Origin of the sequence: Paenibacillus sp. FSL H3-0469 (assembly GCF_038051945.1) — a bacterium.
GTDB lineage: Bacteria > Bacillota > Bacilli > Paenibacillales > Paenibacillaceae > Paenibacillus_AQ.
Window position 1 is genome coordinate 6,800,715 of sequence record NZ_CP150302.1, and the last position, 57,671, is coordinate 6,858,385.

A 57,671-nucleotide genomic window follows, 5' to 3' on the forward strand; every position below is an offset into this window, starting at 1 on the left:
AGTCTGATGGCAGAGTTCCGCAATAAGGTCATCTACGGATACGGCTTCCGGGGAGAGATGCTGGGCACCCTGGCTGTGGACGGATTAAAAATCTTGTACGATCCAAGGGTCATGCCTTATGATAACGGTATTGCGATTTTTGCCGGCGGGGAGCAGCTGGAGGATACCAAGGTATATAGTGTTGGTACGCTTGATATGTTTACGTTCCGAACAGGCTATGAGAGTATAGCCAATGGCCGGGAGGCGGTCTATTTGCTGCCTCATTTCCTGCGCGATCTGCTGCGGATGGAGCTGCAGCGGCCGGGGAGTCTGGATGAGTGTGAAGCGGTTCGCTGGGAGAGGCAATCCACCTGATGATCCACACCATGTAGTATCAAATTGATAGTTAACGCATTACCAGGTTTCATTGACTAGATCAGGAGGAGTAATATGGATACAATTACAGCCATTATTCTGGCAATTGTGGAAGGAATCACGGAGTTCATTCCGGTTTCTTCGACGGGACACATGATTCTAACGACTAAGCTTCTGGGATTTAACGAGCAGGATTCGATTATGAAGACTTATGAGATTGTGATTCAGCTGGGGGCCATACTGGCCATTGCGCTGGTCTACCGCCAGCGGATTGTGAATCTGCTTGGCTTCGGCCGCAGAGACAGAGGGGGCGTAATGCCGGCAGCCCGTCTGAACCTGATTCATGTGCTGCTTGGCATTGTGCCTGCGCTCGCTGTAGCTTTTTTTGCAAGGGACTTTATTAAAAGCCTCTTCGGGGCATCCACCGTCCTCTGGGCGCTGGTAGCAGGCGGTATTCTGATGATCATTGCCGAATGGGTCAACAAACGCAAGATCCGCGTGACGGCGCATGATCTGGATGATCTGTCTTACGGGCAGGCACTCTCAATCGGACTTTTCCAGATTATTTCCGTCCTTTGGCCCGGGTTCTCCCGCTCCGGCTCAACAATTTCCGGGGGGATGCTGAGCGGGGTGAGCTACAAGGCTTCGGCCGACTTCTCCTTCCTCATCGCGATTCCGATTATGTGCGCGGCCTCGGGATATGAGCTACTGGATTCGTACAAGAATTTCACGAGTGAGACCATCGGGTATTTTGTCATCGGCTTCATTATTTCCTTCATCGTGGCCTATGTGGTGGTAGTTCTGTTCATGAGAATGATCCAGAAGATCAGACCGACGCATTTTGCTATCTACCGCTTTATCCTCGCAGCCGCCTTCTGGCTGTTTATTATGCGTTGATTCTCAGCTTGGCATCACAGATAAGCAATTTTACCGTTAAAGGCAGGAGTGAGCCAAGTTGCGTCTAGTATCCGTCAATCGGCTTCAGCCGGGAATGAAGCTGGGTAAAAAAATATATAATGATGAAGGGCTGGTTCTGCTCGCGGACGGAGTGGAGCTTACCGATTCCCTGATCAAGCGGCTCGCCAGAATCGATATCGGCTATATCTATATTGAGGATTCGCTCACGGAGGATATTGTGATCCCCGGAATGCTGCAGGATGAGACGCGCAATCAGGCGCTCAAGGTGATTCGTAACCAGTTCCAGCAGATGTCCGGTGCCTCGGGGATTACCAAAGGCTTTTATCATCTGGATAAGAAGTTCTCCAAGGTGATGGATTCCATCCTCGACGATATGTCCCTGCAGGAGGACCCGATGATCATGCTGCTTGACATGCACACGGCTGACAATTATCTGTATGTCCATTCCCTGAACGTATGCCTGTATACGCTGGTGCTGGGCATTGCCCATGGCTACAGCAAAGAAGAGCTGCGGGTCATCGGGCTTGGTGCGCTGCTGCATGATATCGGCAAGACACAGATTCCTGTAAAAATTGTACAAAAGCCCGGTATGCTCAGCGAAGAAGAGTTCCGTCATATGCAGGCGCATACCGAGATCGGATACCGTATTCTCAAGGAAGAGCCGAATATTCCTCTGCTGGCAGCTCACTGTGCCTTGCAGCATCATGAACGGATTGACGGTTCCGGCTATCCGCGCGGTCTGACGGGTCCGCAGATCCATGAATATGCGAAATGGCTGGGGGTAGCAGATTCCTATGATGCGATGACCTCCAACCGGATCTACAAAAAAGCCATGCTGCCCCATCAGGCGGTAGAAGCGCTGTACGTCGGCTCAGGAACCTTGTATGAGCAGAAGCAGCTGGAGTTATTCAGAGACCGCGTGGCCATCTATCCGCTGGGGCTTACGGTGAAGCTCAGCTCCGGCGAGAGCGGTGTGGTAGTCAAGATTGATCCCAGCACGCCGCACCGGCCTGTGGTCCGGGTACTGAACGGACCCGAAGGCGAAACGGTTACCCCCTATGAACGTGATCTCAGCAAAGCCCTCTCTGTAGTCATCGTGGATGTGACGGACGGGGGAGAACCTGTAGTGAAAAGTACCGGATAGGTGTTCTGCGCAGCGAGGAGAGAATAGGGTATCTGCAGGAATTGCGGAGCTGTATTCTCCGCCTTGCTGTTTTTTTGAGTAGTCGTGGTATGATATAGCTTAAGTTATCGTTCTTTTTCTTTTGTTTTGGGTTAATAATAAGGAATAAGCATTAAAGGAGCATTAAGAAATGAGTATATTAGAGCCATCATCATCTATAATTCCTGTAAAAGAGCTGTCGCCGGAATATGATCCGTGGGACCCGATTACTTCACTCCGCGAATACGGGCAGCATGTACTGACCAGTGTAGAGATGACGGTCACGAATCTGTGCAACATGCGCTGCGAGCATTGCGCTGTCGGCGATAGCCTTACGATGAAAGAGGGAGAGCTGCTGCCTTTGACCCAGATGCTGAAGCGTCTGGAGGAGGTAGAGCACCTGCAGACCATCAGCATTACGGGCGGGGAGCCGATGTTCCGTGCCGGAACGGTGGAGAATACTATCGTACCGCTGCTGAAATATGCACGGGAGCGGGGTATCCGTTCACAGATCAACTCGAATCTGACCATGCCGTATTCCCGTTATGAGCAGCTGCTCCCTTATCTGGACGTTATGCATATCTCGTTCAACTATGTGAACGGCGATGACTTCCACGAGGTGGGCTTCGCGAACAGCGGTCACCTGGTCTCGAAGGAGGCCGCCTACCGGCTGTACGACACGATGCTGGAGAATTCCCGCCGGCTGAGCAGCGATGGAATGCTGATCTCTGCCGAGTCGATGATCAACTACCGTACACACACCAAGCTGCCCGAGATTCACCGGCTGATTGGGGACATGGGGGCAAGACGTCATGAGGTACACCCGATGTACGCATCCAGCTTCGCTTCGAAGCTGCCTGTGCTGTCGCTCCGGGAGATGAATACTGCGATTCATTCCCTCCTGGATCATCGTGACCCGGAGATGTGGATGCTGTTCGGCACGCTGCCGTTCTTCGCCTGCAGCTTCCTGGAGGAAGACCAGCAGCTGCTGAGCAGACTGCGCAGCGAGAAAAATGTAACGCTGCGTAATGATCCGGACGGAAGAAACCGGGTCAATGTGAACCTGTTCACTGGCGACGTCTTTGTAACGGACTTCGCTGATATATCCGCTTTTGGCAATATCAGCAGCGCGAAGCTGGATGACATTTTCACCGAGTGGCAGACTAAGCATCCCTTGAATCAGCAAGTGAACTGTTACTGTGATGCAGCAGGCTGCTGCGGGCCTAACCTGCTCGTAGCCGATATGTATTATCCCGGGGTCGATTTCAAAACCAGAAAAGCGATCACCTTGTAGAAATGGGGCGTTATTATAGTGCATACGGAATTTGAAATAGGAAGATTAGTGCTTAATCTTTTGCTCGTTCTGGTGCTCGTATTATTAAATGGTATCTTCGTTGCGGCGGAATTCTCGCTGGTCAAGGTCAGACAGTCCCGTCTGACCCAACTGGTCAGCGAAGGCAATAAAATGGCCGGCTATGCGCTGAAGGTCAACAAGCGGCTGGATTCGTATCTGTCGGCCACCCAGTTCGGGATTACACTCGCTTCTCTTGGACTCGGCTGGGTCGGGGAACCGGCGATCTCTGAGCTGCTGGTGGAGCCTCTGATGTATCAGATCGGTGTTACTGACCAGACGTTAATCTCTACGGTATCTGTGGTTATCGGCTTCTCCATTATTACGTTCTTACATATTGTGCTGGGGGAACTGGCACCGAAATCTTTGGCTATTCAAAAAACGGAAGGCTCAGCATTGCTGTTGTCCGCTCCGCTGATGTTCTTCTATAATCTGTTCCTGCCCTTCATCTGGGTCCTGAATGCGTCAGCGAACGCACTGCTGAGACTGTTCGGCGTGGAGCCGGCCAGTGAAGCCGAGGCTGCTCATTCAGAGGAGGAAATCCGCATTCTGATGAATCAGAGCGCGAAGAGCGGGGTGATCGACCAGGATGAGATGAAGCTGATGGATAACATCTTCGAATTCTCGGACCTGCTGGCCCGTGAGGTGATGCTGCCGCGTACCGATATGGATGTACTATACAGCAATCTTCCGCTGGAGGAGAACATGCGGATCATTACAGAAACGAAGCATTCGCGTTATCCGGTAGCCTTTGAGGATAAGGACCGGATTATCGGTTTCATCCATATCACGGATCTGTTGTTCGCCCCGCCGGAGCAGCAGAATGATCTGGCTTCCCTGGTCCGGCCGATTCTGAACGTGCCGGAATCGATGGAGATCAGCCATGCGCTCCGGCTGATGCAGAAGAACAAGGCCCAGCTGACGCTGGTCGTTGACGAGTACGGCGGAACGGCGGGGCTGCTGACCGCTGAGGAGATCCTGGAGGAGATCGTCGGCGATCTGCATGACGAGTTCGAGGATGAACGACCCAGCGTGGAACGCAACGGGGATTACATCTCCGTGGAGGGCCGGATGCTGATTGAAGACGTCAACGATCTTACGGGCGTCGTGATCGAGGATGACGAGGTGGATTCCATCGGCGGCTGGCTGTTCAAGGAGCTGGAGGGCAATCCGGCCAAGGGCAAGCAGGTGGTCGTTGGCGATGTCACCTTCGAGGTGGAGGAATCTACCCGGCTGCGGATCACCCGGATCAACATCCACCGCGAGCCCGCGCCAGAGCCTGAAGAAGATGCGGAAGGCGCGGAAGAAGATAAAGAGTAAGCGGAGTATATTCCGCGCTCTTTTGTTATAGCATCTTTGTGAAGTATTTTGGAGACTCTGAGAAACCTTGCCGATTATAGAACCGATGTGCGTCAACTCTCCGGGAATGGCAATGTACCTGGATTCTGTCGCAGTTTCTTTTTTTAGCTGCCTGGCTTGCGTATTCTTCAACTTCACGTCCAATGCCTGTACTTCTTGTTGTTGAATCAACAACAAGATAACTAATGCAAGCAATGTCCCCTGGAAGAGCTAGCTGGGGAATATAGTGCAACGAAATGCAAGCTACAACTCGTCCCTCATCTTCATATACCATTAGCTCTTCGTCAGGATGAGCGATTAACTTTTCTATATTGCCTTTAATAAAAGAGCCGGTATTAGGATATCCCAGTTGGTCAAGTAAAGAGGATATTTCCTTCCAATCATCGGCGGTTGCTTGTCTAATCATTGCGTACACTCCTCCATGCAAGAGATATTGAAACAACATCAACAATATCCCCTGAGAAAGAGTGTGTCCAGAACCACAATCAGGTCAATTTTATCGTCGGCTGGTACTTGATTAGAAGCAGGCAGAAGAGATGTTTTACAACAGGGTACATCACGCAGCCATGACAGGGCTGCTGATGTACCTTGTTTTTTTGCGCAGGGGTTCTTTTCCCCTCAGGAGCGGTCATAAATTAGTTACGAAGGTAACTGTCAAAGATCTGGAAGCATGAAGGTATGCTCTCAATAATTATGAGGAGGAATGATCATTGAACTCCCAGGATCGCGTATGGACACCGTACAGGGGACCGTTTGATCCTTGTCCGCCGGTGCCGTTCAAGACGTATGTTGTGCCGCCGAATCAATTCGTCACGTTTCAGCCCCCGAATCTGCCGCAGTTCTCCCTGCCGGAGGCGCTCAAGCATGGAACGTTATGGCCATCGCTATACAGCCCTTATGAGTCCAAGTTCAAAGGAGGGAAGTAGGCTATGGAAGCTAATCCTTGCGAGCCCCGTTATTACGAGATGCTGGAGCAGCTGCAGGTCCTTGATTTTGCACTCGTAGAGCTGAATCTGTTCCTGGATACTCATCCGGACGATGTGAAGGCGATCGAGCAGTTCAATCAGCTGACGTATGAGCGCACCAAGCTGGCGAACCAGTTCCAGGAGCTGTACGGACCTCTGCAGAATTTCGGCCGCGCCTATTCCAAGGCTCCATGGCAATGGATCGAGAGTCCCTGGCCTTGGCAAGTCTAAGACATGAAGCCGGAAATGAAATAGCCTTAAGGAGGGGGAAGTTCACGAATGTGGATCTATGAGAAAAAGCTGCAATACCCGGTGCGTGTCGGCAAATGTGATGTGCGGATGGCCCGGTATCTGATGGAGCAATACGGCGGTGCGGACGGCGAGCTGGCTGCGGCGCTGCGCTATATGAACCAGCGGTATGCTATACCCGATAAGGTTATTGGGGTACTAACGGATATTTCCACCGAGGAATTTGCTCATCTCGAAATGATCGCCACCATGATCTACAAGCTGACCAAGGACGCTTCGGTGCAGGAGCTGGAAGCCGCAGGCTTGGGCCCGAACTATGCGCAGCGGGATCATGCGCTGTTCTACAACAACTCTGCCGGTGTTCCGTTCACAGCCGCCTACATTGCGGCCAAAGGCGATCCGATCGCTGACCTGTATGAGGACATCGCCGCAGAGGAGAAAGCCCGGGCTACATACCAGTGGCTGATTGACATGACCGACGATGTGGATCTGCAGGACAGCCTCAAGTTCCTGCGCGAGCGGGAGATCATTCATGCGATCCGGTTCAAGGAATCGGTGCAGATTTTGATCGAGGAGAAGGATAAGAAGCGGGTGTTTTGACAATGATGAATACACATATAAAATAGACAATTTGACAAGAAGAGCCACAGGAGTATCATCTGCGGCTCTTTTTTCATTCAATACGAACATATGTGCTTTTTGTTATATTGAATTCCATTAAAATGGGATATGCTCACAAGAAACAGGCAAGATATAACAGGAGGCGACTAAAATCCCCTTACCGCATGATGAAGCATTTAAGAAGCTGCTGGAGACGTTTTTTCAGGAATTTATTGAGTTGTTTTTTCCTGAGCTTGATGCAATGCTGGACTATAGTGAAACCCGGTTTCTGATGCAGGAATTGCTAGTGGATATTGTTGGCGAGGAAGCGCGGGAGCTGGATCTGCTGCTGGAGATCCGCTACAAAGGGCTGGACGGTTATATTCTCATTCACCTGGAGCCGCAGTCGTATCGGGATTCACGGTTTCATGAACGAATGTTTATTTACTTCAGCCGACTATTTGAGCGCTACCGTAAAGAGCATAAGCTGATTATACCGATTGCGATTTTTACTTCAGATGAGATCAGGGAAGAGCAGGATACCTTGGAGATGGTTATTCCTGAACATCATATCCTGCGCTTTCAGTTTCTCAAGGTGGAATTGCGTAAGCAGAACTGGCGAAGATTTATTGATTCGGACAATGCAGTGGCTGCTGCGTTACTGGCCAAGATGGGTTATACTACAAGAGAAGCGAGAGAGGTGCGCCGGGAATTTCTGCGCATGTTCATGAAGCTGAAGACACGGCTCGATCAGGGTCGGCTGGCGCTTGTGATGTCAGTGGCAGATTTATATTTCCAGCCGGACCGGGCGCAGGATGAAGAGATTATAAAAGAATTGATGATACAATACCCGGAGGAGGGTGAAGCGATTATGGAACTCATGCCAGCCTGGAAGCGTTGGGGATATGAAGAGGGTATAGCTGAAGGAATAGAACAGGGAATAGAGAAGGGCATAGAGCAAGGCATAGAACGCGGGATAGAAAAAGGCCAGGCGGAGATTATTCGTAAATTACTGCTTCACGGACTCACTCCGGAAGAGGTCTCCGAAGCGGTGGAGTTACCGATGGAGAAGATTAAGAAGCTGATGTAAGCAGGGCTCCTCCAAATACTGAATAATATGCTAAGAGTGCTGCACAAACCGTCTCCAGACCCAAGCAAGGGCCGGAGGCGTTTTTTTATGTGAACTCTTTTGGTATGTTTTCATGTGATTTTCTGAAATAACCATTAATAACCAGAATATCAAAGGAAATGCTAGTATAACCTCGTTGAGGGATTGTACAAGGGCCTAGAGGTATTCGTATGTAAAATTATGTATATTTTTGAGTGTTGAGGAAACTGGTGTTTAGGCTTACACTGAATATGTAAATAAATACCAAATAATCAGACGGAGGAAGGCGATCAAGGCGGCTGAGCCGATCAAGCTAATTAAGCTGATTTAACCGATCTAAGCCGCAACGCATACTCTCTCATACATCGTGATAAATACCCGCATGTAAGTCCAATACCATTAGAAAGGAATGTGAGATTTTGTGAACAGAATTGCATTGGTAAGTCCCTTACGGACTGCAGTTGGTTCATTTAACAACGGACTTTCGACACTAAGTGCTACGGAATTAGGAGCAAAGGTGATGACGGCCTGCCTTCAGCAAAGCCATGTGGAGCCTGCGCTAGTGGAGCAGATCTATCTGGGCAATGTCCTTCAGGCAGGCGAGGGCCAGAATCCTGCCAGACAGGCGGCGCTGCAAGCCGGTATCCCCATTGAAGTTCCTGCAACAACCATCAACACCGTTTGCGGTTCAGGGCTTCATACCGTTGCTTTGGCTTACAATTCTATTCGGGCTGAACAAGGGAGTGTTCTCCTGGCCGGGGGGATGGAGAGTATGTCTAACGCCCCTTATGTGCTGAAAAATGCAAGAAACGGTTACAAGCTTGGGAATAGCGAGCTGATAGATACCGTGGTGGCTGATGGCCTGACCTGTCCGATCAATAACTATCATATGGGCATTACTGCCGAGAACATTGCCGAGAAATATCATATTTCACGACTGGAGCAGGATGAATTTGCCTATGACAGCCAGATCAAGGCCGCTGAAGCTAAACGGAAGCAGGTTTTTGCAGAGCAGATTGTGCCCGTGATGACCAAAATCAAAAAGGAGACAGCCTGGTTCGCGGAGGATGAGCATGTAAGAGGAGAGGTCAGCAAAGAGAAGCTTGCTCATCTGAAGCCTGCTTTTAAGGAAAACGGGTCGGTTACTGCCGGAAATGCCTCGGGGATCAATGATGGAGCGGCGGCTGTGCTGGTCATGTCGGAAGATAAATGCAAGGAGCTTGAGGTAGAGCCTTTAGCCTATATTAAGGGCTATTCCCTGGTGGGCGTAGATCCTGCCTACATGGGAATGGGTCCGGTAAGGGCCATTAAGTCGCTGCTTAAGGACCAGGGCATTCCTCTTGAGGCCATCGATTTGTTCGAGATTAATGAAGCCTTTGCGGCACAGGCTATAGCGGTACTGCACGAGCTTGAGCTTAATCCGGAGAAAGTGAATGTTAATGGCGGCGCGATTGCGATTGGACATCCAGTCGGGGCCAGCGGAGCCAGGGTACTCGTTACGCTGGTCCATGAAATGGTACGGAGATCATCGCATTATGGTATAGCCAGCTTGTGCATCGGAACGGGGATGGGCATTGCTATGCTGGTAGAGAACGCACGTTATTAACACAACTCTGACAGAAAGGGAGTTTAAACTCATTATGAATGCAAAAGAGGTTCTTGCGCTGCAATCCATGCCTGCGGCCAGTCCGGGTTACGGGCGTCCGCCTTACCGCTTCATTGACCGTGAATTTATGGTTATCACTTATGAATCCGACCCTGCGGCGATCAGACAAGCGGTCCCGGAACCCTTGCAGCCTGATGGAAGTAACACCGTGTCATATGAATGGATCAAGATGCCTGATTCGTCGGGCCTGGGAAGCTATGAGGAGAGCGGGATCGTGATTCCGTGTATTTTTCAGGGGGAGCCCTGCAATTTTGTAGCCCAGATGTATCTGGATAATTCGCCTGCCATTCTGGGAGGACGGGAGATCTGGGGGTTCCCCAAAAAGTGGGCCTCTCCCCGCCTGACCGTTGCAGGTACGGAGACGCTGACCGGCACGCTGCATTACAACGATGTTCTGGTGGCCGTGGGAACTATGCCTTACAAGCATAGTGTGTTGGATGCAGAGGATACAGCCAGAGCTATCACTACGACCCAAGTGAATCTGAAACTGATCCCCGATGTGGATGGGACCCCTAAGATTGCGCAGCTGGTTGCTTACACTCTTGAAGATGTTCATGTAAAAGGATCTTGGACCGGGCCGGCCCGCTTAAGCCTGGTCCCCCATGTGAATGCCCCTGTGGCCGATTTGCCGGTGAAGACGTATCGCGGCGGAAAGCATTTTATTGCTGATCTGACGCTGCCCTATGGCAAAGTCATTCATGACTATATCCAGTAACCAGCTTTTTTCCAAATAATGAACAAGGAGCCTGAAATCTATGATAAACAAATTAATCTCCGCCGAAGATGCCGTGAAGAGGGTTAAGGATGGAGACACCGTGATGGTCGGCGGTTTTCTGGCTGGAGGCCACCCCGAAGAGCTGGTGCGTGCGCTTGTCGAGACTCATTCTGCGGGTAATCTCTCGCTCATCTCCAATGATACAGGTACCCCGGAATTATCGATCTATAAGCTGGTCAAAAGCGGCCGGGTCAAGCGCATCTATGCCTCCTACATTGGCTCCAATCCAGAGACCGGAAGACTGCTGATGACCAAGGAAGCGGAGGTGAATCTCTATCCGCAGGGCACGTTAGCTGAGAAAATCCGGGCCGGAGGAGCGGGGTTGGGCGGTGTGTTAACTCCTGTAGGAGTAGGAACGATTGTAGAGGAAGGCAAAAGAAAGCTTGATATCGACGGAAAAGAATATCTGCTAGAGCTGCCTCTCCATGCAAATGTGGCGCTGATCCGGGCCCATAAAGCGGACGAGGCGGGGAATCTGGTGATCGACGGCTCTTCCCGGAACTTCAATTTTGTGATGGCGATGGCGGCGGATTATGTAGTAGCTGAGGTAGATACTTATGTGAAGCTCGGGGAGATTGATCCCAATCATGTCAACGTCCCAGGGATTTTGATTGATGCTATTGTAAAGGTGGGAAATACGCATGAATAACCGGGAATTTATTGTGAGAAGAATCGCCCAGGAATTCAAGGACGGCGATGTAGTGAATCTGGGGATCGGGATGCCGACCCTGGCGGTAGACTATATTCCCGATCATGTCCAGATTATGCTGCAGGCGGAGAACGGAATACTCGGAGTAGGCCCCAAGGCGGCGAAGTCAGAGGAAAACATCGACTGTATCGATTCTGGCGGCAGCTTCGTGACCACGATGGCCGGAGCCTGCTATTTTGACAGCGCGGTCTCCTTCTCAATCATCCGTGGAGGACATGTAGACATCACCGTGCTGGGTGCGCTTGAGGTTGATGAGCAGGGCAATCTGGCCAGCTGGATGATTCCGGGGAAAAAGGTCCCGGGTATGGGCGGGGCTATGGATCTGGTCGTCGGAGCCAAGCGGGTCATTATCGCCATGGACCATGTGAGCAAGGACGGGCAGCCGAAAATAGTCAAAGCCTGTAAGCTGCCCCTGACAGCGGTGCATGTCGTAAACACGATTGTCACTGAAATGGCGGTCATCGAGGTGATCCCGGGCCAAGGGCTGATGCTGATGGAAATCGCACCGGGTCTGACGGTAGAAGACGTTCAGCAGGCAACCGGGGCCGAGCTATGGATCTCACCGGACCTGAAGGCGATTGCTGTCGCTGTCTAATAAAATAAAATTTAATATGCTTACATTGTGATGATTCTACGAACATATTACGCCGTTATGCTGACTATTAGTACAGACAACAAGGAGCGTGAAAGTTCGTGAGTAATTATCCATTTGTAAAGAAAGTATGGAGCGGGATCTTGGCTATGACGGTTCTGCTTCCCACTCTTACCCCAGCTCTATCTCCGTTACCGACTGCCTTTGGGGAGGCCGCGGAGACCAGCGGGGTCGTGAAGGTTGAGGATTTTGAACAGGTGAGCTTAGCGGACTTAACCTTTGACAGTGCCCGCATTCATAGCGGCAGTCTGGCGCTGGAGTCGAATCCGAAATACGTACATAGCGGAGCGAAGTCCCTGCGGATTGATTATGACTTCATTGGCATCACTGATAACCCCTCCCAGGTTGCCGTTGGTCCGGCGACTCAGCTGCCGCTCACGAACAGAACCCCTAAAAGAATCGGGATGTGGGTATACGCCAATCAGGAAGGTCATGGTCTTACCTCCAAGTTCTACGTTTCTTCTACCGGTAAATCCAAAACGTATGAAATCAGGAGTGAAGAGACCGGGATCGACTGGAGCGGGTGGAAGTATGTTGAGGCGGATATAGGTTCAGACTTGACTATGCCGGGAACGCTGGCTTTCTACTTCCAGATGAAAGAAAGACAAATGAGCAAAAAGAATAAAGGCTCGATTTGGATTGATGACGTCAGGCTGATCTATGATGAACCGCTGGATGAAGATATGGATGTGCCTGTATTAAGTCCGGCGTCACCTGCTCCTAATCAAACGTTGAGCGCCCCCGTCTCTGACCTTATTCTGTCAGCGGAGGATGCCAAGTCGGGCATTGATCCGGATTCCATCCGCTTAACGGTGGATGGTCAGGCTGCGGCACCGTCAACGTATGCCTATGATCTGAATCTTAAGCAGATCACCTATCACCCGGAGCTCCCGCTGGACGGAGGGTATCATCAGGTGCTGGCGGAAGTGAAGGATAGGGCCGGCAATCCGGCAGCGGCCGAATATGCTTTTCAGATTGAGCATGGGGCCCGATTCACCTTGGAAGCCCCGGAGGAGGCTGTCAGTAATGAGACCTACCAGTTGAAGCTGAAGGCGACCGACGTAGGCGAAGCCAAGAGCTTCCAGGCCAGAATCAAGTTCGATCCAGCGACATTGCAGGCCAATGTGATTACTGCACGTTCCGGCCTCAGCCATGTGCAGACGGTCATCGACAATACAGGCGGCTATGTTGAAGTCAGTGCAGAGGGATTGCAAGGGGATCAGGCGGATGCGCTGGCAAGTATTGATTTTGAAGTGAACCGGTCTGCGAAAATGGAACGCGGCGAGACGGCTAAGCAGATGGCCATGGTAGAGGGCAGTTTCGGATATGGAAGCGGGACGCCAGTTCGTTCCTTCGCCTCTCCGTTAAGTTATAAGATCGGGTTTCCTTACAAGATCAGCATCAAAGGATCAGGCCTGCATACTCAGAGTATCATCTCGGTTACCTCCCGCGCAGGAGCGCCGGTGGAAGGAGCCGGGATTGATTTTACCGATACCAGCGGTCCTCAGACTTATGTGAATGTAACCGCCGATGGGTCCAAAGTATATGCCAAAGCCGATTCAGCATCCGCAGTGTTGCTTGCTGTAGAGAAGAACACGCGGATGTTCGCCACGGCAGGCAGTGCCTCCGGATTCATCAAGGTGTATTTGCCGGATGGCAGCAAGGCGGGGTACATCTCATCCGCAGATGTGGAGCAGAGTGATCTTGCCGCAGGAATCGGCTTGACGGATGCCAAGGGAGAGAGCCATACGCCCCTGACGAACCTTGCCATTGGCACTTGGAGCGTGCAGGCTGTCAAGGATGGCGGGACCAGCGAGAGTATCAGTATGAATGTTGTAGCGCCGTTTGGCGGGGCAGATCCGCAATATGTGCAGACCTTTGTCACCGAAGATATGAAGACGATGCTGAGTGTAGGGTGGCAGACCGCGCCAACTGTTCAAGAAGCCTACATCCAGTATATGAAAGATAGTGATTGGGTGGACAGTGACCTGGCGAATGCTCCGGCAAAAGCAGCCATGCAGCGTGCGCTCTCCGAGGTGGAGGTCATTCCTGAGGCTGCAGGCGGACCTATGGGCGAAATCAAGTTTCATCACGCATTAGTCACCGGTCTTGAGCCGGGAACGGGCTACCGTTACAGAGTCGGCTACGATGGCCATTGGAGCGATTGGTCCAATTACAAGACGGCGGAGGTTGCACCGGACAAGCCTGTTTCCTTTATATTTGTAACCGATTCGCATACCAAAGGGGACAATGGGCTGGAGACCTATCAGCAATTGATCAAGCATGCGTTCACTAATTATCCCGATACCCAGTTCGTTATGCATGGCGGTGATATGGTCGATGACGGGGCGGTTTTGAATGAATGGAACCAGTTCTGGCTAGCCTCTTCGGTCTATTCCTCCTCTGTTCCTTCAGCGTATGCCATGGGGAATCATGATGTAAAAGGGGGAGGGAAGTATATTTTCGCCAAAGGATTGGGGCTACCAGTGAATGGGCCTGAGATCCAGAAGGAGTATGCCTATTCGTTCGATTCAGGAGAGGTGCATTTCATGGTGCTGAACTCTGAAGCAGACGAAGTAACGATGGGCAAGCAAGCGGAGTGGCTTCGGCAGGATCTTCAAGCCAGTAATAAAAAATGGAAGATTGTCATGTTCCACAAACCTGCCTACCATACCGAGGATGGACGCGGCAATCTGATTGAATACACACAGACTTATTTTGCCCCTATTCTCGAAGAATTGAAGGTCGATCTGGTGCTGGAAGGCCATGACCATGTATATGCTCGGACCTATCCGATGAGCAAAGGCAAGCCACTGCCAAGCGGAGAGCAAGGAACGGTCTATCTGGACGGCGGGGCGTCCGGCTGGAAGTTCTACGATGGAAGCAAATACGAGTATCTTGATTTCATGTTTGACGAGGATGTTCCGGTCTACTCTGCCATTCAGGTGAGTCATGATAAGATCGTAATTCAAGCCCGCACTACGCAAAGCACAGAATTAATTGACAACTATACGATTGTGAAAAAGGATGAGCGGACCGTGACCTCTGTGGCTGTAGCCCCGGCTGAATTGAAACTGAATGTCGGTGATAAGCACGCGACGGTGCTCACGGCTACCTATAGCGATAACTCCACTGCCGATGTCACGAATCAAGCCATATGGACATCTTCTAATGAGCAGGCAGCTACAGTAGACGCGGAGGGTGTCATTCATGCCGTTGAAGCGGGCGAGGCGACCATCCAGGCGAATTACGGCAACCTGCCGCCAGTGAAGCTATCGGTAACTGTTCAGACAGAAGGTACGCTGCCTAAGCTGCTGAAGCTGACCGCCGATCCCGGTACACATACCTTGCAGGTGAATGAACAAGCGGCATCCGTGATTACGGCGGTATATGACAATGGAGTAAGTACAGTGGTTACAGATCAGGTCCATTGGACGACCTCAGATCCTGTAATCGCCTCGGTATCGGACAAGGGGATCATTACGGGTGTTGCAGCGGGGGATGGAGTAACGATTACAGCTTCCTTCGGCGGCTTAACCGTTGCGATTCCCATCGTGGTTGAGGGCGGAACGGTACCGGTGGTAAAGCCGACGCCGACACCAACGCCGACACCAACACCAACGCCGACACCAACACCAACGCCACAAACGGGAGTAACACCGGCAGCCACGCCAACACCAAAGCCGGCGGTAACACCGACAGCGTCACCAACAGCAACGATGACACCGGCACCAACACCGGCAATAACTGCAGGTCCCGCGAAGCCAACCTTAACCAGGCCTGTGCTGAAAGACAGCCTTGATTTAGAAAAGCTTAAGTCGATCGTTGCAAAAGGCCGGACGGGTGTTATTGTTTCATTCCAGGATGTGCCTTCCACGTTGTGGAGTGCATCGTTCATTGAACGTGCAGCCCGGATGGGGATGATAACGGGTTACACGGATGGTTCATTCCATCCTGAAGCCAAAGTAACACGCGCTGAGTTTGCTGTAATGCTCACAAAAGCTTTTAGCCTGACCGGTTCACAAGGGACCGGATTCTCCGATACGCAGGGACATTGGGCTTCTATGGCACTTGCAGCGCTTCAACAGCATGGTGTGATTCAGGGCTACGCCGATGGTTCCTTCCACCCCAAGCAGGAGATCACCCGTGCAGAAGCGGTGACTATGCTGGCGCGTCTTACGAGCTATGTTCCCGGCACACCGGCGCGATTCTCCGACCTCCCGGCAAGCTGGGCGACAGAGCCAATTAATGCCTTCGCTAATGCGGGCATTGTCTCAGGGAAAGGCAACGGAGCCTTCAAACCGAAGGATGCTGCTTCCCGCGCTGAATCCGTAGTGATGATCATCCGGCTCATGGATAAGCTTCTTGAAGCGGGTAAGGAGTAGGTTAGTTAGATAAAGCTGATGCTTCTGATCAGTCGAGGGCAGCCATTTAATCGGGGCTGCTCTTTTTTTACGGATAAAATAAGAACACATGTGCGTTTTATTATACCGAATTCCATTGAATTGGAATATACTCACAACAAACAAGTTGTATATAACAGGAGGCGACTAAAATACCCATACCGCATGATGAGGCTTTTAAGAAGCTGCTGGAGACGTTCTTTCAGGAATTTATTGAGTTGTTTTTTCCTGAGCTTGATGCAATGCTGGACTATAGTAAAACCCGGTTTCTGATGCAGGAATTGCTGGTCGATATTGTTGGTGAGGAAGCGCGGGAGCTAGATCTGTTGCTGGAAATCCGCTACAAAGGACTGGATGGTTATATTCTGATTCATCTAGAGCCGCAGTCGTATCGGGATAACCGGTTTCATGAACGGATGTTTATCTATTTCAGCCGTTTGTTTGAGCGCTACCGTAAAGAACATAAGCTGATTATTCCGATTGCCATCTTCACTTCAGATGAGATCAGAGAAGAGCAGGACACCTTGGAAATGGTTATTCCTGAGCACCAGATTCTACGCTTTCAATTCCTAAAGGTAGAGCTGCGTAAGCAGAACTGGCGAAGATTTATTGATTCGGACAATGCAGTGGCTGCTGCGTTACTAGCCAAGATGGGGTATACTACAAGAGAAGCGAGAGATGTGCGCCGGGAGTTTCTGCGCATGTTCATGAAGCTGAAGACACGGCTCGATCAAGGTCGGCTGGCGCTTGTGATGTCAGTGGCAGATTTATATTTCCAGCCGGACCGGGCCCAGGATGAAGAGATTATACAAGAATTGATGATACAATACCCGGAGGAGGGTGAAGCGATTATGGAACTCATGCCAGCCTGGAAGCGTTGGGGATACGAAGAAGGTATAGCTGAAGGGATAGAAAAGGGTATAGAGAAAGGTATAGAACAGGGGATAGAGCAAGGAATAGAACAAGGAATAGAACAAGGCCAGGCGGAGATCATCCGTAAATTACTGCTTCATGGATTTACCCCGGAAGAGGTCTCCAAAGCGGTGGAATTACCAGTGGAAAAGATTAAGAAGCTGATGTAAGCAGGCCTTCTCCAAATAACGCATGTGTACCAAAGAGACCGTCTACCCTAAGACGGTCTCTTTGGCGTGTTCTGATGCAGATCTTTTATTCAATATAGCTCTTCGTCGCTTCATACATCTGGGCCGCGTATTCGTCAATCCGGTCCCGTGACATGCGCAGACGGCTCACAGATGTACCGTATCCGATCTCCTGAAGTCCGTCAGCGAGTCCCTGGAAAATCCCATCCGTGAACGCCTCCAGCGGTTCCCCGTGCACATGCAGTCCTGATCCGCCGAGATCTGTATTTACGGCTGGCGGGGCGACCTCGATAACTTCAACGCGGGTCCCGGACAGCTGGAGCCTTAGACTCATGGTGAAGGAATGAAGGGCTGCCTTCGTTGCTGAATAGATCGGTGCGATGGCGAACGGAGTAAAGGCCAGGCCGGAGGTCACATTCATGATAGTTCCAGCTTCCTGTGCTGCGAAGAAAGGGGCAAACAGCATAGCCAGATGAAGAGGGGCTTCAAGGTTGGTGGTGATTTCCTGATTGAAATCAGCCCAATGGTTCCTCACATCCGCTGTCTGTACATTGAAGCGCTGCTGAATCCCGGCATTGTTCACCAGGACATTGACTCCGGGATAGCTTGCAGTTACCCAGTCGAACAAAGCGAGACGTTCAGACTCTACCATTAGATCACACGCACGGGTAATCAGGCCGGGGAATTTGTCCTTAGCCGACTGCAGCACCTGCTCACGCCGTCCAGTAATAATGACCGTGTTCCCTGCTGAGATGAAACGTTCAGCCATCGCCAGCCCAATGCCGGAGCCTCCGCCTGTAATCAGAATGGTGTTTCCTGAGAGCTTCATGATAAAACCTCATTTCCTTTAGTTTCTAAGTAATTCGTATACCGTTTTATTTTCTTATCAATGCCCTGCAAGGCTTCGGTCATGAGCGTGATTTGTGCCAGTACAGCCTGTTTGTGTTCTTGAAACATGGCGAGCCGCAGCGCAGTCGTGCGCTCCCCTTCCGCCATCCAGTCCACATATTGCCTGATCTGGCTTATGGGCATCTGTGTGTTTTTCAGATAGAGGATAATCTTAAGAAAAGCAAGGTAATCTTCCGTGAAAATCCGCCTACCCGCCTCATCCCGCTCCACCCGGGGCAGCAATCCCTTCTTCTCATAATAACGTATGGTAGATTCCGGAATCCCGAGCCGGGCTGCCGCTTCGCCAATGGAATAATAATTCATCTGGAGGCCTCCAAGTGATGGTTTAGGTGTCGACATTTATAGAATACGACTTAAACCATGGTTTAAGTCAACCTAATATTCAAGAGTCTGTCAAAATATTGCTATATGTTATTTTTCCATTTTGCTATAGGATGTGATTGCTTTGCAATTAATTAGAAATATCCAAAAACAGGAGGACTACCAAATGACCAAGGCTGATTTCACAGCGTACCAATGGATGAATGAGGGGAACATCAGGTTTGAGGAGGACAGTATTATAATAGAAGCGACTGCTAACAGTGATTTCTTCTGCAATAACGGGGCGGTTGCGGAAGAAGGGCTGACGCCTGAGAGCCTGACCAATGCGCCGTTCTTCTATACTGAAGTAACCGGGGATTTCGTGCTGCGGGTGAAGGTGAGTCATGACTTCCGGGACACTTACGATTCTTCTTCCATTATGATTATGCAGGATCTGTCGGTCTGGGCGAAGGCCTGCTTCGAGCTGACGGATTTCGATACCCATGCGGTGGTCAGCGTAGTTACGAACCAGACCTCGGATGATGCGAATGGCTGTAACATTGACGGCAATGAGGTATGGCTGCAGGCCGCCAGATCCGGGAATGCCTTTGCATTTCATTATTCGACCGATGGTGTACGGTTTGATATGATGCGCTTCTTTACTCTTCCGGTGGGAGATACAATCAGGGTCGGGTTGTTGGCGCAAGCCCCTACCGGCAATGGCGGGGACAGAATATACAAGAATTTCTCACTGGAACAGCGGACGGTGAAAAATATAAGAGCCGGCGTATAGCCGGCTTTTTTGAAAATATAAGAATGTATAGGTTTCACGCTATACATTATCCTTCTATTTCTCGCTGAAACGGTACCGTCTTTTAAAAGGACGGCAAAGCCGTTTCCACTTGAAGATATATTTTGGCTCCTCCGCAAAGTACCTGAGTCATCATCGAAGCCCAAAGAGGCTGTCCCATCGCTCCTTTGGGAATGGTTGGGTGGTACCTCCATTTTACCATAATGAGCGATTTTTTTAGGATGGACAAATCATTTTCCGCTTAAACAGCGGAGCGGGCAGAACGACCCGCGTAAAAGCGAAGCGTTCGCCTTTGTGTCCGGATTTTCACCGCTAAGGGGAATAAATAAAATCTGGACACAACAGCGATTGTAACAACGTTATGTTTGCGGAGCGTCCATCCCAAGTGCTCACGTTGATCCCACTCCGCAATAAAAGGCTGTCCCAAGCAGCCTCTTCATGGCTTTTGAGACAGCCCCCATTAATTCAAGAGTACTTATACACTACATTTGCTCATTTTACTCACTTTTGGTGAATTTAAGTGTACTTATACACTACATTTGCTCATTTTACTCACTTTTGGTGAATTCAAGTGTACTTATACACTACATTTGCTCGTTTTGCTCACATCTGGTGAATTCAGGTGTATTTATACACTACATTTCCAAGTGCTCACGTTGATCCCGCTCCGCAATAAAGGCTGTCCCAAGCAGCCTCTTCATAGCTTGTGAGACAGCCTCTTATTTTTCTATTCAGCTCGGACCTTTGGCCTGACGGGGCCAGATGAAATAAGTAACGGTGATGATCAGGTCAATGCCGACCACGATAGACCATACGGTCAGGATACTTGACAGCGCCTCCGTACGGGCGGCATCGTCAATCCAGATGATGAGACCATACAGAATGCCGGCAGCGAGCACAAAAGAGAGCAAGTGCTTCACCCAGCCCTTGAAATAATGCCTGGCATGGTCCATGCCGTAACGCTTGGCCGGCTTTGCCCCTTGCTTGGTAACATAGTAGCGGAAGCGTTCGTCGGCCCAAGCAATCATGCTTTTACCGAATATAAGGGAAATGGAAATATACACGGCTGCAAGCGCATGTGCTGTCGTAGCGGTAGCGCCTCGTGACAAATCCACGCCGGAGATCATTAACAGAAGGATATCGAGGACCGGAGTCATCGCCAGGAAAATCAACCCCAGTGTAGGACGCTTGAAGATATAACGCGCTGTAAAGCCTGCAAGAATAACCACCCAGAACAATACCTCACAGGTAACAATCGCCCATGCAACCAGATTCATATCGCACCCCTTGTTATAGTTGATAGTAAGTATAGCCTAGTCGAAGTATAACAGCGGATTTTAAATAATACAACCGTATTATTTAAATTGTGCTTATCCATTCGGGTATGCTACAATGTGGTCATGCCAAAAATTGTAGATCATTCCGAACGAAAATCGAATATTGCCGAAGCCACCTGGCGGGTCATTATCCGGCAGGGAATCAAAGGGGCAACAGTGCGAAATATTGCTGCTGAGGCGGGGGTATCCTTGGGTGCGCTGCGCCATTATTTCTCTACCCAGCAGGAATTGCTGGAGTTTGCTATGAATCTGGTGAAGGAGCGCGTAACAGCGAGAATTGTGGACATTATGCAGTCGGAGCTTACCCCACGGGAGCAGATTATGCGGGTGCTGCTGGAACTGATCCCCACCGACGACAGCAGCATGGCTGAGATGGAGGTATGGTTCGCATTTACCTTTCATCTCAAGACTGCCGGGGAGAAGCCTGCTGAGCTTAATGATTCGATCTATCCGCTGACTGTCCAAATTATTGACTATCTGGATCAGCAGGGGCTCCTCAGGCCGGGGCTGGACAAGGACGATGAGGCCGAGCGGCTGTATGCCTTGATTGACGGGCTGGCCCTTCATGCCATGCTTGAGCCTGACCGGATGAATAAACAACGTGTGATCCGGGTGCTGAATGTTCATCTGGAATCTATCTGTATTCCAAGTGTGACATAATAGTCTATCTCGGTATAATATTCTATTCCTGTTGTCTCAGGATCACTAGTTTCCCCCGAATTTTCCTGGTTTCATAATGATTATGTGCATCTACGATCCCTTGCATGTTAAAAGGAAAAATCTCCTCCACATGCACCTTAAGCTTATGCTCGCGTACTTGCTGGATAATGGAAGCCAGATCCCTTGGGTTCGGCTCGATATAGGCAAACTGGGCTTCGATTCCGCGAACCTTGGGGTGGGTGGCGATCAGCGGGTCTATCAGGGAAATTAGCCTTCCGTTGTCACGCAGAATCTGGAGGTTCTTCTGTTCGGTTGCTCCTATTCCAGTGTCCGCATCAACCACCGCCTCTCTCACCATATCCAGTACAATATCTACTGTGCCACCGGCAGCTTCTGCAAAATCAGTGGCCCTGTAGTCAATAACCTCATCCGCTCCAAGCTTCCCCACAAATTCATGATTATATTCCCGGGCGGTAGCCAGGACATAAGCTCCGTGCTGCTTGGCCATTTGCACCGCAAGATGCCCTACACCTCCAGCGCCTGCGTGAATAAGAATCCGCTGGCCGTAATTCAGCTTGCCGTACTGAAATAACGACTGCCAGGCTGACAAGGCCGCAGCGGGCAGGGCGGCAGCTTCCTGAAAGGAAAGTCCGGGCGGAATTCCAATAGCTGAGTTCTCTTCCATAGAGATGAAGTCTGCATAACCGCCGCCGGATCTGGAGAGCCCCATAACGCGGTCGCCGACCTTCAGCCGTGACACATTTTTCCCAATCGCCCTCACCATTCCGGCTACTTCTACTCCCAGCACATGGGGGAACTGGAGCTGCATTAACTCCTTGAATGCGCCTGAGCGCACCAGTTGGTCAGCGGAACTGACAGTTGTGGCGTACATTTCAATGAGCACCTGAGTCTCGGTGATAGCGGGAGTAGGGAGTACTTGTTCTGTGAATACTTCGGGATTACCATAATGCTGAATAGCAATTGCATGCATAGCTGAAGCCTCCGGTCAGTGTATTTGGAACCTCTGTTGATTTACGGGTAGACGTTCACTATAATGATCCTACCAGTGTGCTATAGCTGCATCAATTGCTAGAATGCCGGAATGTGTTCAGTATTGTACAGAATCTGGAGAAGTGTACAATTCAAGGCGAACGGGTGAAGAAGGGGTAATCTATGGATAGAAGGATACGTAAGTCGCAGGAGGCCATTATTGAAGCTTTTATCCAGCTGATTGCAGAGAAGAACTTCGAACAGATCACGATAAACGAAATAGCCGAACGGGCCAATGTAAGCCGGGGCACCGTTTATTCGCATTACACCGACAAATACGATCTGCTGGATCAGTGCATCAGGACACATTTTGTCAAGCTGATTGACAGCTGTCTGCCGTGCGGCGAGCAGGCGCTTTTTCCTACGGAGGCGGCTCTGCACTATACGTTCCGTTACCTCGATGAGCATGCTTCCTTCTATGCAGCGGCGCTGGCTAATCAAGGGGTTCCCGCGTTCCGAAACCGCCTGCAGGCGGTACTGATGCGGGGGTTCGACAAACAGGTGGATATGAGCGGCATTAACAAGATGATGGACAAGGGAATTCTGGTGCAATTTCTGGCTGTGGCCATGACCGGTATGATCGAACAGCTGGTTACGCGTGCAACGCCCTATTCAGCAGCAGAGCTGGCCGGGCAATTGTGGGCGCTGATGGAGCGCAACCAGATGGTCCCGCTGTCCGCTCCGCTTTCTATTTCTACCAATTTGTTCTAGAATGAATAGGTGCATATAGCAACCGGTTGGCGGGACCCGCCGGATTCAGAGAGGAGCAAGGGATTAATGAAATACCGCAGATTAGGTGGAACCGGACTTAAGGTCAGTGAGATCAGCCTGGGAAGCTGGTTGACCTACGGAGGATATGTGGAACAGGACAATGCCGTTAAGGCCATTGAAACCGCTTACTCCCTGGGCATTAATTTTTTTGATACCGCGAATGTCTATGAGAAGGGGGCAGCGGAAAAGGTGCTGGGAGCTACCCTGAGCAGCTATCCGCGCGAATCCTATGTGCTGGCGACCAAGGTGTTCGGGGTAATGGGTGACGGTCCCAATGACCGCGGCCTGTCCCGGAAGCATATTACCGAGCAATGCCATGCCAGCCTGAAGCGGCTGGGCGCTGAATATGTGGATTTGCTATACTGTCACCGGTATGATCCGGACACCCCGATCGAAGAGACGCTGCGGGCGCTGGATGATCTGGTCCGTCAGGGCAAGGTGCTGTATGTGGGAGTCAGTGAATGGACAGCGGCGCAGATGACCGAAGCTCTTGCGGTTGCTGACCGGTATCTGCTGGATCATATCGTTGTCAATCAGCCGGTCTATAATATGTTTGAAAGATATATCGAGAAGGAGATTATCCCGCTTGGCCTGCGTAAGGGTATTGGACAAGTCGTATTCTCCCCGCTCGCTCAAGGTCTGCTGACCGGCAAATACAGCTCGGTCTCCGATATTCCGGCAGACAGCCGGGCTGCCCGGCTGGACTGGATGCGCAAAGGAATTACGGAGGAGAAGATTACAAAGGTTCAGGAGCTGGGCAAGGTTGCCGCTGAACTGGATATCTCCGTAGGCAATCTGGCGCTGGCCTGGATTCTGCGCCAGCCTAATGTATCCAGTGCCTTGGTCGGCGCGAGCCGCCCTGAGCAGGTAGAGGAGAATGTGCAGGCTTCGGGCATTGAGCTGAATGAGGATATACTGGCACGAATTGATGAAATTATCGGTTAAGAGAGAGGGAGGATACAGATGAAGGTTCTATTTATCGGAGGAACGGGGCTTATCAGTCAGGCGGTTTCCCGGCTGGCAGTGGAACGGGGAATAGAACTGTATCTGTTCAACCGTGGAGAGCGCAGCGGCTTCGTGCCGCAGGGTGCACAGGTGATACACGGTGATATCCGTGACAAGGAGCAGGCAGCCGAGGCGCTGAAGGGTTATGACTTCGATGTTGTAGTCGACTGGATTGCCTTCACGCCAGAGCATGTGCAGACGGATATTGACCTGTTCAGCGGCAAGACGCGGCAGTATATCTATATTAGCTCGGCTTCCGCGTACCAGAAGCCCCAGCGTAATTACCTGATTACCGAAGAGACCCCGCTGGTGAACCCGTACTGGCAGTATTCCCGGGACAAGATTGCTTCCGAGGAGCTGCTTCTGGAAGCTCATCAGAGCAGCGGCTTCCCGGTGACGATTGTCCGTCCTTCCCATACTTACGGAAACACTGCCATTCCGGCGGCGCTGACCAGCTGGAGCCATCCATGGTCTCTGGTGGAACGCATCCGCAAGGGACAGCCGCTCGTCATTCATGGCGATGGCACCTCTCTATGGACGTTGACGCATAATACTGATTTTGCCAAAGGCTTCGTTGGTTTGCTGGGACTTCAGGAGGCCATCGGAGAAGCGGTTCATATTACCTCGGATGAGGTGCTGAACTGGAATCAGATCTATGCGGCCATCGGGGAGGCCGCAGGCCGTGAGCCGAAGGTGGTACACATGTCTACGGACTTCATCGCTGCGAATACCCCGGCCGGAACCGCGGACGGGCTGATCGGGGATCAGGCAGTCAGCAGTGTGTTCGACAACAGCAAGATCAAGCGTCTGGTGCCAGACTTCCAAGCCACCCTGCCGTTCGCGGAAGGCGTGAAGCGGTCGGTTGCCTGGTTCGAAGCCCGGCCGGAACGCTGCACCTCAGACCATGACTGGTCCAAGATGCTGGACGGTTTGCTTGCTAAACATGGCGTCGATGCGAAGCTGCTTAGCTATTATGTATAAGTAGATTTTACAGATACAAGTCCTATAGATTACGCTGAACAGGTGCTGTCCGTTAACGGGTAGCGCCTGTTTCGCTTGCGGATCGGTCTACCTTGAATATTAGGGATTGAGTAGGACGTTACGTCACAGTTTATAATAAAAAACACGGTACTTATAAATCTATAACGGTAATACAGGGGGGGGATCATATGGAGCTCACGGTGGGCAAATTCGCCAGCGCTGTTAATACGACGATAAGGACACTAAGATATTATGAGAAAATCGGACTTCTTGTTCCTGAGAACAAAAACGGCGCCAATCAGAAAATTTATAATGGAGATGACCTCAAGAAATTCTATAACATACAGCTGCTCAAGAGTATGGGCTGGCCGCTAACCGAAATCAAACGAATGCTAGAAGAGACCGCGTATTCTTTTGGAGAACTGATGGAAATGCAGGAGGCAGTGCTTCTTGATAAGCGGAAAATAATAAACGAATCCTTGGAAATGATAGCCCGAATCAAGAAACTAATGAATGAAACGGGCGAGTTGAGCAATGAAGATCTGATGCTGCTCATGAATGCGATCCGGTTAGAAGAAGATCAAAGAACGATTTTACAACAATACTTCCCTGCAACCACGGTGGATAAAATTATGCCCAAAAATAAACAACAACAGATAGCATTCGATCGGTTAAACCGGAGGTTATTGTCTTTTTTTCAGACATCCATTCACCGCGGACTGTGTCCTGATAGTCAAGAGGTACAACGAGAGTTACAGGAAGTTTTAGCCGTTATTCCGGTATCTATGAACGAGCTGTTTCATTCAGACCCGGCCTTGGACAAACCATCGGAGCTTTTGAAGGCTTTATTGCCTGATGATATGGCGGAATTTTTCGCTGAAGCGATTCATGTCTTTTATAACAACCAGTTTGAAGGCAGGGGGAATAGAAATTGAGTGAATTAAGTAACCGGCAGCATAATAAATGGCTGCTCCAAATTGTGTTAGGTCTAGTGCCGTTTTTGGTGTTAGGCGCAGCACTCATTGCAATTTTCCGGTGGGGTGAAATCATTCCCTATATCCAGTCCTTGTTTGTTCCCGGTGGGAGGTCTTTTCTTAAAGTTACCTTACTGGGTCTGATCGCCGGTACGATTATAGTGCTTATTTCTGTGGGGCTTATCATAAAAACAAAAACGGTGCTTCCTCAGTCGGAAAGTACGGAGCTTATACGTAATATCATGAGAACTCCAAGCGGCATTGCCGTCAGCTCACTGGGCGGAGGAATTGTAGAAGAATTTTTCTTCAGGGGCGTATTAATTGGACTGTTTACAGGTTATGGCTCTTTCCTTGATGGAGTTGTGATTGTCATAAGTACTTTTTTATTTTGGGTTATTCATATCCCCCAGTATAAAGGGGTACGTTTGGCTTACGGATTAGTATTCATTAATGGCCTGATATTTGCTTTATTATTCTACTTTACGGATTCGTTGATTCCATCGATTATTGCCCATGCCATTTATAATCTGGGTATAGGAATCTACTTTATGAAGCTTACGAAATAATCCCCATGTCAGGCTGCTGCGAGGTTATAGCATGAAACCGGGATTCGTGAATATACTCTCACTACCGAAATCCCCACGAGTAAAGGAGTCCTGGCCATGCCGACACATCCTTACGTCTCCCGTTTTTTTGTAAATACCGATGCACGCCGTGACAAGCTGGTTTATGATTTGCCGGAAGCCTGGTGGAGCCGTCCGTATGAATACGAATGGTGTACGCATTTCATCTCACCGTATGATGTGGTACTGGACGCAGCCTGCGGAATTTCACACCCGCTTAAATTTTATCTTGCCGAGCATAGCGCTGAGGTCTATGCCTGTGATAAGGATGCCCGGATTCTGTCGCATGAAGCGATAATGGAGAATATCACCGAGGATGCCGGAGCAGCTGCAGCCCGCCAGGTGGAGGCCGGACCTGTGAACAGGCTGCATCTCGCCCAGGCTGATCTGACCTCACTGCCTTATGAGGATGAGAGCTTTGATACGGTTTTTTGTATCTCGGTGCTGGAGCATCTGTCTGTGCAGGAAGCAGTACTGGCTGTCCGTGAGTTTCATAGGACGCTGAATGGAGAAGGACTGCTGGTGCTGACCTTTGATCACCCTACAGTCAACCTGCCGCGGATGAATGAAATTCTGCTGCAGGCCGGCTTTCAGTATTGGGGCGAGACGGATTTCAATCTTCCGGCAGATGCCGTGCGTACAGATCAGTGGGGCGGCCTAAGCTGCTTCCGGGCAGTGCTCAAAAAAGCGCAAATCTAGCAAAGTTCATCCATCATTTGGTTGTTTCCTTCCATTGTAGTAGAATAGCTTCAAAGGCAGAAGAAAGAAGGAGACAATCTCATGGGGATGATCAGCAATGATCTGGCTGTACATGCTTAACTGCTTCAGTCATTATTATATTACATTAGAAAAAGGAGCTAGAGCACTTTGCGCAGATATGCTGTTATATTCATGATTCTGCTTCTGCTGGTCCCTGCCGCTGGGATAAGCGCCAAGGGGGCTGCCCCGCAGGAGGAGATCCGCCTTGCGTTTGCCGGGGATATTCTGCTGGACGGCTTTGTCGGCGACCAGATTGCCAAGTATGGCGTTGATTTCCCGTTCGCCAAGGTAGCACCGGTGCTGCAGAAGGCAGATATGGCTTTTGCCAATCTGGAGACTCCGGTCTCTGTGCGCGGAACTGCAGCCAGTAAGACGTTCGCCTTCCGCTCCAAGCCGGCGGCACTTGCGGGATTAACCAAAGCGGGGATCGACGGTGTCACCGTAGCTAATAACCACATTCTGGATTACGGCCGTAACGCAATGCTGGATACGCTGATTCATCTGGATAAGAACAACATTGGGCATACCGGTGCGGGTGCCAATATTGAGGAAGCCTTCAAACCGTATGTCAAGACCGTCAAGGGCAAGCGGATCGCCGTTCTGGGTACAAGCCGTGTGCTATCTGACCCCTCCTGGTATGCAGGCAAGAACAGCCCGGGTGCAGCTTCCGCTTATACGGCAGAGCCGCTGCTGAGTGCAATTAAGAAGTCTGCCAAGGATAATGATTATACGGTTGTATATATTCACTGGAATCAGGAATTCAAGGATTATCCTGAAGCGTATGCCCGCAAGCTGGCCAAGCAAATGATCGACAGCGGAGCAGATATCATCCTGGGTGCGCATAGTCATTGTCTGATGGGCATTGAATATTACAAGCATAAGCCGATCTATTATTCACTGGGCAATTTTGTGTTCAACCGTTCCACACGGGGCGGAGACAAGACCCTGCATTCCATGCTGGTTAATTTCACCATTAACCCGTCAGGGGTAACCAGCAGCATTACACCGGTCAAAATCATTGGCGGCCAGCCGAATTTCATGGGGGATGCCTACAATAAAGAGACCATCAAGAAGCTGAACCAGCTCTCCTTCAATGCGAAGATTGCAGCGGGCGGGGCGGTCAGCGAGAAGTAGTGAGGCAAGCTGCGCATGAAGCAGCTCAATCTATATGAATTCTTATCCTATAAGCCCGGGGAGCCGTTTCCTAATTCTCTCCGGGCTGTTTGGCGTCTTTCCGGTATTATTCATTTTGTGCTATTCATTCTTAGCATTGTGCTAACCGCGCTGAGTGATTCTACTCTACAATAGGAATATTAGTTCTGCCAAGGAGGATGACACATCAGTGAGAACGGGAATCGCAAGAAGCAAAGTGAATTTTGACGGGAACTGGGGCTTCTATCAAGGGGAGCTTCATATTCCTTATGCCGTTAAGGGCGGAATGACCGGCGGTATTACAGATGCGGGCTCTCTCCGGGAGGGGGAGTGGCTGGATATCGCATACCATGATAAAGGAATGAGCGAGCAGCCGCTGGAATGGACGGGCGTCAGCCTGCCGCATGACTGGTGTGTGGAGCAGGAGTATGTCCGCGATGAGGGCCTAGGCTCCAGGGATGGCAGCCATGGATATCTGCCCGGCGGGACGGGCTTCTACCGCAAAACCTTCGCGCTTCCGGCAGAAGCTGACGGTTCCAAGTGGAAGATCCGCTTCGACGGGGTATCGGGCACCAGCACAGTCTGGGTCAACGGGCATCTGATCGGCTCGCATCAGGGCGGATATATCGGGTATAGCTATGATCTGACGGATGTGCTCCGCTATGGTGAGGAGGGCTTGAATGTCATACTCGTCAAGGTGGATGCTACAGAATGCGAAGGCTGGTGGTATGAAGGCTGCGGCATTTACCGGCATGTCTGGCTAGAGTCAACGGACCGCCTGCATGTGGCCGAATACGGCACTTATATTATCACACCGGAGGTAATAAAAGAACAGGCTGCGGTTCAGCTTCGTACGCGTATCCGCAATGATTACACCGAGGGGAAGCAGATCTCTCTGCGTTCCGTTATCTATGATGCGGATGGAATACAGGTCGTCGAGGAGACGGCGGAGGCCTATGCGGACTGGTATGCAGAAATAGAGCTGGAGCAGAGCTTCAGCGTGGAGCAGCCGAAGCTCTGGAGCCCGGAATCTCCTTATCTGTATAGGGCGGAGACGGCTGTTATTGTTGACGGACAAGAGCTCGACCGGTATGAGACCGTGTTCGGTATCCGCAGCATCCGCTTCGATCCGCAAGAAGGCTTCTTCCTGAACGGGGAGCCGCTGCTGATCAAGGGGACTTGCAATCACCAGGATTTCGCCGGGGTCGGCGTAGCATTGCCGGACAGTCTGATTGAATATAAGCTGAAGCTGCTTCAAGAGATGGGCTCCAATGCCTACCGCAGCGCCCATCACCCGCCAACACCTGAGCTGCTGGATATCTGTGACCGGATCGGTATGCTGGTGATGGACGAGAACCGTAAGCTGGACAGCAGCCCGAATGGACTGAGCCAGCTGTCACGGATGCTCTACCGTGACCGCAACCACCCGAGCGTCATTATCTGGGGTCTGGAGAATGAAGAGGTGCTTGAGGGAACGCTGACGGGAGCCCGGGTGCTGAAGACACTTGCGGACTGGACACGCCGCATAGACCCGACCCGGCCGACCTGTGCAGCGATGAACCACGGCTGGCATGAGAACGGCTATAATGACGCTGTTGAGATTACAGGGTATAATTACGGGCACAGGCAAGACTTGAACATCGACCTCCGGGATCATGAGCGGCACCCGGACCGCCTCATGATCGGCAGTGAATGTGCCAGTTATACTGCCACTCGGGGCATCTATGAAGATGATCCGGTTAAGGGTTATTGCTCTGAATACGGTACGAATATCCCTTCATGGGGCTGTACTCCGCAGCAGGCATGGAGCGATCTGGTGCAGCACCGCTTCCTGACCGGCGTGTTCATGTGGACAGGCTTCGATTACCGGGGGGAGCCTACTCCCCATCTCTGGCCCTGCATCAATTCGCATTTCGGGCTGATGGATACCTGCGGCTTCCCGAAGGACAGCTATTACTACATGCAGTCCGTATGGAGGGAGGAGCCGATGGTCCATGTGCTTCCGCACTGGAATTGGCCCGGGTCCGAAGGTAAGCCGGTTGAGGTAAGGGTGTTCGCGAATACCGATACGGTCGAGCTGAGCCTGAACGGCAGAAGTCTGGGGGAGCAGCAGGCGGATATGAACGGGTATTTGTCGTGGGAGGTTCTCTATGAACCAGGTGAGCTGCAAGCCGCCGGCAAACGGGACGGCCGTGTTATCGCTGAGAAGACTGTGGTCACCGCCGGCCAGCCGTACCAGATTGCCTTGTTCCCTGACCGGTTAGAGGCGCAAGCGGATGGTTCGGATACAGTTCCGGTTCGTGTAGCTGTGCTGGACAAGCAGGGCTATGTGGTTCCGGCGGCGGATCACGAGATCCGCTTTGAGGTTGCTGGCGCAGGCAGGCTGCTCGGCGTTGGCAACGGCAATCCAAGCAGCCATGAGCCGGATAAGTCGGTGCTGCGGCGTGCTTTTAACGGCTGGTGTCTGGCGCTGATTCAGACGGCTGCCATAGCGGGCGATATACAGATTCGGGCTGTCTCTCCTGGACTTGCGTCTGCGGAAGTGGTGCTGCGGTCCGTTTCAGAATAGAATAGCTATAACGAATTCTATGCAGAGGATGTCAGGGAATGATGCCCAAGCTTAAGAAGTACATGCCTTTCACCTATAAAATGATGATTCCGTATCTGCTGCTGGTTCTGCTTACGGATGTGTTCATCGGCTATATCTCCTATTCGATGCTGACCGATTCCCGGACAGAGATGGCCGAGTCCAACATCCGAACAGGCATGGAGCAGTCGAGGAACAATATCCGCTATCAGATGGATGAAATACAGCGGATGTCGGACAACCTGTTCGGCAGCCAGCCGTTCCAGCGTGCGCTCGAAATGAAGGGGACCCCATTTGAGATCTATCTGACGATGCTTGACGAGATTGTCCCTCAGATTACCGCACCGCTGCAGCTGTTCGGGAACAAGATCCGCTTCATGCTCTACACCCCGAACGCTGATCTGAACATTGTGTCAGGCGATAATTTGGATGACCCGATCATTACCAGTGATTACTATATTCTGCCCCTGGACGATATTACAGGCAGTCCATGGTACCGGTCACTGAAGGATTCCAAGCGCGATAATTTGTGGCTGCAGATTGATACGGATCAGAAGCTGGGCAACCTCTCGCATGTGCGCAGACTCGTCAACTTCAGTGATTACAAATCGCTGATCGGTTATGTGCGGATCACAGTATCGCTGGAGGATCTGTTCGGCGGCTTCGATACCTTCCCGCTGGAGGAAGGGATTACGCTGCGGCTTGTGGAGGAGACCACCGGGGATATTCTGTTCCAGCGCGGTCCCGCCAACAATAGCAGCGGACAAGAGAATTTCCTCAGGCTGCAGGAACCGATTCCGGGCAGTAACTTCATTATTGAAGCCATAGTTCCGCATAAATATCTCACCCAGGATGCCGGACGGCTGCGCCGTGTGATTATCGCGGTCTGCAGTCTGAGCTTCCTGGTTATGACCTTGATCGGGTATGTGGTGGCACGGATATCCGGCCGCAAAATGAGCCGGATCGTAGGCCTGGTGCGTTCCTTCCAGGACGGGAACTTCCAGAAGCGCATCCGCTTCTCCGGCAATGATGAATTCGTGCAGATCGCAGACTCCTTCAATGATATGGCCTCCAACATTCAGGGCCTGATCAACAGCGTGTATGTGCAGGGAATTCAGAAGAAGCAGGCGGAGCTGGAGGCCCTGCAGGCGCAGATCAATCCGCATTTTCTATACAATACGCTCTCCACAATCAGCAGCCTGGCTAATCTCGGGGAGATCGGCAAGGTCACGGAGATGGTCCAGGGGCTGTCCCGGTTCTACCGGCTGACGCTCAATCAGGGCAATGTCTATATTGAGCTGGAGAAGGAGCTGGACCAGGTGGCTACGTATCTGGAGATTCAGCGGGTCAAATACGCGGATGCCTTCACGCTGCACGTGGATGTGGAAGAGGAAATTCTGCATATGCAGGTAATTAAGCTGCTGCTCCAGCCTTTTGTGGAGAACATATTCAAGCACGCCTGGTTCGGTGAGACCATTGCCATACGGCTGACCGGCAGGCGGGTGGGGGACAATATTGAACTCAAGGTTATCGATAACGGGATCGGCATGCGCCCTGAGGGAGTCAAGCGTATGATGCAGGGTCCGAGCCAGTCAGGCGGTTACGGTGTGAAAAATGTGGATGAGCGGATCAAACTCAGATACGGCGAGGCGTACGGGGTTAGTATTGCCAGCTTCTATGGAGGCGGGACAACCGTGCGGCTGCTGCTCCCTGCCGGACTTCAGGATCATGAGGAGCTGTAGAAGCCAGCCTTATAAGTACAGGAGGACAAGATTGCGATGAGTATCAATGTATTGCTGGTTGACGATGAAGCGATTGATCTGGAATGGCTGCGGCGCAGAGTACTGGCCAGCCCGCTGGATCTTGCAGTGGTAGGAACGGCGAACAGCGGCTTCAATGCGCTTAAGATCATGGAGCAGGAGCGGGTGGATATCATCCTGTCAGACATACGGATGCCTATTATGACGGGGACGGAATTTGCGCGCCGGGCGAAGGTACTGAATCCGAAGGTCAAAATTGTTTTCATCAGCGGCCATGAGGATTTCAGCTATGCCAAGGAAGCAATTGAGATCAATGCCTCCGGTTATTTATTGAAGCCTGTAGAAGACAAGGATCTCTACGAGATGCTGGAATCTCTGTCTGCCGCTCTGGAGCAGGAACGGGAGAAGAACCGTTCCTTCACTGAGGCGTTGTCTCTGGTTAATAAGGAGCTGATTCTGCGCTGGTTCGAGGATGCATCGCCTGAACCTGCGGAGCAGCATCTGCGCAGTGCCCTGAGTCCGCTGCTCATGAAGGGGGCGGCTGCAGCGATTATTGAGATCGATGATCTGGAATGGAAAATGCGTGACCTGTCCGAGGAGGATGCGCGGGTTAAGACGCGGCAGATGGCCGGACTGATTAGAGCGTTCGTAGAGAGCAACCAGCTGGGAACGCTGATTCCTGTCCATCATCACCGGTTCGTCATTCTGTGCAGCCTTCCGCCGGACAGCTTCCTGAGTCTGCTGGATGAGCTGATTAAGCAGATGGCCGTGAGCTCACCCTGCACCTTGACCATCGGGGTCGGGCGTTACGCCCAGGATGAGGCGGGGCTGCATGAATCCTACCAGCAGGCAACGGCAGCACTCAGTGCAAAGTGGCTGCTGGGCAAGAACCGGCTGATCCGCGACAATCTGGAGTCCTCCCCGCGCGGAACGCCGGGAGCAAGAATTGAGCAGACCGTTGTGCAGCTGCTGGAGGCTATCATCCAGTACGATCTGGTGGCGATTGACGATCATCTGCTGGAGCTGTTCACGAGTGCCGGCAAGAAGGATGTCTATGAGCTGATTATCCGTATCACCTCCAAGCTGCATGCGGACCTGCAGCAGCAGAATGAGAATCTGTATGAGCTGCTCCAGTGGGAGTCCCATCAGCCGGATATCCTGTTCCAGTTCGAGACGATTCACGATATCCTGTCGTGGATGAGACGGAGATTCTTCGAGCTGTCGGAGCTGCTGTATGTGAAGCGGCAGCGGCAGAAGCGCAAGCTGATCGACGAGATTATGAATTATGTCGAGGAGAATCTGGAGAAGAAGATCACCTTGAAGGAGGTAGCCGCCCACTTCGACTTCACCCCGAATTATCTCGGCTTCCTGTTCAAGGAAGAATACGGAGTTCCCTTCAGCGAGTACGTTAACGAACGGAAAACAGGCAGAGTGTTCGAGCTGCTCAGTGATCCGACGCTTAAGATCTATGAGATAGCCGAACGGATGGGCTATAAGAATATCATCTATTTCAACCGTCAGTTCAAGCAGATCACCGGCATGACGCCGGGGGAATACCGCAAAAAGCAGAAGATATAAGCTTTATTTTAAATATAGAATTCCCACTTGCCAAACGTTGCCAGCTCTGGTTTTCAAATCAGAGGCAACGTTTTTTGTTTTTTTGGAAAGTATATATATTTAAACGGATCGTTGAAAAAGTATTAGTTTTAGTTGATAGCCCTAATCCACACCGGATGGACGCTTATTTATAATAAGGCTATAGAGAAATGGGAATGGGAAAGGGGATTCAAGATGAAACAGAAACAACACGGATTCTGGGATGACGTCAAGAAATACAAATCCTTGCTTCTTATGCTGACACCGGCAGTATTGTTCTTTCTGCTATTTGCTTATCTGCCCATGTCGGGCATTGTGCTGGCATTCAAGCAATTTGATTATACGGGCGGGGTATTCGGCAGTCCGTGGAACGGGCTGGATAACTTCAAATTCTTCATTGATTCCGGTGACGCCTGGCGCGTAACCCGAAATACAGCGCTATATAATATCGCATTCATCGTTGTGAACAACGTGCTTCAGATCTTCGCAGCCATCCTGCTGTTCGAAGTAGCGGGCAAATGGTTCCGTAAATTGACCCAAACGGTATTGTTCCTGCCTTATTTCATTTCCTGGGTTGTTGTGGGCGCGATTGCGTACAACCTGTTCAACTTCGATGTAGGTACAGTCAATGTGCTGCTGAAGGGACTGGGCATGCAGCCAATCGATATTTATAATACGGCAGCCTACTGGCCGTTCATTCTGGTCATCGTATCCGCGTGGAAGACACTCGGCTACGGAACGATTATGTATCTGGCCGCGATTACAAGCATTGACACCGAGATGTATGAAGCCGCCGAAATTGACGGCGCGAATATTTTCCAGCGTATTATGAAAATTACGATTCCGAACCTGATGCCGACCGTCATCATTCTGGTGCTGCTGGCGATCGGTAATATCTTCCGCGGAGACTTCGGGATGTTCTACAATATGGTCGGCAACAACGGCCTGCTGTTCTCGTCCACCGACGTAATCGACACCTTCGTCTTCCGCTCGCTGACCACATCCAATGAAATCGGGATGTCTGCGGCAGCCGGCTTCTACCAATCTCTGCTCGGCTTCGCAACCATCATGCTGGCCAACTACGCAGTACGCCGATACGATAAGGATCGCGCTCTATTCTAGGACAAGGAGGTAATGCCCGATGAGTTCAACCACTGCTAATATTCAATCACCGGAAGTACGCAGAAAGCCTGCAAACCGGGACAAAATGGTGCTATCCGTCATCGGATACGTAACCCTTACGATACTGGCCATATTCTGTATCTTCCCGTTCATTCTGGTGATCTCTTCCTCTCTAAGTGAAGAGAGCGCGATTATCGAGAAAGGGTTCCAGATCTTCCCGACCGCCTTCTCGACAGAAGCGTACAGCCTGCTGTTCAAGTATCCGGCTGAGATGCTCAGAGCGTATGGCGTGACGATCTCCGTTACAGCCATCGGTACGATCGTCGGATTGTTCCTGACATCAATGACAGCCTACGTGCTGTCCCGGAGAGATTTCAAATGGCGCAGCCGCTTCTCCTTCTTCTTCTTCTTCACTACATTGTTCAGCGGCGGCCTGGTTCCATGGTATCTGATGATCATCAACTACCTGCATCTGAAGGATACACTTCTGGTACTGATTCTGCCGATGATGATGAACGTCTTCTATATTATTGTCATGAAGTCCTTCATGGGCAGCATCCCGGATGCGATTACAGAATCCGCCAAAATTGACGGAGCCGGCGATTTCCGGATCTTCATGCAGCTGATTGTGCCGTTGTCCAAGCCCGCCCTGGCGACCATTGGTCTGTTCATTGCCTTGGCCTACTGGAATGACTGGTATAACGCACTTCTCTTCATCTCCAAGTCGGAGCTGATGCCGCTGCAGTATTATCTCTACAAAATGTTAGGCAACATGGATGGAATGCGTAAGGCGATGATGGCTTCCGGTGCGGTAGTCAACACGGACCTGCCAACCGAAAGTCTGAAGATGGCCATGACGATTGTGGCTACAGGGCCGATCCTGCTGGCGTATCCGTTCATCCAGAAGTATTTTGTAACAGGACTTACGATTGGTGCAGTCAAAGGATGATCACAGGGTAACCTGGTTATCAATATAAGACTTAGGGCAACTATTACTTAAGGGGGAAATATCGGTCATGATGAACAAGAAAAAGAAACTTACAGTAACGCTTGCAACGATGATGGCACTAGGGACGGTCCTCAGTGCATGCGGCGGCGGCAATAATAACGCGAATACAGGAGCGGAGGCTACTAAGGCTCCAGCGACATCGGAAGGAGCAACCAATTCAGGCGCTCCGGACACCTCCAAAGAAGTAAAGCTCAAAATGATTCTGCTCGGGCCACAGCCTGGGGATTATGATAAGGTCTTCGGAGAGCTGAACACCAAGCTCAAGGAGAAAATCAATGCTACTGTAGAAACTGAATTCCTCGACTGGTCCGACTGGACCCAGAAATACCCGCTGAAATTCGCGGCGAACGAAGATTTCGACCTCGTGTATACTGCAAACTGGGCCTTCTATAACGATCAGGCGCTGAAGGGCGGATTCCTGGAGCTAACGGATGATATGCTGACCAAGTATATGCCGCAGACCTGGGAGGCTATGCCGAAAGTAAACTGGGCGCAGGCAAAGGTGGACGGCAAGCTCTATATGGTTCCGAACAACAATGTTGAAGTAACCGACAAAGTGGTGCTGTACCGCGAGGATCTGCGCAAAAAGCTGAACCTGCCGGAAATCAACAGTCCTGAATCGTATGCGACTTATCTGAAGGCGATTGCCAAGGATGAAAAAGGGATTACTGCCTTTGGAGCCAAGCCGGCGGACGGCTGGAAATTCCATGAGCTGGATCAGACGCTGCTTGAGCAGAACAACAACTTCAACCTGGTAGATGCAAGTCTGCTTCCGCTGGCGTACAAGCTGGATGATGCGTCCGGTAAAGTCTTCAATATCTATGACACACCCGAATTCACTTCCCTGCTTAAATATTACAAAGACCTGGCCGATAACGGCGCGTGGTCCAAGAACGTAGTCAGCAACAAAAATGATGTATGGCAGGATGTCAAAGCAGGCAAGGTATCCTCTTATGCGCATAACCTGGGTACTGTAGCTGCTAACCTGGCTGAAATGCGCCGTGACAAACCGGATGTAGAGCTGGGCATTGCAGATCTGACCCCGGACAAAAAGAAAATTGCTGCGATCTCGACGCAGAACGGGATGTCCGTGCATGCAACCTCCAAGAATCCTGAGCGCGCCCTGATGCTGCTCGATTTACTGCAGAATGACAAAGAAATTCATGATTTGACGATGTACGGTATCGCCGGAAGCAACTACAATCCGGAAGGCGACAAGAAGTTCACCGCCGGTCCTGCTGCCGCTAACTACACAGGCTTCTCGAACTGGGGCTGGAACTCCCCGCTGAACCGTCAGGATGCAGCTTATCCTAAGGAAGCGGACGATATGTTCAACACTTGGCAGTCCAGCATCTATCACTTCCCGCTCGAAACCTTCGTCTTCGACACTACACCAGTGAAGAACGAAGTGGCTAACATCGGTAACGTAATGCTGCGTTATGCCATTCCGCTGGAATACGGATTGATTGATGATCTGGCTAAAGGCCAGGCTGACCTTATCAAGCAGCTGAAATCAGCAGGTCTGGATAAAGTACAGACTGAAATGCAGACACAGATCGATGCATTCCTCGCAGCGCAGAAATAACAGCATAAGCTTACGGGCTGCTCCAAAGCATTAGCTTTGGGGCAGTTTTTGTGAAATTATAGGTATAGGTTGTACATGAATTATACTTTTCGGCAAAGGAGCAATTCTTATGAAGTATACGATTCAGGCTCATGTGTCTCCCAAGAATATCTACCCGTCTACGCTGCGGCTGGGCGGAACCAGCCCTCAAGGGGATGAGCTCAGCTTCACCAATTATTATATGGAACTGAATGGCAAGCCCTATTTCGCCATCTGCGGCGAATTTCATTATTCCCGTTATCCTGAAGCAGACTGGGAGAGCGAAATCCGCAAGCTGAAGCTGTCGGGAATCAATGTGGTGGCGACCTATATTTTCTGGAATCATCACGAAGAGCTTGAAGGCGTGTTCGAATGGGCGGGCAACCGCAATCTCCGGCGGTTCGTGGACCTGTGCCGGGATAATGGCCTCTACGTCATTCTGCGTGTGGGTCCGTTCTGTCATGGCGAGGTTCGTAACGGCGGATTGCCGGACTGGCTGTTCGGGCGCGAATTCGCGGTCCGCTCCAATGATGAGGGCTACCTGAAGTATGTGGACCGCCTGTTCCGGGAGATTGGCACTCAGGCCGACGGGCAGATGTTCAAGGATGGCGGCCCGGTGATCGGTATCCAGCTGGAGAATGAGCTGAATGCTGCGGCTGCACTCTGGGAAGAAACTGCCAAGCAGGGTGATGAATACCTCAGCGGCGGTGTTAGCGGTGAAGCGGGGTCAGAGCATATGCGTCTGCTTAAAAAGTATGCGGTGGATTCGGGTCTGATCGCTCCGATCTATACCAGCACCGGCTGGGGCGAGGCGCCGTTCCTGGAGGATGAGGTGCTTCCGCTGTATGGCGGGTATGCCTATACTCCTTGGAGCATTAGTGATCCGAATCAGGTCCAGAAGCCAACGCCGGAATATGTATTCGTGAACTTCCATGACGACAAGGCACCGGGCGGCGAATTCAACCCGCCGTACCCGCGGACGAAATACCCGTTCGCCTGCTGTGAGATGGGCGGCGGCATGCAGACCTGGTATCTGTCCCGGTTCCAGGTCGAGCCGGAAAGTGTCATCGCCATGACTTTAATGAAGCTTGCCGGAGGCTGCAACTTCATCGGGTATTATATGTTCCATGGCGGAACGAATCCGGTGGGAAGAACGGGATACCTGAACGAGAGCACTACCCCGAAGCTGACCTATGATTTCCAGGCGCCGATTGGCGAATTCGGCCAGATCCGCGAGTCGAATCATCTGCTTCGTCCGCTTCATTATTTCCTGCGCCGGTTCGCAGACCGGCTGGCACCGATGGCGACTGTGCTGCCCGAGGGGGCAGAAGCAGTTACGCCGGAGGATGCGCATACGCTGCGTTATGCCGTCCGCACAGACGGCAAGTCGGGATTTGTGTTCGTCAATAATTATCAGGACCATGTGGAGATGGATACACACGAGGAGGTTGTATTTGCGGTAGAACTGGGAGAGGAGACGCTGAGCTTCCCGCAGCGGAGCAAGCTGACGGTTCAGCCCAAAGCTTCCTTCCTGCTGCCGTTCAACTTCGCGCTGGATGGTCTCAATCTTAAGGCTGCCACAGCTCAGCCTGTAACGGTGATTGAAACGGAGGAAGCAGCCACCTACTTCTTCTCTATGCCGAAGGGTGTCGACGGTGAGTTCCAGATCGATGCAGCTTCCGGCATTCTTGATGTGACTGTGGATGCCGGGGACGTAGGAGAGAACGGCGGCTACAATGTGCTGATTCCGCATGACCAGTCTTCTATGATTGTGATCCGGCGGGAAGGAGCCCGGGAAGTCCGTATCTATGCCATGAGCGCTCGTGAAGCAGCGACCTTGTGGGAGCTTGAAGAGAACGGCCGCAGCCGCCTCATCTTCTCAACGGTTCCTCCGGTTCAGACCCCGGGCGGGATGGAATTCATCAGCCAGGGGCAGCATGCATTCACCTTCCGTGAATATTCAGGCGGCGCTGAAGCGGCAACGCAGTGGAATACGGCCCAGGCGGATGCAGTTGTCAGCGGACGACAAGAGGGCTGGTTCCAGGCTTATGATGTGCTGGTTCCGCAGAAGGAAGTTGCGGTTACCATGCGCCGGATTCAGGACCACAAGGTTGTCCTCCAGCTGCCTGAGGATGTCCTCGAGAGTATGGAAGAAGTACTGCTGAGCATCGACTATACCGGAAATGTAGGCTATGCCTTCGCTGCCGGACAGCTGTTCCACGACCATTTCTATAACGGCTTGCCTTGGGAAATCGGCCTGTCGCGGTTCCGTGAGGTGCTGCGCCGGGGCGAGATCGTACTGGAGACCACGCCGCGCCGCACCGGTGCCGTCAAGCTGGCTGACGATGCCGCCATGGCTGTGGAGAAGGTATTCGAGGGCGAAGCTGTTGCCGTGTTCCATAGTGTGACTGCAACGCCGGTGTACCGGATCGGATTAACAAGATAATGCAAGTAGGAAGCACTGTCCAGGAACCTCCACTGGATGGTGCTTTTTTCTGCTTGAGTATTTTGTGAGATTTTTATAAGTGTATTAAGTTAGAATGAGAACATCGATGTTTTGAACTGGAGGCTGTTTGTGAGAAAGGTAAATATCCGCAGACTTGCGGGAATCGGCATATTTTTCTTGATTGTTTTTTCTTTGATCTTTATGATCTTCTCACTGACCCGCCCTCCTCAAAGTAAGGTAAGAGTGGAGAAGGGAATACTGGATCTGTCCAATTGGAATCTCAAGCAGCAGGGAGTCGTGAATTTGGATGGTGAATGGGAGTTCTATCCGGATGAGCTGCTGGGCCCTGCGGATTTCCGGCAAGGCCAGTATGATTCTCCGCCTGTCTATTTGAAGGTTCCCGGCACCTGGCGAGGTAAGCGTCCCGATGGCGGGATGAGCAACAGGGGGTCAGGCACCTACCGTCTGCAGATATTATTGGAGGATACCGATGAAATACTCGGCTTGAAAATAAGAAGCATACGCATGGCCCACCGTCTGTTTATTGGTGGACAGGAGGAGGGGGCCAGCGGTCTTCCTTCCACCGACAAAAGCGCGTTTCAACCAGGCAACACACCCTATTCGGTATTTTTTCATCCGGATGCCCGCAAGCTTGAGGTTGTGATTCAAGTCTCTAACTACAATTTTGTCACCGGAGGAATTGTGAACTCCCTCACGCTTGGAGCACAAGAGGACATCACCCGTCGCAATATGGTACAGATCGGTGCGGATATCGGAGTCATTTTGATCTTGGCCATGTTCGGTGCCTATCACCTCAGCTTCTATTTTTTTGGTCGCCAAGAGAAGGAGTATCTGCTTAGCGGAATTTTCTTATTGTTTCTGGCCCTGCAGAACTCCTTGTATGGAGAAAAGATGTTTCAGCGTCTCCTGCCGTCTGTTCCCTTTGATTTTTCGTATAAGCTGCTGGATGTCAGCCATTTTCTTAGCGCGATACTGATTATTGTGTTCTTTTGTACCGTAGAGTCGCACCTGATGTCGCTGCGCAGGCTGAGGCTGATTCTTACCCCGTTTATGGCTTATCTTGTTATGGTTGTTCTTTTGCCGTATGGGGTGCATATTCGTGTGAAATATTTCTTCATATTATATCTCTGGATCGTTATGCTCGGCATTGTAGCGAGAATGGTCTATTTATATATCCGCAGGCAGAGTCAAGTGGAAGATCGTGCGGAGCTGATGCTGTTCATTGGCGGAGCCACTGCGCTGATGATCTATCTGATGAATGACGGCCTCTATTCCGAGAATATTGTGCAGAGTAATTTTACAGGAAGATGCGGGGTTATTGCATTTATTGTGCTCATTAATATCCTGCTGGCTGTAAGGTTCTCGAATGCGTATGCCAAAACAGAGATTCTATCGCGCAAGCTATGGACGGCGAACCAGCTTAAGGACGAATTCCTGACGAATACCTCTCATGAGATCAAGACACCGCTCCATGGAATTATGAATATGACCTCTTTTTTACTGGAGAATCAGGAAGAGAATCTGCATGCAGGCCAGAAGCAGAACCTGTGGCTGATTAAGGATACGTCTACTAAGCTGTCGATGCTGATCCAGGATCTGATCGATGTCAGCCGGCTTAGGCACGGAGAACTGCGGCTGCACCAGACCGCCGTTGATCTGAGAGTGGCTGTCCAAATCGTATATGATATTCTCCGGTTCGAGCTGGCGGGCAAAGAAGTGCAACTGCTCAATCAGGTGGAAGCTGGTACCTGGGTACTCGCGGATGAGAGCAGACTGCGGCAGGTGATGTATAACCTGGTTCATAACGCGATCAAACATACCCGTCAGGGATCGATTCAGATTACAGCGAGATTAGCCGGGAGTGAGGTTTTCATTGAAGTGGAGGACACCGGAACGGGGATATCAGAAGAGAACCATGCGGCGATCTTTGAATATTTCGAGCAGGTGGACAGGCTGCTGCCGCAGGACGGATATACCGGAATGGGGGTAGGTCTGTATATCAGCAGGAAGCTGGTGGAGCGTATGGGCGGCGTGATTCGGGTGGCTTGGTCCGAGAAGGGGAAGGGAACCCGCATGGTATTTACGCTGCCCGTAGTGGACCCTGTTCCCGAAGATCAACAGACCGCCGAACCTTACGCGCTGCATACCGATGTTGATTATACGGTGCTTGATGTACTGAACCGGGAAGGGCAGACCATTCTGATTGTAGACGATGAGGCCTCCAACATCCATACACTGCTGAATATTCTCCGCCGTCATGAGTATAATGTGCTGGTAGCCTTTTCCGCTAAGGAGGCATTGACCAAACTGCAGGAATATCAGCAAGTGGATCTTGTCATTCTGGATATCATGATGCCGGGTACATCGGGGATAGAATTATGCCAATCACTGCGCAGCCGTCACTCTATACTGGATCTGCCGATTCTGTTCGCCACCATCAAGGATGCACCTTCCGATATTGCACTGGGCTTCCGGGCCGGGGCGAATGATTTTGTGACCAAGCCCTTTGAGAGCGAGACGCTGATGGCCCGGATTCATAACCTGCTGGCCATGAAATCGTCGATTCAGGAAGCGATCCGGCATGAGCATGCGTTCCATCAGGCCCAGATCAAACCGCATTTCCTGTATAATGCGATGAGCAGTATCATCTCATTCTGTTATACCGATGGCGTCAAGGCAGCTTATCTGTTAACCATGCTCAGTCAATATATGCGCTTTATTCTGGATATGGACCGCTCCACACTCGTCATTCCGTTGTACCGGGAGCTGGAGCTGATTCAAGCCTATGTGGAAATTGAACAAGCCCGCTTCGGGGAGAGGTTCGACTATAGCAGCCAGGTGGATGATTCCCTGAAGGCAGTGAATATCCCATCCCTCTGTATCCAGCCGTTTATTGAGAATGCCATCCGTCATGGACTGTTCGAGAAGGAGGGGCAAGGCAAGGTTGCCTTAAGGATTCAGGCTGGAGACGGATACATGAAGATCTTAGTCGAAGATGACGGTGTCGGCATTCCCGCTGACCTGCTATATACATTGAACAGTCAAGGAGCGCTGCAAGGAAGCATCGGTATTCAGAATATCCGCAAGCGTCTGGATACGATTCCGGGAGCCAGCTTAAGCATTCATTCGGAAGCAGGCAGCGGGACGAAGGTTACGATCTATCTGCCGCTCAGCGGCTCCGGGCAAGGGGCTTCTGAGGATTAGGAGTAAATATGATTCTGCGTGAAGGAGGGGGTTTCTATGTTTCGGACGATGATCGTTGAGGATGAACGGCCAATCCTGGATTTAATGAAGGTACTGGTTGGCCAAAATAGCAATTATAGCATTGTTGGAGCTTTTACAAATCCGGTAGAGGCCTTGGCGAATCTGCAGGAGCTGCAGCCGGATATCGTGTTCATTGATGTGGAGATGCCGAGGATGAACGGGCTGCAGCTTGCCGTGCATCTCCGTGAACAGTTGGGTCAGGCAGAGATTGTGTTCACTACGGCTTATAAGGATTATGCGCTTGAAGCATTCGAAGTAAGTGCACTTGATTATATTCTCAAGCCTGTCACGCCGCAGGCGATTCAGCGGGTCACCGGGCGGCTGTTCAAGCACCGGTCAACCCTCATTCCCGCAGAGACCCTCAAGTCCAGCTTCTCTATCCGCTGCTTCGGTGAATTTGAAGTCCTTAATCCGGACGGACTCCCGGTTCACTTCCGAACCCGCCGGACCGAGGAATTGTTCGCTTATCTTCTGTGCCACCCTGGCCGGTATATCAGCAAGTGGAAGCTTATTGATTTGTTATGGCAGGATGCGAAGGGTGAGCGGGGATTATCCAATCTGCATAATACCCTGTACCTGCTAAAAAAAGTCCTGAAAGAGAACGGAATTCCGATGAGCATACAGAAGCTTAATGACGGTTACATGCTGGACACAGCAAATAAACAATATGATCTCCTTCTGTATCATCAATTGCAGCAGGTCCACAGTGAGGGCAGATTGACTGCAGAGCAAGCCGAACAACTCTGCTTGCTGTATCAGGGGCCGCTGCTGGAAGGCAAGAATTACTTATGGAAGATCCCGTTAGAGGAAGCATATTTCAAGCAATATACAGCAATGGTCAGGGAATTGGCGGCGGCAGAGCTTACGGCTGGAAATGAAGCGGCAGCGGAATTACGTCTGGAGCAATACTTGTCGCTGCATCCGCTGGAGGAGGAAATGAACCGCCTGCTAATCGGTATGTATCGGAGACGCGGCGCAATGGAGAATATCAGCAGGCTCTATAAGCAGTTTGAAGCGGCTTGTACAAATGAGCTGGGGCTTGAGCTGCCGCCGGAAATCAAGAATGAATGGCTGCAGACTCATTAGGGTATCCCGCGGCAAAAAGAAAAGGCGTCCCATGTAGCCGTTACGGCTTACAGGACGCCTTTTTGCATGGTGCTAACAGGGATCAGCCCTTAACCGCCCCTGCGACAACACCCTTCACAATGTATTTCTGCAGGAAGATGAATACTACGATCGATGGAAGCACCGCCATTACCATAGCGGTCATGGCATACTGCCAGTCCGAGGTATACTGGCCTACGAAGGTGTAAGCCGCCAGCGTTAACGTCTTCGTCTCAGGTGAACCATTGACCATCAGCAGCGGGAGCAGGAAGTCATTCCAGATCCACATGACATCGATGATCACAATGGTCGTGGTGACCGATTTCAGCAGCGGAAAGATGACGCTGAAGAACAGGCGGAAGCCGGAAGCGCCGTCAATCGTCGCGCTCTCATCGATCTCTGTCGGGATACCCTTCACGAAGCCGTGATAGATGAACACTGCCAGCGGAGCGCCGAAGCCCCAATACAGGAGACCCAGTCCCCAGGTGCTCTCCGACAGGTTGAGGTTTTTGGCGGTCTGGAGGACCGTCAGCATGATCGACTGGAACGGGATCAGCATCGGCATAATGCACAGGAAATACAGGACACCGCTCCATCTGGTTTTGGTCCGGGCCAGCTTATAGGCGGCGATGGAGGAGATGAATACGATACCGAGCAGGCCGACACCGGTAATGATGAAGTTGTTCAGGAACAGCCGCGGATAGTTGATGAATTCCCAGACATAAGAGTAGTTGCTGAAGGTCAGCTTCTGCGGCAGGGCGATGACATCGGTCATGACCTCGCCGAAGCTTTTGAGCGAATTGATAATGGTCAGAAACAGCGGATACAAGAACAGCAGAGACAAGAGGACCAGAATAACCTCCAGGATGATCTTGCCTGCCTTGTTGTGGTTGGTTGTCATTAGGCCTCCACCTCTCTCCGTTTGAAGACGGTCAGCTGGATAATCGTTACGGCAAGCACAGCAAGGAACAGAATGAGCGCTTTGGCTGTACCATAGCCGTACAGGTTGTTCTGGAACGTATCCCGGTAGATATCATAAGCGATACTATACGTAGTTCCGCCGGGACCGCCGCCGGTCAGCGACAGGATGACATCGAATACCTTGATCGAATTGGTGAGCGCCATGAACACAGAGATCGTGATCGATGGGGCAAGCAGCGGCAGCGTAATGCCGAAGAATTTTCTCAGCGGTCCGGCACCGTCTACTGTAGCAGCTTCCTTGAGATCCTCAGGCACAGACTGCAGACCGGCAATGTAAATGACCAGATAGAACCCGATCGACTGCCAGATGGATACGCCCAGGATGGAGATGAAGGCCAGTCCAGGAGTCCCGAGCCAGCTTAGATCAAAGATTGCCCAGCCGGTACTCTCGCCCAGCGAGTTGAAGCCCTGCATGAAGATGAACTTCCAGATGAAGCCGACAATAACGAGACTGAGGATATAAGGGATGAAGAAGGCTGCTCTCAGCCAGGAGGTGCTTCTCAGCTTCATGTCCAGCAGCACCGCCAGCAGAATCGCCAGCACGTTGACTATGATAATGTAGAGCACCGCGTATTTAATCGTGAACCAGGCAGCATTTGAGAAGTTGGTATCGCCGGAGAAGATCTGCTTGAAATTATCCAGCCCGATGAACTTGGGGTGCTTGGAGATCCCGTTCCACTTGGTCATCGAATAGCGGATGGTCATGGCGAAGGGAATATAGAAGGCTACAGCGATACAGATCAGAACCGGGAGAGTGAAGATTCCGAATTCGAATTTCTCGCGCCATCTTTTGCCGGGTGTTTTTAACATGGATGCACCTCTTCTTGAGTTATAGGGTGGGAGTATTAGGCTTGGCTTGCCACACTTAACCATTCCGGTTAGTCTATATTGTGTATTATAGAGCAGACCCGTATCGTCAAAAATGGATTTAAGAGTACAGTTAAGGGTAAAAAGGTGAACGGACTGCGGAGGCCGGACAAGTCCCCAAAACCGGCAGCGGAGAGAGCGGAGAGCATCATGAGAAAAGCGTGGGTTAAGCTAATTGAGCCTTTACTGGCGCGGGTGTCCCGCCGCCTGGCTAACAAGCTGATTCTGTTATTTACGATTATCATCATCCTGGTGGTCAGTTCACTCACCTACATATCCTATAGCATGCTGCAGCGGGAATCGGTCGATAACAGCATTGCCAGTACAGGCAATAACCTGCTTCTGGTCGGACGGAATCTGGAGAGCTACCTGAGCGGGATTGAGCAGCTGTCTCTGCCGCAGATCTCCTATGATGAGTTCAATTATGCGCTTTTGCATGAATCGGAAGACTACAGCTCCCGGATGTACTTGGAGGATTATCTGCGGAATTTGTATTTTTCGCGCAATGATCTGGAGGCTGTATACCTCTATGTAATCAAGGAGCAGAAGTATTATTATGTCACCAAGGAGAACTATAACATCACCGTCCGGGTATCCGAGCATCCGCCTGTTGATGACCTGCCGTGGTATAAGCGGGCGCTTAAGAGTCCATATAACCGTTCCTATCAGTCGTTCGTGGAGGAGCGGCCGGCCAGCGTGAACAGTGCCGATTACCCCGTTAACCGGGGCAAGGTATTCATGGGCTACCACCGGCTGATCCGCTCCATCGTGTCACGCGAGCCGCAAGCGGTATTATCGCTATATCTGAATTCCTCCGTGACCGATGAGATTATGCGGGATATCCCGTTCAGCACCGGAGAGCATCTGATGTACATCAGCCCGGACGGCGAGCCCTTCAAGGTGGATGATAAGGAATTCTACGAGGAGAGCAGGGAGGCGGGACTGGCGAAGCTGCTGACACCGGAGCAGAAGGGGCGCGTAACCTGGTCCGGCAAGGGGCAGAAATACCTCGTAATTTACGATATCAGTCAAAAGGAAGGCTGGAAGCTCGTCAAGCCGATCCCCTACACCCAAATCTATGAGGCGGCGACAACGACGCGAACGTTAAGTGTGGCGATTGGCCTGCTGTTCCTGATCGTCTCTGTGGTGCTGGTCAGCTTCACCTCGAACCGGATCACCCATCCGCTGAAGAATCTGTCGCTCCAGATGCAGCGGTTCAGCACCGGGAGCTTTGATGCGCAGGCGACGGTTGCGGGCAAGGATGAGATCGCCTACCTGTCGCGCCATTTCAACAAGATGGTCGAGAAGACGAATGAGCTGATTAATGAACGCTATAAAATGAAAATCGTTGAAAAGAACGCCGTCCTAAAAGCGCTGGAGGCCGAGATTAATCCCCATTTCCTGTACAATGCGCTCCAGGCGATCTCAACCAAGGCGCTCAAGAACAACAACGATGATATTGTTGAGATGGTGGACAACCTGGCCCTGACCCTGCGATACTGCATTAGCGGCAAGGATGTGGTGCAGGCAAGGGAGGAGCTGCGGCATATCGAACGTTATCTGGCCCTGCAGAAGGCGCGGTTCGGCAGCCGGATGCAGGTGGTGTACGCCTGGGATGAGAGCCTGATGGAGCTGAGAATCCCCAAGCTGTCGCTCCAGACCCTGGTAGAGAACTGCATCAAGCATGCGCTGGAAAAGGTATCGAGTACGGTTACCATCACCATTGAGGCGCATGTTACCGGCACACACAGCGTGATCTCCGTGTTGGACGACGGTCCGGGCATCAGCGGAGAACGGCTGGAGCAGGTGCTGAATTCACTTCAGATCCAGTGGGAGGACCGCGCAGCGGACACGGACGAAGAGGACGGCATGGAGAGTATCGGGCTGAAGAATCTGAACACCCGGCTGAAGCTTTTGTATGGAGAAGAGTCGGGGCTGGTCATTCATAGCACGGAACAGGGAACACGAATGGAGATGCGGCTGCCGCGGGGAGGAGTGGGACAACATGTATAGAGTGCTGATTATTGATGATGAGGAGCCGCTGCGCGAAGCGATTCATATCCTGGGGGATTGGGAGGGCCTCGGTGTAAGCGAGGTGCGGGAGGCGATGGACGGGAAGGCGGGCCTTGAGCTGCTGCGCCGCGAGCGGTTCGATCTGGTGCTGGTTGATATGAAAATGCCGGAGCTGAGCGGAGCCGAGCTGCTGCAGATTGCCGAGCAGGAATTCCCTGACCTGCTGCTGATTGTGATCAGCGGTTATAATGATTTCGAGTATACACGTCAGGCCATCCGCTCGAAGGTGGTGGATTACCTGCTGAAGCCGGTGAACCGTACAGATCTTAACCATGCGCTGCGCAAGGCAGTGGGGGTGCTGGAGGCCAAACGGAAGCGGGAGAGCGAGTTCATCAGCCGCAATATTACACTGAATATGTCGCTGCCTAAGCTGAAGGAGAAGATGTATCTGTCCATCATAGACCGGAGCTTCAAGACCCAGTCCAATGAGGCCTTTCTCCCGCTGATCGGGGCGGACGGGGCGGCCAGCCACTTCGCTGTCGGCCTGCTGCGGATGCTTAATCTGGAGCAGGTACGTAAGGAAAGATTCCATGGAGACCGGGATTTGCTGCATTTTGCCGTAACGAATGTGATGAATGAGAACACGGACGGGCAATTCGAGTCGTTCAGCTTCGCCAGTCCTAAGGGGGAGCGAGAATTCATTGCCATCTTCACCATGAAGGGTGGTTATGAAGCAGATGCGGCCTTCCTGTCGCTGCACCATATGAAGAAAGCGGCCTCTACCTTGAAGGAGCTGTTCGGAATCCTCTGTGCAGGCGGAATCGGGGAGCCTTGCCGCGATTCGCTCAGTATTGCCGCCTCCTATGAGCAGGCCAAAGCCTCACTAGATACGATTGACCTGCTCAGCCTGAGGGGCAGCCTGATTGTGCAGGGCATTGTGATGAATCCCGCAGCGAAGGAACTTCCCTCCCTGACCGGGCGGATGCCGCAGATCCGCAGCGCGCTGGAGAGCGGGAATGTGAACCATGCCCGCAGCATCCTCAGCGAGTTCATCCGCAAATGCCAAGAGACGGAAGGGTTCACGCTCGGGGAGGCGGACCGTACGCTGCAGGGCTTTATTTTGCTGCTGGGCGAGATTGCTGCAGAGCTGGATGCTATGTCGCCGCAGATCCGCAGCGGGAAGGACAGCAGTCTGGCATCTCTGGGCATTCTTAGCGACTTTGCCTCCTTTGAGCAGTTTGCGGGCGTGCTTAACGATATCTTCGACCGTTATGCGGGCGAGATCAGCCGGACAGTAGCCGGAGACCGCAGCAGTGTGCTGGAGAATATTAAGGCGTATATTGATAACCATTATTTCGAGGATATTAAGATATCGATGTTCACGGAACAATATTTCCTGAGCAGAGAGTATCTGATGAAGCTGTTTAAGGGACAATACGGCTACGGCATTCATGAGTATGTGCAAAAGGTAAGGATGGACAAAGCCGCAGCACTGCTGGCCGATCCTGCCCTCAAAATTCAGGATATCTCTGAAATGCTGGGATACAAGGACAAGAACTATTTCAGCAAGGCGTTCCGCAATTATTATGAGTGCTCCCCTTCTGAATTCCGGCTGCGGCTGCCAGGGGTAGAAAAGTGAAACGGTTACATGGACACTTTTTTACCCTCAGAAGTTCACTTATGTACATTCTTATCCTTTTTCTTTTTATTTAGAATGATGAGCAAGACCACAAGATGCAAAAGGAAAAAGGGGGCAACATCATGTTAAAACGATTCATGGCATTATCTGCGAGTCTGCTGCTGGTGGGCGGACTGCTGGCCGGCTGCGGCGGTAATAACACTAATAATGCCGCTAACAACACGGGTGGAACAGCCGGAGCCGGCAATACACCAACGGATTCCGCCAAGCCCGTCACCATTAATATGTTCACCGCCTCTCCCGAATACACAGATGCCTTCAATGCTTATATTGCGGAATACAAGAAGGTGAAGCCGAACGTTACGATCAATCTGGAAATCATGCAGGCAGACTACAATACAGTGCTGAAATCCAAAATTGCCGCCGGCAGCACACCGGATGTGTTCCAGACCACGGCGGGCGGGGATATCGATACTTTTGCCGAATACAGCGCTGACTTGACCAATGAGCCGCTGGCCGCAGCGATGACGGATGCCGTCCGCTCCAACATGAGCTCTACCGACGGCAAAGTCCTCGGACTGCCGGTGAAGGGCAACCTGTTCGTCCTGATGTACAACAAAAAGCTGCTGGCGGATGCCGGCATCACCGAAGTGCCTAAGACAACTGCTGAAATGGATGATGCGATCACCAAGCTTGAAGCCAAGGGCATCACACCCTTCGCCAACGCCTACAAAGAGTGGTGGGTATGGAAGCATATCTTCCAGCACTTCGTAGACGCCGCAGCGACCGATGCCGGAACGGATGCCAAGACGCTCGTAGCGGACTTCATTGCCGGGAAGACGACCTTCAAGGATCATCCGGTGCTGAATGACAACTTCTTCAGCTTCATTGATACAACGGTTAAGCACGGAACAGACAAGCCGCTTGAACGCGACAGCAATGCTGAGGTCAGTGATTTTGCCCTGGGCAAAACAGCCTTCATGACCGGCAAAGGCGCGTGGGATGAAGAAGCGATTAAGAAAATCACCCCTGACTTTGACCTCGGCATCGCCGGATACCCTGTCAGTGACAAACCGGAGCAATCCCAGATTATCACCGGTGCTGACCAGGCACTGCGGATCAATAAGGATTCTGCGGTAGCCGCGGAAACGATTGAGTTCTTCAACTGGCTGTATACTTCCGATTACGGGAAGAGCTGGTTCTCTAACGTAGCGAAGGTCATTCCTCCAATCAAGGATGCTCCGATGCCTGACCTGCAAATGCCTAAGGAAATGGAAGAAATCCTGAAGACGGAGAAATCCGGCGACCTGTCGGTGAACTACTCCCTGGATACGTTCCACCAGAAATTCGGTGAGCTGATGCAGGCTTATATCGGCGGCAGCAAGACGAAGGATCAGGCAATTGATGAAATTCAGAAGGCTTGGATTCAATTCGGGTCTGCGGAATAAAAATAAGGTTTAATGATGGCCTCTGAGGATTGCTGAGAGGCCATCTTTCTATGTAACGCGGATTTTTAGGCGGGGCGGGGGTGTAAGTGGCTGGACGTAACTGCATGAGCTTTGGATTTCCGGCCGCTGTTATGTTTGGATTTCCCGATTTAAACTGCTCGCCGCAGTAGAAATCCAAACAGCCTATGCTTCCGAAGCGAGCTTTCCTGCGGAAAGCTTTCAGGCGGTCGCTACCGCTCCTCCAATTCCAAACCTCCCTCCGTTACTTCGCCACTTACACGAGCACCACAGGAAATCAGCAGTTACGAATAGAAGAGATGGCCTCCTAATCAGGGGAGGCAGAAAACCAAGAACCCAAGAACCCAAGAACCCAAGAAACCAAGAAAAACATCCTTTATAAGGGAGGCCAAATCAGACATGGACAGCAGGCTCATAAACATAGCCGAGAACGGGCTTTATCTTACGATTGAAATTACCGGGGAGCTGGATGTGCGGCTGCTGCATTTTGGTGCAGCGCCGCTGGAAGCTGGGAGCATTGAAGCGAAGCATAAGGCAAGCTTCCGGTTGCTGGAGCTCCAGCTGTCGGGGGAAGACCGGGCGGAATATCACGGGCGGACGCACCGCGCGTCCTATCCCGGGTTACGGATGGTGTATAGCGGGCATAGGGACACGGTGAATCCGCTGGGACGGAAGCTGGAGCTTACGCTGGCTGACCCGCTGACGTGTGTGAAGGCAGTACAGCATTATCAGTTCTATACCGGTGTGCAGATTGTCCGTTCCTGGACAGTGGTGAGTAATGAAGGCGATGAGGAAGCGGCTGTGGAGTATATCTCTTCATTTGCACTCACCGGAGTGGACAAAGAGGGCAACGGCGACCGTAATGACAAGATTGAAGTGAGTATTGCTCACAGCGGGTGGCAGAGTGAGCTGCAATGGAAAAGCTACAGCCTGCCAGAGCTGGGTATGTCCCATCTCGCTGACCGTGGCTCGAAGCGGATTGCCGCCAGCAATACCGGGTCCTGGTCAGCGGCGGAGCTGCTGCCAATGGCTGTGCTGCGCAACCAGGAGAGCGGGAGCAGCCTGTTCTGGCAGATTGAACATAACGGCTCCTGGCATTGGGAGCTGACGGATCAGGCAGATCAGCTTACACTGCTGGTCAGCGGACCTACGGAACATGACAACCACTGGTGGCTGAAGCTTGCTCCCGGCCAAGCATTCACCTCTGTGCCGGTGGCCGCAGGTGTAGTAGAGGGCGGATTCGGAGAGGCGGCAGAGCAGCTCACTGCATACCGGCGGCTGATCCGCAGACCGAATGAGGATAATGAGCTGCTGCGGGTGATTTTCAACGACTACATGAATTGCCTGTGGGGAAGCCCGACCACGGAGAAGCTGCTGCCGCTGATTGATGCTGCTGCCGAAGTCGGCTGTGAATATTTCTGCATCGACGCAGGCTGGTATGCTCCCGGTGAATGGTGGGATGGGGTCGGGGAGTGGGAGCCTTCGGCTGAGCGCTTCCCGCAAGGCATCAAGTATGTGCTTGATGTGATCCGCAGCAAGGGGATGATTCCGGGTCTGTGGCTGGAGCTGGAGGTGATGGGCATCAACAGTCCGAAGCTTGCGGAGACTGACGACAGCTGGTTCTTCATGCGCCATGGCAAGCGGGTCAAGGACCGCAGCCGCTATCAGCTCGATTACCGTAATCCGGCGGTCATCAGGCATGCCGACAGCGTGATTGCCAGGCTAGTCGAGGAATACGGCGTCGGATACATCAAAATGGACTATAACATCAATGCAGGCATTGGTACGGAGACCGATGCAGACAGCTTCGGGGATGGTCTATTGCAGCATAACCGCGCTTATCTGGCCTGGCTGGACAGCATCTTCGCCCGTTATCCGCAGCTCGTCATCGAGAACTGCTCCAGCGGCGGGATGCGGATGGATTACGCCATGCTCAGCCGCCACAGCATTCAGTCCACCAGTGACCAGGAGGATTATGTGAAGTATGCTGCCATTGCCGCAGGCTCTCCGGCTGCACTGACTCCCGAGCAATCGGCGGTCTGGTCTTATCCACTGCGCGAAGGTGACGATGAAGAGGTCATTTTCAATATGGTCAACTCGCTGCTGCTTCGCGTTCACCAGAGCGGCCATCTGGCCGAGCTTACGCCAAGGCGCCGCGCGCTGGTGAAGGAGGCGCTGGATTATTACAAGTCTATCCGCGCCCACATTCCGCAAGCCTTCGCCTTCTGGCCGCTCGGTCTGCCTGATAGTGGAGGCGAATGGGTCAGCTTCGGGCTGCGTCATGGAGACATCCGCTATATCGCTGTATGGCGGATTGCAGGAGAAACGGCAGCGGTCAAGCTGCCTGTTCCTGAGCTGAGGGGGTGCGACGCGGAAGCACGATGTGCATATCCTGAGGTGCACGGGTCGCAGTGGAGCTGGGACGCTATGGAAGGCAGCTTGACCGTTACCTTGCCCGCTGGCAAGACTGCGAGGCTCTTCGAGCTTCGTTCGCAGGGCCCGCTTCGCCCACCAACAAGAGACTGAACAGCTGATACGGGATACGGGGGTAGTTGCATACAAAAAGGGGTATTTCTGCACCGGAGAATGGCTGCTGAAATACCTTTTTTTGAAATATAAAAATTTATATGTTTCACGCTATAACTTATCCTTCTATTTCTCGCTGAAACGGTACCGTCCTTAAAAAAGGACGGCAAAGCCGTTTCCACTTGCTACTTGATGAAGCTTAGGCTTTTCAGCAGCAGACGGCTTGTGTAATAAAAGGACAAGAGAAGGAGGAACGCGAGAACCAGGCTGAAGGGCAAGCTGAGAAAGACCGGGACCGAATAGGAAGGGGGCAGATTCATCCCTATGGCACTGACTCTGAAGGTCCGCAGTAAGCCTGCGATTGGAGCGATGATGGCACAGATGAAGCTCCCGGCCGTCCAGACGCCCAGTACGGGCAATGCAAAGAGGATGACGACCCCTTTTGCCAGATAGTTCAGCAGGTTGGGCATTGCATCAGAGGAAGAAGATTTCATGTCGTGTACCTCCATCGTTATGTATTCATCTGAATAATCTTGCCTATCTGTGAAAGGGGATGAATGGTCAGCGTCTCCAGGTAACGGATCTCCCGGATGGAGCATCCCGGTCCGAGTGTAACATTCTGTCCGCACACAAGGTCTGCCTGCGTCCGGTACAAGGTGAGGTCAGCCCCTTCAATGACCTCGCAGCGCAGCTTGCGGAAAGGGCTCAGCGGAACAGGGAGCAGCCTGGAGGAGGGGGACACGATAATATCACCTTCAGAGGTCATATGTCTGATCTTGCACAAGGCCCCCAGCTTGATGCGGATGGTGCCGATGCAGGACAAGCGGTCTATACGTACGCAGCCCTCAGCCTTGAATTCTTCTGCGGCAGCCTCACCGGTAACAGCCAGGTATCCGTTGGACGTGATGCTCACGCCCCTGAGTTCAGGAACACGCAGACTTCCGAAGCTGCTCAGCTCCTGTGTATTGCAAGATAACCCTATGGAGCATTCTCCTCTAAGCCGCAGGCGCGCTGTGGTCAAGCTCCCGCTGACATGCAGGTGTCCCAGCACCTCCACATGGGAGGCGTTCATATCCCCCCGGCAGATCCGGGAGCCGTTGATTTTAAGAGGTTTATTGGATTCAGGTGTCGGGTTCAGTGCAGACATAGGTTCATTCACCGCCGTTTAAAGTATTTTAGTAACTATAATATATATTAAATGAAATATATAATCAATATATGTTCTTGACAAGTGGAAACGGCTTTGCCGTCCTTTCAAAGGACGGTACCGTTTCAGCGAGAAATAGAAGGATAAGTTATCGTGTGCAACATATAATTTCTTATATTTACAAAAAAACTGCACTTCCCTAAGGGAAATGCAGTCTGTCCGTAAAGTATAGCCGTCGGTGCTACTCTAACATTCCGCCCACCAGCTCATCAATTCTCTGGAGGACCGCCGAAATTTTGTCGAGGTCAGTGAGTGCAAAGGTGTCGAACAGAGAAAGGATGTGCTGCTTGCCTGATCCGGTGAGAACAATATTGACGACTCTGCGGTCTTCCTTCGTACGTACTCTCTCGATGTATCCCAGATCCTCCAGCTTATCGCACATGAACGAAGCGGCTCCCGGCGTAATGACTAGCCGCTCTGAGATATCCGTAATATTAAGGGAGCCGGTGAGCTGCAGCAGGAACAGCAGCATGATCTGATTCTGCGAGAGTGACCCTTTTTTCGTAATCCGGTCTATGAACGCCTGTGACTTCTGCTGCACGCTGGCCATATGCTCCATGACGGTATAGACGGCTTGCTCTTTCTCAGCTTCTTTGCTCATGGAAACACTCCAATATAGTATATTACGTAAAATATATAGATTGTATATCTTTCTTGTCAAGTAAAGGAAGAGCATAGTTCCAAAGGAGCAGCCGTAAGCTAAGAGGAGAACCGCATCAGCCATGCCCCCGCAGAATATCGGGCAAAAATTGAATGAAAAGAATAAAATGGATATAAAACGGTTTCGGTTATAGATTTGTCGAAAAAACTCTAAACTTTGTCGAATTTTTTGTCGATAAATATCAAAAGATGTAGAAATAAAATTGACAGGAAAGAAATAGCACTTTACAATGCAATTATAGAGTAATCATTTCTACTTATTAGAAGCTTTGATAGCTTTTAACACGCAATGATGATCCAAGTGTTATTTCAAGGGAGGATGCATAATGATGAAAGCAACTGGCATAGTAAGAAAAGTAGATGAACTGGGACGTATTGTGATTCCGATTGAGCTGCGCAGAACAATGGGAATTGACATAAAGGATCCGCTCGAAATTTTTGTGGACGGCGAAAAGATCATTCTCAGAAAATATGAACCTACTTGCATCTTCTCCGGAAGCTCCGAGAACCTGATCAATTTCAAGGGTAAAATGGTCAGCAAAGATGTTCTTGATGAACTGATCTCAAGCTTCGACAACGTATAAGTTAAGGCTCTGAGGCAGTATGCAGTATGAACAGAAGGGATCGCAGTGTAAGCACTCCATGTGTTTGCACTGTGGTCCCTTTTTGTAATTAGGGGTTCGTAGACAACATCTGCTGCTTCCTATATCATTAGGGCGTGTGACCGAAGAACAATGAGAAGGGATGATTCACCTCATGAGCAACGAAGAACAGACACAGGCGGGGAACAGACCGCTGCCGAAATTAAACCAGCCGGAAGCCATCGTGTTTGATATGGATGGTACGCTGTTCCAGACAGAAAGCCTGTTATTGCCCGCCTATCATAAAATGTTTGATATTCTGCGGGAAGAAGGCCTGCATTCCGGCCCGACTCCGCCGGAGGAGCGCATCCTCGGCAGTCTTGGCATGCTGCTGGCGGATATCTGGAAGAACGTAATGCCGGAAGCGGATGAGGCGGTGCACCGCCGGGCGGATGAGCTGCTCCTGCAGCTGGAGATTGAGGGGCTGGAAGCCGGAGGGACGGTCCTGTACCCTAA

49 protein-coding genes (2 of these 49 cut by a window edge) are annotated in these 57,671 nt (G+C 51.5%); 39 read left to right on the plus strand and 10 right to left on the minus strand.

The window, feature by feature from the left end; genetic code table 11:
• The 5 genes from NSS83_RS29520 to NSS83_RS29540 form a co-directional block, all read left to right on the plus strand.
• A protein-coding gene (locus tag NSS83_RS29520; RefSeq protein ID WP_341347045.1) for a bifunctional UDP-sugar hydrolase/5'-nucleotidase crosses the window boundary here: on the plus strand, nt 1-354 show its end. 1,086 nt of this gene lie to the left of the window's left edge; 354 of the gene's 1,440 nt are visible here — the last part of the coding sequence; the start codon falls outside the window, past its left edge; its stop codon occupies nt 352-354.
• A gap of 75 nt (nt 355-429) precedes the next feature.
• Entirely contained in the window at nt 430-1,251 is an 822-nt protein-coding gene (locus NSS83_RS29525; RefSeq protein WP_036692810.1) for an undecaprenyl-diphosphate phosphatase, read from the plus strand.
• 58 nt (nt 1,252-1,309) lie between these two features.
• Nucleotides 1,310-2,416: an HD-GYP domain-containing protein gene (locus NSS83_RS29530; protein ID WP_341187883.1), complete on the plus strand. Its 1,107-nt coding sequence runs from the start codon at nt 1,310-1,312 to the stop codon at nt 2,414-2,416.
• Between the two features lie 169 nt (nt 2,417-2,585).
• A complete protein-coding gene (yfkAB, locus tag NSS83_RS29535; protein WP_341187884.1) occupies nt 2,586-3,728 on the plus strand; it encodes a radical SAM/CxCxxxxC motif protein YfkAB in 1,143 nt (380 codons plus the stop codon).
• Nucleotides 3,729-3,740: 12 nt separating this feature from the next.
• Nucleotides 3,741-5,105 (plus strand): hemolysin family protein, encoded by a 1,365-nt coding sequence (locus NSS83_RS29540; protein WP_341188125.1) that lies wholly within the window; start codon nt 3,741-3,743, stop codon nt 5,103-5,105.
• 25 nt (nt 5,106-5,130) lie between these two features.
• On the opposite strand, the gene NSS83_RS29545 is transcribed toward NSS83_RS29540, so the two are convergent.
• Entirely contained in the window at nt 5,131-5,550 is a 420-nt protein-coding gene (locus tag NSS83_RS29545; protein WP_341187885.1) for a GNAT family N-acetyltransferase, read from the minus strand.
• 304 nt (nt 5,551-5,854) lie between these two features.
• On the opposite strand from NSS83_RS29545, the gene NSS83_RS29550 reads away from it, so the two are divergent.
• The 10 genes from NSS83_RS29550 to NSS83_RS29595 all read left to right on the plus strand — a co-directional run bounded on the left by NSS83_RS29550 (nt 5,855) and on the right by NSS83_RS29595 (nt 17,353).
• The gene (locus tag NSS83_RS29550) at nt 5,855-6,070 is read left to right on the plus strand and encodes a spore coat associated protein CotJA (protein WP_036692819.1); all 216 of its coding nucleotides are present in this window, start codon (nt 5,855-5,857) and stop codon (nt 6,068-6,070) included.
• A 3-nt stretch (nt 6,071-6,073) separates the two neighbouring features.
• Nucleotides 6,074-6,340, plus strand: coding sequence for a spore coat protein CotJB (locus NSS83_RS29555; RefSeq protein ID WP_341187886.1), 267 nt, complete (start codon nt 6,074-6,076; stop codon nt 6,338-6,340).
• 48 nt (nt 6,341-6,388) lie between these two features.
• Nucleotides 6,389-6,958: a manganese catalase family protein gene (locus NSS83_RS29560; RefSeq protein ID WP_036692823.1), complete on the plus strand. Its 570-nt coding sequence runs from the start codon at nt 6,389-6,391 to the stop codon at nt 6,956-6,958.
• A 172-nt stretch (nt 6,959-7,130) separates the two neighbouring features.
• Nucleotides 7,131-8,048 (plus strand): Rpn family recombination-promoting nuclease/putative transposase, encoded by a 918-nt coding sequence (locus tag NSS83_RS29565; protein ID WP_341188126.1) that lies wholly within the window; start codon nt 7,131-7,133, stop codon nt 8,046-8,048.
• Nucleotides 8,049-8,487: 439 nt separating this feature from the next.
• On the plus strand, nt 8,488-9,672 hold the full coding sequence (locus tag NSS83_RS29570; protein ID WP_341187887.1) for an acetyl-CoA C-acetyltransferase: 1,185 nt from the start codon (nt 8,488-8,490) through the stop codon (nt 9,670-9,672).
• Nucleotides 9,673-9,706: 34 nt separating this feature from the next.
• The gene (locus tag NSS83_RS29575; protein WP_341187888.1) at nt 9,707-10,447 is read left to right on the plus strand and encodes an acetoacetate decarboxylase; all 741 of its coding nucleotides are present in this window, start codon (nt 9,707-9,709) and stop codon (nt 10,445-10,447) included.
• A 40-nt stretch (nt 10,448-10,487) separates the two neighbouring features.
• Nucleotides 10,488-11,156, plus strand: a complete 669-nt coding sequence (locus tag NSS83_RS29580; protein ID WP_341187889.1) for a CoA transferase subunit A — start codon at nt 10,488-10,490, stop codon at nt 11,154-11,156.
• Complete coding sequence (locus NSS83_RS29585) at nt 11,149-11,811, plus strand: 3-oxoacid CoA-transferase subunit B (RefSeq protein ID WP_076155054.1); 663 nt, start codon at nt 11,149-11,151, stop codon at nt 11,809-11,811. Before NSS83_RS29580 ends, NSS83_RS29585 begins: the two co-directional genes overlap by 8 nt.
• 98 nt (nt 11,812-11,909) lie before the next feature.
• Nucleotides 11,910-16,253, plus strand: coding sequence for an S-layer homology domain-containing protein (locus tag NSS83_RS29590; RefSeq protein ID WP_341347046.1), 4,344 nt, complete (start codon nt 11,910-11,912; stop codon nt 16,251-16,253).
• 176 nt (nt 16,254-16,429) lie between these two features.
• On the plus strand, nt 16,430-17,353 hold the full coding sequence (locus tag NSS83_RS29595) for an Rpn family recombination-promoting nuclease/putative transposase (RefSeq protein ID WP_341188127.1): 924 nt from the start codon (nt 16,430-16,432) through the stop codon (nt 17,351-17,353).
• 85 nt (nt 17,354-17,438) lie between these two features.
• On the opposite strand, the gene NSS83_RS29600 is transcribed toward NSS83_RS29595, so the two are convergent.
• Complete coding sequence (locus tag NSS83_RS29600; protein WP_341187891.1) at nt 17,439-18,200, minus strand: SDR family NAD(P)-dependent oxidoreductase; 762 nt, start codon at nt 18,198-18,200, stop codon at nt 17,439-17,441.
• Complete coding sequence (locus NSS83_RS29605) at nt 18,197-18,583, minus strand: MerR family transcriptional regulator (protein WP_341187892.1); 387 nt, start codon at nt 18,581-18,583, stop codon at nt 18,197-18,199. The genes NSS83_RS29600 and NSS83_RS29605 overlap by 4 nt, the downstream gene beginning before the upstream one ends.
• 184 nt (nt 18,584-18,767) lie before the next feature.
• Between NSS83_RS29605 and NSS83_RS29610 the strand changes: the two genes are divergently transcribed.
• Nucleotides 18,768-19,373, plus strand: a complete 606-nt coding sequence (locus NSS83_RS29610; protein WP_341347047.1) for a DUF1349 domain-containing protein — start codon at nt 18,768-18,770, stop codon at nt 19,371-19,373.
• A 749-nt stretch (nt 19,374-20,122) separates the two neighbouring features.
• Here the strand turns inward: NSS83_RS29610 and NSS83_RS29615 are convergent.
• Nucleotides 20,123-20,668, minus strand: a complete 546-nt coding sequence (locus NSS83_RS29615) for a hypothetical protein (RefSeq protein ID WP_341187894.1) — start codon at nt 20,666-20,668, stop codon at nt 20,123-20,125.
• A 123-nt stretch (nt 20,669-20,791) separates the two neighbouring features.
• On the opposite strand from NSS83_RS29615, the gene NSS83_RS29620 reads away from it, so the two are divergent.
• A complete protein-coding gene (locus NSS83_RS29620; protein WP_341347048.1) occupies nt 20,792-21,388 on the plus strand; it encodes a TetR family transcriptional regulator C-terminal domain-containing protein in 597 nt (198 codons plus the stop codon).
• A gap of 22 nt (nt 21,389-21,410) precedes the next feature.
• On the opposite strand, the gene NSS83_RS29625 is transcribed toward NSS83_RS29620, so the two are convergent.
• Nucleotides 21,411-22,379 (minus strand): NADP-dependent oxidoreductase, encoded by a 969-nt coding sequence (locus NSS83_RS29625; RefSeq protein WP_341347049.1) that lies wholly within the window; start codon nt 22,377-22,379, stop codon nt 21,411-21,413.
• 182 nt (nt 22,380-22,561) lie between these two features.
• Between NSS83_RS29625 and NSS83_RS29630 the strand changes: the two genes are divergently transcribed.
• The 16 genes from NSS83_RS29630 (at nt 22,562) to NSS83_RS29705 (ending at nt 45,197) form a co-directional block, all read left to right on the plus strand.
• Nucleotides 22,562-23,149, plus strand: a complete 588-nt coding sequence (locus NSS83_RS29630) for a TetR/AcrR family transcriptional regulator (RefSeq protein ID WP_341187897.1) — start codon at nt 22,562-22,564, stop codon at nt 23,147-23,149.
• Nucleotides 23,150-23,215: 66 nt separating this feature from the next.
• On the plus strand, nt 23,216-24,154 hold the full coding sequence (locus NSS83_RS29635; protein WP_341187898.1) for an aldo/keto reductase family protein: 939 nt from the start codon (nt 23,216-23,218) through the stop codon (nt 24,152-24,154).
• Nucleotides 24,155-24,172: 18 nt separating this feature from the next.
• Nucleotides 24,173-25,195 carry an SDR family oxidoreductase gene (locus tag NSS83_RS29640; RefSeq protein ID WP_341347050.1) on the plus strand — a complete coding sequence of 341 codons (1,023 nt, stop codon included), beginning with the start codon at nt 24,173-24,175 and terminating at the stop codon, nt 25,193-25,195.
• Between the two features lie 188 nt (nt 25,196-25,383).
• Entirely contained in the window at nt 25,384-26,130 is a 747-nt protein-coding gene (locus NSS83_RS29645; protein WP_341187900.1) for a MerR family transcriptional regulator, read from the plus strand.
• Complete coding sequence (locus NSS83_RS29650; protein WP_341187901.1) at nt 26,127-26,735, plus strand: type II CAAX endopeptidase family protein; 609 nt, start codon at nt 26,127-26,129, stop codon at nt 26,733-26,735. Before NSS83_RS29645 ends, NSS83_RS29650 begins: the two co-directional genes overlap by 4 nt.
• Nucleotides 26,736-26,831: 96 nt before the next feature.
• Nucleotides 26,832-27,491 carry a class I SAM-dependent methyltransferase gene (locus NSS83_RS29655; protein ID WP_341187902.1) on the plus strand — a complete coding sequence of 220 codons (660 nt, stop codon included), beginning with the start codon at nt 26,832-26,834 and terminating at the stop codon, nt 27,489-27,491.
• Between the two features lie 168 nt (nt 27,492-27,659).
• Nucleotides 27,660-28,685 carry a CapA family protein gene (locus NSS83_RS29660; RefSeq protein WP_341347051.1) on the plus strand — a complete coding sequence of 342 codons (1,026 nt, stop codon included), beginning with the start codon at nt 27,660-27,662 and terminating at the stop codon, nt 28,683-28,685.
• 208 nt (nt 28,686-28,893) lie between these two features.
• Nucleotides 28,894-31,272, plus strand: coding sequence for a beta-galactosidase GalA (gene galA / locus NSS83_RS29665; RefSeq protein ID WP_341187904.1), 2,379 nt, complete (start codon nt 28,894-28,896; stop codon nt 31,270-31,272).
• 38 nt (nt 31,273-31,310) lie between these two features.
• Nucleotides 31,311-33,032, plus strand: coding sequence for a histidine kinase (locus NSS83_RS29670; protein WP_341187905.1), 1,722 nt, complete (start codon nt 31,311-31,313; stop codon nt 33,030-33,032).
• A gap of 36 nt (nt 33,033-33,068) precedes the next feature.
• Nucleotides 33,069-34,628, plus strand: a complete 1,560-nt coding sequence (locus NSS83_RS29675) for a response regulator (RefSeq protein WP_341187906.1) — start codon at nt 33,069-33,071, stop codon at nt 34,626-34,628.
• A 213-nt stretch (nt 34,629-34,841) separates the two neighbouring features.
• Nucleotides 34,842-35,768, plus strand: a complete 927-nt coding sequence (locus NSS83_RS29680; RefSeq protein WP_341187907.1) for an ABC transporter permease subunit — start codon at nt 34,842-34,844, stop codon at nt 35,766-35,768.
• A 19-nt stretch (nt 35,769-35,787) separates the two neighbouring features.
• Nucleotides 35,788-36,717 (plus strand): carbohydrate ABC transporter permease, encoded by a 930-nt coding sequence (locus NSS83_RS29685; protein WP_341020098.1) that lies wholly within the window; start codon nt 35,788-35,790, stop codon nt 36,715-36,717.
• A gap of 67 nt (nt 36,718-36,784) precedes the next feature.
• Nucleotides 36,785-38,362, plus strand: coding sequence for a DUF3502 domain-containing protein (locus NSS83_RS29690; RefSeq protein WP_341187908.1), 1,578 nt, complete (start codon nt 36,785-36,787; stop codon nt 38,360-38,362).
• Nucleotides 38,363-38,471: 109 nt separating this feature from the next.
• A complete protein-coding gene (locus tag NSS83_RS29695) occupies nt 38,472-40,826 on the plus strand; it encodes a beta-galactosidase (protein WP_341187909.1) in 2,355 nt (784 codons plus the stop codon).
• Nucleotides 40,827-40,955: 129 nt separating this feature from the next.
• Nucleotides 40,956-44,051: an ATP-binding protein gene (locus NSS83_RS29700; RefSeq protein WP_341347052.1), complete on the plus strand. Its 3,096-nt coding sequence runs from the start codon at nt 40,956-40,958 to the stop codon at nt 44,049-44,051.
• 36 nt (nt 44,052-44,087) lie between these two features.
• Nucleotides 44,088-45,197: a response regulator gene (locus NSS83_RS29705; protein ID WP_341187911.1), complete on the plus strand. Its 1,110-nt coding sequence runs from the start codon at nt 44,088-44,090 to the stop codon at nt 45,195-45,197.
• 82 nt (nt 45,198-45,279) lie between these two features.
• Here the strand turns inward: NSS83_RS29705 and NSS83_RS29710 are convergent, their stop codons facing one another.
• Both NSS83_RS29710 and NSS83_RS29715 read right to left on the minus strand, forming a co-directional pair.
• Entirely contained in the window at nt 45,280-46,116 is an 837-nt protein-coding gene (locus NSS83_RS29710) for a carbohydrate ABC transporter permease (protein WP_036692874.1), read from the minus strand.
• Nucleotides 46,116-47,006, minus strand: coding sequence for a sugar ABC transporter permease (locus tag NSS83_RS29715; RefSeq protein WP_341187912.1), 891 nt, complete (start codon nt 47,004-47,006; stop codon nt 46,116-46,118). Before NSS83_RS29715 ends, NSS83_RS29710 begins: the two co-directional genes overlap by 1 nt.
• 207 nt (nt 47,007-47,213) lie before the next feature.
• Between NSS83_RS29715 and NSS83_RS29720 the strand changes: the two genes are divergently transcribed.
• The 4 genes from NSS83_RS29720 (at nt 47,214) to NSS83_RS29735 (ending at nt 54,707) form a co-directional block, all read left to right on the plus strand.
• Nucleotides 47,214-49,076, plus strand: a complete 1,863-nt coding sequence (locus NSS83_RS29720; RefSeq protein ID WP_341347053.1) for a sensor histidine kinase — start codon at nt 47,214-47,216, stop codon at nt 49,074-49,076.
• Nucleotides 49,069-50,715, plus strand: a complete 1,647-nt coding sequence (locus NSS83_RS29725) for a response regulator (protein ID WP_341347054.1) — start codon at nt 49,069-49,071, stop codon at nt 50,713-50,715. The genes NSS83_RS29720 and NSS83_RS29725 overlap by 8 nt, the downstream gene beginning before the upstream one ends.
• 122 nt (nt 50,716-50,837) lie before the next feature.
• Nucleotides 50,838-52,163, plus strand: coding sequence for a sugar ABC transporter substrate-binding protein (locus NSS83_RS29730; RefSeq protein WP_341187915.1), 1,326 nt, complete (start codon nt 50,838-50,840; stop codon nt 52,161-52,163).
• A 417-nt stretch (nt 52,164-52,580) separates the two neighbouring features.
• Nucleotides 52,581-54,707, plus strand: a complete 2,127-nt coding sequence (locus NSS83_RS29735) for an alpha-galactosidase (protein WP_341187916.1) — start codon at nt 52,581-52,583, stop codon at nt 54,705-54,707.
• 185 nt (nt 54,708-54,892) lie between these two features.
• Here NSS83_RS29735 and NSS83_RS29740 read toward each other — a convergent pair whose 3' ends face one another.
• The 3 genes from NSS83_RS29740 to NSS83_RS29750 form a co-directional block, all read right to left on the minus strand.
• A complete protein-coding gene (locus tag NSS83_RS29740; RefSeq protein WP_341347055.1) occupies nt 54,893-55,201 on the minus strand; it encodes a hypothetical protein in 309 nt (102 codons plus the stop codon).
• Nucleotides 55,202-55,218: 17 nt separating this feature from the next.
• Nucleotides 55,219-55,854, minus strand: a complete 636-nt coding sequence (locus tag NSS83_RS29745) for a hypothetical protein (RefSeq protein ID WP_341187918.1) — start codon at nt 55,852-55,854, stop codon at nt 55,219-55,221.
• Nucleotides 55,855-56,095: 241 nt separating this feature from the next.
• Nucleotides 56,096-56,515: a MarR family transcriptional regulator gene (locus tag NSS83_RS29750; protein ID WP_341187919.1), complete on the minus strand. Its 420-nt coding sequence runs from the start codon at nt 56,513-56,515 to the stop codon at nt 56,096-56,098.
• A gap of 385 nt (nt 56,516-56,900) precedes the next feature.
• On the opposite strand from NSS83_RS29750, the gene NSS83_RS29755 reads away from it, so the two are divergent.
• Both NSS83_RS29755 and NSS83_RS29760 read left to right on the plus strand, forming a co-directional pair.
• Nucleotides 56,901-57,158 carry an AbrB/MazE/SpoVT family DNA-binding domain-containing protein gene (locus NSS83_RS29755; protein ID WP_036721536.1) on the plus strand — a complete coding sequence of 86 codons (258 nt, stop codon included), beginning with the start codon at nt 56,901-56,903 and terminating at the stop codon, nt 57,156-57,158.
• 172 nt (nt 57,159-57,330) lie between these two features.
• Nucleotides 57,331-57,671, plus strand: partial view of an HAD family hydrolase gene (locus NSS83_RS29760; protein WP_341187920.1) — the 5' portion only. It continues 388 nt past the right edge of the window; 341 of the gene's 729 nt are visible here — the first part of the coding sequence; it begins with the start codon at nt 57,331-57,333; the stop codon falls past the right edge of the window.

Excerpts from the sequence above, each read along its gene's own strand:
- NSS83_RS29525 (WP_036692810.1), top strand. The coding sequence starts at position 430 with ATGGATACAATTACAGCCATTATTCTGGCAATTGTGGAAGGAATCACG.
- yfkAB (WP_341187884.1), top strand. The coding sequence starts at position 2,586 with ATGAGTATATTAGAGCCATCATCATCTATAATTCCTGTAAAAGAGCTG.
- NSS83_RS29545 (WP_341187885.1), bottom strand. The coding sequence starts at position 5,550 with ATGATTAGACAAGCAACCGCCGATGATTGGAAGGAAATATCCTCTTTA.
- NSS83_RS29555 (WP_341187886.1), top strand. The coding sequence starts at position 6,074 with ATGGAAGCTAATCCTTGCGAGCCCCGTTATTACGAGATGCTGGAGCAG.
- NSS83_RS29560 (WP_036692823.1), top strand. The coding sequence starts at position 6,389 with ATGTGGATCTATGAGAAAAAGCTGCAATACCCGGTGCGTGTCGGCAAA.
- NSS83_RS29575 (WP_341187888.1), top strand. The coding sequence starts at position 9,707 with ATGAATGCAAAAGAGGTTCTTGCGCTGCAATCCATGCCTGCGGCCAGT.
- NSS83_RS29580 (WP_341187889.1), top strand. The coding sequence starts at position 10,488 with ATGATAAACAAATTAATCTCCGCCGAAGATGCCGTGAAGAGGGTTAAG.
- NSS83_RS29585 (WP_076155054.1), top strand. The coding sequence starts at position 11,149 with ATGAATAACCGGGAATTTATTGTGAGAAGAATCGCCCAGGAATTCAAG.
- NSS83_RS29600 (WP_341187891.1), bottom strand. The coding sequence starts at position 18,200 with ATGAAGCTCTCAGGAAACACCATTCTGATTACAGGCGGAGGCTCCGGC.
- NSS83_RS29605 (WP_341187892.1), bottom strand. The coding sequence starts at position 18,583 with ATGAATTATTATTCCATTGGCGAAGCGGCAGCCCGGCTCGGGATTCCG.
- NSS83_RS29610 (WP_341347047.1), top strand. The coding sequence starts at position 18,768 with ATGACCAAGGCTGATTTCACAGCGTACCAATGGATGAATGAGGGGAAC.
- NSS83_RS29615 (WP_341187894.1), bottom strand. The coding sequence starts at position 20,668 with ATGAATCTGGTTGCATGGGCGATTGTTACCTGTGAGGTATTGTTCTGG.
- NSS83_RS29620 (WP_341347048.1), top strand. The coding sequence starts at position 20,792 with ATGCCAAAAATTGTAGATCATTCCGAACGAAAATCGAATATTGCCGAA.
- NSS83_RS29625 (WP_341347049.1), bottom strand. The coding sequence starts at position 22,379 with ATGCATGCAATTGCTATTCAGCATTATGGTAATCCCGAAGTATTCACA.
- NSS83_RS29630 (WP_341187897.1), top strand. The coding sequence starts at position 22,562 with ATGGATAGAAGGATACGTAAGTCGCAGGAGGCCATTATTGAAGCTTTT.
- NSS83_RS29635 (WP_341187898.1), top strand. The coding sequence starts at position 23,216 with ATGAAATACCGCAGATTAGGTGGAACCGGACTTAAGGTCAGTGAGATC.
- NSS83_RS29640 (WP_341347050.1), top strand. The coding sequence starts at position 24,173 with ATGAAGGTTCTATTTATCGGAGGAACGGGGCTTATCAGTCAGGCGGTT.
- NSS83_RS29645 (WP_341187900.1), top strand. The coding sequence starts at position 25,384 with ATGGAGCTCACGGTGGGCAAATTCGCCAGCGCTGTTAATACGACGATA.
- NSS83_RS29655 (WP_341187902.1), top strand. The coding sequence starts at position 26,832 with ATGCCGACACATCCTTACGTCTCCCGTTTTTTTGTAAATACCGATGCA.
- NSS83_RS29670 (WP_341187905.1), top strand. The coding sequence starts at position 31,311 with ATGATGCCCAAGCTTAAGAAGTACATGCCTTTCACCTATAAAATGATG.
- NSS83_RS29675 (WP_341187906.1), top strand. The coding sequence starts at position 33,069 with ATGAGTATCAATGTATTGCTGGTTGACGATGAAGCGATTGATCTGGAA.
- NSS83_RS29680 (WP_341187907.1), top strand. The coding sequence starts at position 34,842 with ATGAAACAGAAACAACACGGATTCTGGGATGACGTCAAGAAATACAAA.
- NSS83_RS29685 (WP_341020098.1), top strand. The coding sequence starts at position 35,788 with ATGAGTTCAACCACTGCTAATATTCAATCACCGGAAGTACGCAGAAAG.
- NSS83_RS29690 (WP_341187908.1), top strand. The coding sequence starts at position 36,785 with ATGATGAACAAGAAAAAGAAACTTACAGTAACGCTTGCAACGATGATG.
- NSS83_RS29695 (WP_341187909.1), top strand. The coding sequence starts at position 38,472 with ATGAAGTATACGATTCAGGCTCATGTGTCTCCCAAGAATATCTACCCG.
- NSS83_RS29705 (WP_341187911.1), top strand. The coding sequence starts at position 44,088 with ATGTTTCGGACGATGATCGTTGAGGATGAACGGCCAATCCTGGATTTA.
- NSS83_RS29710 (WP_036692874.1), bottom strand. The coding sequence starts at position 46,116 with ATGACAACCAACCACAACAAGGCAGGCAAGATCATCCTGGAGGTTATT.
- NSS83_RS29715 (WP_341187912.1), bottom strand. The coding sequence starts at position 47,006 with ATGTTAAAAACACCCGGCAAAAGATGGCGCGAGAAATTCGAATTCGGA.
- NSS83_RS29720 (WP_341347053.1), top strand. The coding sequence starts at position 47,214 with ATGAGAAAAGCGTGGGTTAAGCTAATTGAGCCTTTACTGGCGCGGGTG.
- NSS83_RS29725 (WP_341347054.1), top strand. The coding sequence starts at position 49,069 with ATGTATAGAGTGCTGATTATTGATGATGAGGAGCCGCTGCGCGAAGCG.
- NSS83_RS29730 (WP_341187915.1), top strand. The coding sequence starts at position 50,838 with ATGTTAAAACGATTCATGGCATTATCTGCGAGTCTGCTGCTGGTGGGC.
- NSS83_RS29735 (WP_341187916.1), top strand. The coding sequence starts at position 52,581 with ATGGACAGCAGGCTCATAAACATAGCCGAGAACGGGCTTTATCTTACG.
- NSS83_RS29740 (WP_341347055.1), bottom strand. The coding sequence starts at position 55,201 with ATGAAATCTTCTTCCTCTGATGCAATGCCCAACCTGCTGAACTATCTG.
- NSS83_RS29745 (WP_341187918.1), bottom strand. The coding sequence starts at position 55,854 with ATGTCTGCACTGAACCCGACACCTGAATCCAATAAACCTCTTAAAATC.
- NSS83_RS29750 (WP_341187919.1), bottom strand. The coding sequence starts at position 56,515 with ATGAGCAAAGAAGCTGAGAAAGAGCAAGCCGTCTATACCGTCATGGAG.
- NSS83_RS29755 (WP_036721536.1), top strand. The coding sequence starts at position 56,901 with ATGATGAAAGCAACTGGCATAGTAAGAAAAGTAGATGAACTGGGACGT.